Consider the following 57040-nt stretch of genomic DNA (forward strand, 5'->3'; position numbering starts at 1 on the left):
CGTCGAAAGCGTGCAGCCGGCGGCGCCCGTTGCCGGTGCAAGCGGTCCGCATGTGTGGAGCGGTGCGATCCAGTCGGTGCCGTCGTCCGCGAGCGGTGCCGCGCTTCCGCCTGTTGCGGGCAGCCAGGTTTCGGGCATGAACGAACCGGCCGGGGCTGCGCCCGCCACGGGCGCGTCGCAGCCGCGGCCGTCGAGCCTGCAGCAACTGCTGGCGCTGAAGAACCGCGTGCTGATGGAGTTGCAGAAGCACGGCATCGGCAAGCCGGCCACGACGAACGAGGTCGCGCCGGCGCCCGTGCCGGCACCTGTCGCACCGCGTCCGGCCGCGAACGATACGGGCGCATCCGCTGCCACGCCGGCGGCAAGTGAAGCCGCGTCCGGCGTTGCTGCCAGCGCAGCGCAGCCGGCATCGGTATCGGCGCCCGCGCAATCGGCCGCGCCGGTGGCGGCACCTGCGCGCAGTACCGGGCAGATGGACTGGCGTCCGGCCGCGGTGGCCGGTGCGGCCGTGATCGTCCTCGCCGCAGGTTTTGCGTGGCGCAAGCGCCGGAAGGGCCGGCGCGCGGAAGAAACGGGTGATGCGGGTACGAGCGCGACGGCTGCTGCGGTCGTCGCGGGCGGGTCCGCGGCTGCGGCGGCAGAAGCCGAAGCCGCGCCGTCCGTCGAGCCGGAACTGCCGATCCGGCCCGAGATGCCGGTCGCACGCGACGCGGCTTCCGATTTGAGCCTTGCCGCGGCCACTGCCGCAGCGGCGGAGACGGTCGAGACGCCTGATGCGGATGTGCCGTCGGCGCCGGAAGTGGTGCCGACGCATGACGAGCAGCCCGAATTGCCGGCCGTGCACGCCGTAGTGCCGACCGCGAGCGAGGCGGCTCCGGCTCCGCACGATACCGAGCCGGTAGAGAAGATCGCTGCCGAACAGCCCGCGGAACAGCCTGCCGAGACGCCGATCGCCCCTGCGGCCACCGAAACGCAGCACGAGGCGCTGATGCAGAACGCGATCAGCGCGCTCAACAGCCTCGACATGCCGCTGCCGCCGCGCACGCAGGACGAGCCGTCGCTGGCGACGGACGAGTCTGCCGCGCAGGCAAGGCAGTCCGACACCGATAAAGTCGCAACTAACGGTCAAGTCGACTCGCGCCTTCCGATTGGCGCGATCGATCCGGCCCCCGAACATCCGGCCGATCAGGACGACGAGTTCGATTGGGATCCGGACGCGGCGACGCCTGCCGGCCAGGCGGGCAGCCCGTTCGCGACGTCGTCGCTGCCGCCGCTCGGCGGCGCGCAGTTCGGTGCACTGAAGCTCGACTTCGATCTGGACCTGCCGTCGACGCCGGGCGCCGCGTTGCCGGCGCTGACGCCGAACGAACTCGCCCGCATCGCGCGCAACAAGCTCGACCTCGCGACCGAATACGTCGAGCTGGGCGATCTGTCCGGCGCACGGACGCTGCTGCAGGAAGTGGTCGACGCGAACGACACCGCGACGCGCGACGATGCGCGTGCGCTGCTCGCGAAACTGGCGGACGAGGCGTGATGCGGATCGCGCTCGGCATTCAGTACGACGGCGCGGCGTTCTGCGGCTGGCAGGCGCAGCCGCACGGCAAGACCGTGCAGGATCGGCTCGAGCACGCGCTGGCCGAGTTCGCGCGCGTGCCGCTGCATACGACGGTGGCCGGGCGGACCGACACGGGCGTGCACGGGCTCGGGCAGGTCGTGCATTTCGATACCGACCTGGATCGCGAGGTGTTCTCGTGGGTGCGCGGGACCAACGCGTTCCTGCCGCCGACCGTAGCGGTGCAATGGGCGAAGCCGATGCCGGAGACGTTTCACGCGCGTTTCTCGGCGTTCGAGCGCACCTATTACTACGCGCTGTACGTGCATCCCGTGCGCTCGCCGATGCTGGCGGGGCGCGCGGGCTGGATCCATACGCCGCTCGACGACGACGCGATGCGCGCCGCCGCCGCGCACCTGATCGGCGAGCACGACTTCTCGTCGTTCCGGTCGTCGGAATGCCAGTCGAAGACGCCGGTCAAACACCTGTACCAGATCGACGTGCGGCGCGTGGGCCATTTCATTCATTTCCGGTTCCGCGCCAACGCGTTCCTGCACCACATGGTGCGCAACCTGATGGGCTGCCTCGTCGCGGTCGGCCGCGGCCGCTATCCGGCCGACTGGCTTGCCGACGTGCTGGCCGGGCGCGACCGTAATCTCGCGGCGCCCACGTTCATGGCCGACGGGCTGTACCTCGCCCACGTCGGCTACCCGGCGGAATTCGCCGTCCCGCCCGCGCAGCTCGGCAGCGTGCCGTGGAGCAGCGTCTGGGCCGACCTGGACCCTCAACCATGACGGATCACGCCGTGTCTCCTTCGACTCCCGCCGCGGCCGGCCTGCCGCCGCGCACGCGCATCAAGCTGTGCGGCCTGTCGCGTCCCGAGGACGTGCTGCACGCGGCGGCGCTCGGCGCCGACGCGATCGGTCTCGTGTTCTACCCGAAGAGTCCGCGCGCGGTGACGATCGCGCAGGCGGCCGAGCTGGCGCGCCTCGCGCCGCCGTTCGTGTCGGTGGTCGGGCTGTTCGTGAATGCGACCGAAGCCGAGATCGAGGCCGTCGTGCGCGACGTGCCGCTCACGCTGCTGCAGTTCCATGGCGACGAGACGCCCGGGCAGTGCGACGCCCTCGGCCGCGCGGCACGCCTGCCGTGGTTGCGCGCGGTGCGCGTCGGCCCCTCGACGCAGCCGGCCGATTTGGTAGAATCGGCACTTCATTATTCGAAAGCGCGCGGCCTCCTGTTCGACACCCTGGTGCCGGATTACGGCGGTAGCGGCAAGGTCTTCGATTGGTCTCTTATTCCCGCAGAGCTCGCGCATCGGGCCGTTTTGAGTGGTGGCTTGAGCGCGCAAAACGTCGGTGATGCGATTCGCCAGTTGCGCCCGTTTGCTGTCGATGTCTCGAGTGGCATCGAAGTGGAGGGCGCGAAGGGCGTGAAGGATCACGCCCGGATGGCGGCGTTCGTACGCGCGGTGCGCGAAGCGGACGCCGGGTGATGCAAGCCGGCGCGGCCCCGAAAGCGGGGCGCCCCGACCGATCGAGAGAGACACCATGTACAACCTTCCTGATGACCGCGGCCACTTCGGCCCGTATGGCGGCGTGTTCGTCGCCGAGACGCTGATTCACGCGCTGGACGAACTGCGCGCGGCGTATGAAAAATTCCAGAACGATCCCGATTTCGTCGCCGAATTCGAGCGCGAGCTGAAGCATTTCGTCGGTCGCCCGTCGCCGATCTATCACGCACAGCGCTGGAGCGAGACGCTCGGCGGCGCGCAGATCTACCTGAAGCGCGAAGACCTGAACCACACGGGCGCGCACAAGATCAACAACGTGATCGGCCAGGCGCTGCTCGCGAAGCGCATGGGCAAGAAGCGCGTGATCGCCGAGACGGGCGCCGGCCAGCACGGCGTCGCGACCGCGACGATCTGCGCCCGCTTCGGGATGGAGTGTGTCGTCTACATGGGCTCGGAAGACGTGCGCCGCCAGGCCGCGAACGTCTACCGGATGAAGCTGCTTGGCGCGACGGTCGTGCCGGTCGAATCGGGTTCGCGCACGCTGAAGGACGCGCTGAACGAAGCGATGCGCGACTGGGTCACGAACATCGAGAGCACGTTCTACATCATCGGCACGGTCGCGGGCCCGCACCCGTACCCGATGATGGTGCGCGACTTCCAGCGCGTGATTGGCGACGAGTGCAAGGTGCAGATGCCCGAGCTCGCGGGCCGGCAGCCGGACGCGGTGATCGCCTGCGTCGGCGGCGGCTCGAACGCGATGGGCATCTTCTATCCGTACATCGACGACACGTCGGTGCAGCTGATCGGCGTCGAAGCGGCCGGCGACGGCCTCGACACGGGGCATCACGCGGCGTCGCTGATCGCCGGCAGCCCGGGCGTGCTGCACGGCAACCGTACCTATCTGCTGCAGGACGACAACGGCCAGATCATCGAGACGCATTCGGTGTCGGCGGGCCTCGACTATCCGGGCGTCGGCCCCGAGCACGCATGGCTCAAGGACAGCGGCCGCGCACAGTACGTCGGCATTACCGACGAGGAAGCGCTGAAGGCGTTCCACGACTGCTGCCGGATCGAGGGGATCATTCCCGCGCTCGAGTCGAGCCACGCGATCGCATATGGCGTGAAGCTCGCGCCGACGTTGCCGAAGGACAAGATCCTGCTCGTCAACCTGTCGGGCCGTGGCGACAAGGACATGCACACGGTCGCCGAGCGATCGGGCATCGAGCTCTGACCCCGACCGATGCGTGACCTGATCGAAGAACCGGGCGGCGGTGCCGCGAGCGAGGCGGGGGCGGTTCAGCCCGCCGCCACCGTGCCGCGCGCGCTGCCGTCCGGGATCGAACTGCACAACCGCGATTTCCTGACCGATGCCGCGCACCTGCCGGACGCGTCGATCGACCTGATCGTCGCCGATCCGCCGTACGGGCTCGGCAAGGACTACGGCAACGACTCGGACAAGCGTTCGGGCGACGACTTTCTCGCGTGGACGCGCGAGTGGCTCGAGCTCGCGATTCCGAAGCTGAAGCCGAGCGGGTCGATGTACATCTTCTGCACGTGGCAGTACGCGCCGGAAATCTTCAGTTTCCTGAAGACGCAGCTCACGATGGTCAACGAGATCATCTGGGACCGGCGCGTGCCGAGCATGGGCGGCACGACGCGCCGTTTCACGTCGGTGCACGACAACATCGGCTTTTTCGCGGTTTCCAGGGCGTATTACTTCGATCTCGATCCGGTCCGCATCCCGTACGACGCCGACACGAAGAAGGCCCGCTCGCGCAAGCTGTTCGAAGGCAGCAAGTGGCTGGAGATGGGCTACAACCCGAAGGACGTCTGGTCGGTCTCGCGCCTGCACCGGCAGCACGCGGAGCGCGTCGACCATCCGACCCAGAAGCCGCTGGAAATCATCGAGCGGATGGTGCTCGCAAGCTGCCCGCCGGGCGGCCGCGTGCTCGATCCGTTCATGGGCAGCGGCACGACCGCGGTGGCCTGCGCACGGCAGGGGCGCGACTTCGTCGGCTACGAGATCAACGAAAGCTATTGTGCGATCGCGCACGAGCGCGTGAGCGCGCTCGCTGTGCCGGCGTGCGCGTGAATCGCGCCGCCGCCTCGCCGAAGCATTGAGGAAAAATTGCCATGTCCCGTATTCAGCAAACCTTCGCCGCGCTCGCCGAACAAGGCCGTAAGGGCCTGATCCCGTTCATCACGGCCGGCGATCCCGATCCCGCGAAAACCGTCGAATTCATGCACGCGCTCGCCGAAGGCGGCGCGGACGTGATCGAACTCGGCGTGCCGTTCTCGGACCCGATGGCCGACGGCCCCGTGATCCAGCGCTCGTCGGAACGCGCGCTCGCGCGCGGCGTCACGCTGAAAAGCGTGCTCGCCGACGTGAAGCGCTTTCGCGAAACCGACCCCAAAACGCCTGTCGTGCTGATGGGTTATGCGAACCCGATCGAGCGGATGGGCGTCGACGCGTTCGCGGCCGAAGCGCAGGCGGCCGGTGTCGACGGCGTGCTCGTCGTCGACTATCCGCCGGAAGAGGCGGGCGTGTTCGCCGAGAAAATGCGCGCCGCGCAGATCGATCCGATCTTCCTGCTCGCGCCCACGTCGACCGACGAACGTATCGCCGACGTCGGCAAGATCGCGAGCGGCTACGTGTATTACGTGTCGCTCAAGGGCGTGACCGGCGCAGGAAATCTGGATGTTTCGAGTATTGCGGGTAAAATCCCGGCCATCAAGTCGCGCGTGCCGGTTCCGGTCGGCGTCGGCTTCGGTATCCGCGACGCCGAAACGGCGCGCGCGGTGGCCGAGGTGTCGGACGCGGTCGTGATCGGCAGCCGCCTCGTGCAACTGCTCGAAAGCGCTGCGCCGGAGGGTGCCGCCGCCGCGCTGAAGACTTTCATTGCCGAGCTGCGCGCCGCCCTGGACGGCGCGGGCAAGACGGCGCGATAAACACACACAGGAAGCGGGAACGGGCCGGTCGGCCCGGCCCGCCACGGAACAGGAAACCATACGATGAGCTGGCTCGACAAACTGTTGCCGCCGAAGATCAAGCAGACCGACCCGAAAAGCCGCAAGGGCATTCCGGAAGGCCTGTGGGTCAAGTGCCCGTCCTGCGAGGCCGTGCTGTACCGCAACGACGTGGACGCGAACCTGCACGTGTGCCCGAAGTGCGATCACCACATGCGCATCGGTGCGCGTGAGCGCCTCGACGGGCTGCTCGATCCGGAAGGCCGTTATGAAATCGGTCAGGAAGTCGTGCCGGTCGACACGCTGAAGTTCAAGGACAGCCGCAAGTACCCCGATCGTCTGAAGGAAGCGATGGACGACACGGGCGAGACCGACGCGATGGTCGTGATGGGCGGTGCGATCCACACGCTGCCGGTGGTCGCGGCCTGCTTCGAGTTCTCGTTCATGGGCGGCTCGATGGGCTCGGTGGTCGGCGAGCGCTTCGCACGCGGCGCGCAGAACGCGCTTGAACAGCAGGTGCCGTTCATCTGCTTCACCGCATCGGGCGGTGCACGGATGCAGGAAAGCCTGCTGTCGCTGATGCAGATGGCGAAAACCACCGCGATGCTGACCAAGCTGGCCGAAGCGAAGCTGCCGTTCATTTCGGTGCTGACCGACCCGACGATGGGTGGCGTGTCGGCGAGCTTTGCATTCCTCGGCGACGTCGTGATCGCCGAACCGAAGGCGCTGATCGGCTTTGCCGGCCCGCGCGTGATCGAGCAGACGGTCCGCGAGAAGCTGCCGGAAGGCTTCCAGCGCGCCGAATTCCTGATCAAGACGGGCGCGATCGACATGATCGTCGACCGTCGCAAGATGCGCGACGAGATCGCGCAACTGCTCGCGCTGCTGCAGCGACAGCCGGCCGACGCGCTGGCTTGACCGGCGCAAGGTTGTGAACTCTGCGCGTCGCCTGGCTTCCGCGTCAGGCGACGCGCTTCGTTTTTTGGCGTAGTGGCGGTACCGATCCAGATTTGAACCGATGAGCACTTTTCCCACTCTCGACGCGTGGCTTTCGCATCTCGAACGCGCGCACCCGGTCGGCATCGACATGGGCCTGACCCGCATCGGGCAGGTCAAGGCGGCGCTGCAGCTCGAATTCGCGTGCCCCGTCATTACCGTCGGCGGCACGAACGGCAAGGGCTCGACCTGCGCGTTCCTCGAGACGATCCTCGTGCGCGCGGGCTACAAGGTCGGCTGCCACACGTCGCCGCACCTGCTCGAATTCAACGAGCGCGCGCGCGTGAACGGGCAGAACGTCACCGATGACGAACTGCTGCCGCACTTCGAGGCCGTCGAAGCCGCACGCACGTCGTTGCCCGAGCCCGTGTCGCTCACGTACTTCGAATTCACGACGCTCGCGATCCTGCACCTGTTCGCGTCGCGCGGGCTGGACGCGGTGATCCTCGAGGTCGGCCTCGGCGGCCGGCTCGACGCGGTCAACATCATCGATACCGATTGCGCGATCGTCACGAGCATCGACATCGACCACACCGAATACCTCGGCGACACGCGCGAGAAAATCGCGTTCGAGAAGGCCGGGATCTTCCGTGCCGGCAAGCCGGCGATCTGCGGCGATCCGGCCGCGCCGCAAACGCTGATCGACCACGCGGAAGCGATCGGCGCCGACCTGTGGCTCGTCGGCCGCGATTTCCGCTACGAGGCGCAGGCAGGCGCGGAGCGCCAGCAGTGGAGCTACCTCGGTCGCGAGAAGCGCTATCCGGCGCTGGCGTACCCGGCGCTGCGCGGCGCGAATCAGCTGATCAATGCATCGGCCGCGCTCGCCGCGCTCGAGGCGCTGCGCCCGGTGCTGCCGGTGTCGGCGCAGGACATCCGGCTCGGCCTCGCGAACGTCGAGCTGCCGGGGCGCTTCCAGGTGCTGCCCGGCAAGCCCGCGATCGTGCTCGACGTCGCGCACAACCCGCATGCATCGGCCGTGCTCGAGCAGAACCTCGGCAACATGGGTTTCTTCCCGTACACGTACGCGGTGTTCGGCGCGATGCACGACAAGGACATCGACGGCGTGCTGCAGCACCTGAAGGGCGAGATCGACCACTGGTGCGTGACCGATCTGCCGCTGCCGCGTGCGGCCACCGCCGAGCAGCTCGAAGCCGCGCTGCGCAAGGCCGGCGTGGAGGACGGGCCCGATTCGAGCGTCACGCGTTACACGTCGCCCGCCGAAGCGTTTCGCGATGCACTAAAAAGAGCATCCGAGAATGATAGAATCGTGGTTTTCGGCAGTTTCCATACGGTTGCCGGCGTGCTGGCCTACCGTAAATCGCAGCAACACTGACTGACGGGCAGTTTCGGACTCAGCCATTCATGGGAATTTTCTCGTTCGGCAAGAAAGACGACGACGCGCCCCCGCGGCGCGGCGGTCGCACCGGGGCCTCCCGGAACGTGCGCACGGAGCGCACTGAACGCGTCGAGCGACGCTCGCGCCGCACCGAGCGTCCGGAATCGGACGCACTGCTCCTCGATCCGACCCTTCCAGAAAAGCAACGCGCGCGCCGTCGCCTCGTCGGCGCGATCGCGCTCGTCGTCGCCGCGGTGATCGTGCTGCCGATGGTGCTCGATTCGCACCCGAAGCCGGTCACCGACGACATCGCGATCGACATCCCGAACCGGCCCGCGCACCAGGCGGTCGCGCCGCGCGACGACGATGTGTCCGACGTGCAGGCCGGCGTCGCGCATGACGAACCGCCGGCATCCGACACGGCCGTTGCGGCCGCACCGGCGCCCGCGCCGAAGGATGCCGCCAAGCCGGCCGCGAAACCCGATACCACGACCACGGCGAGCGTGACGCCGCCGAAGCCTGCGCCGAAACCGGCTGCGCCCGCGGCGAAGCCGGCTGCGCCGAAGCCCGCACCCGCGGCCGTCGCGAATGCCGACGCCGCGAGCCCGGACAGCGGCGACGCGTCGTCGCCGTCGTCGCCGGCCGGTGCGCGCTTCGCGGTGCAGCTCGGGTCGTTCAAGGATGACGCGACGGCCCGTTCGTGGGCCACCAAGTTGAAATCGGCGGGCGTGCCCGCATATGTCGAGCATCGCAAGCAGTCGGATGGCAGCACGGCTACACTGTTGCGTGCAGGCCCGTTCGCGGATCGCGCGGCGGCTTCCGCCGCGATCGCGAAGGTGCGCGAAGCCGGTCTGACGCAGTAACGCACGATGCTGACGGCTTTCGACTACGCTGTATTGGCGGTGATCGTGTTGTCGGCGCTACGCGGTGCGTGGCGCGGCTTCGTGTCCGAGATTTTCGGGCTGATCGGCTGGATCGCGGCGATCGTGATCGCGGGCCGCTACGTCGGATTGGTCGTACCGTATATTCCGGCGAACTGGCCGGGCGGTGCGCTGACGCAGTGGGTGATCGCTTTCGCGTTGGTCGTGATCGGCGTGGTGCTGGTCGCCGGCGTCGCGAACGCGCTGCTGTCGCGGATCGCGCAGGCCAGTGGCCTGGGCGGCGTCGACCGCTCGCTGGGCATGATGTTCGGGCTCGTCCGCGGCTGCGTGCTGGTGGTGCTGCTGGTCGCGGCGGCCGGGCTGACCGAACTGCCCAAACAGGATTTCTGGCGCAATGCGCTATTGCGTCCTTTCGCCGAACAGGGCGTGCACGAGCTGAAGCAGCTCCTGCCCGACGGCATGGCCCAGTACGTACGCGTGTGACGACGCGGCTGGGCAGGACGGAACCGATTTTGTCATTCTGAAGGACATGCCATGTGCGGCATCGTAGGCGTTATCTCCCAATCCCCTGTCAACCAGCTGATCTATGACAGCCTGCTGCTGCTGCAGCATCGCGGTCAGGACGCGGCGGGCATCGCGACGGCGGACGGCAGCAATTTCCACATGTACAAGGCGAACGGCATGGTGCGCGACGTGTTCCGCACGCGCAACATGCGCAGCCTGCCCGGCACCTACGGCATCGGCCAGGTGCGCTACCCGACCGCCGGCTCGGCGTCGAGCGAAGCCGAGGCGCAGCCGTTCTACGTGAACGCGCCGTTCGGGATCATCCTCGCGCACAACGGCAACCTGACGAACTGGCAGCAACTGAAGGACGAGATGTTCCGGATCGACCGCCGGCACATCAACACCAATTCCGACAGCGAAGTGCTGCTCAACGTGTTCGCGCACGAGCTGCAACTGTCGACCACGGGCCTCGAGCTCGATCCGGCTTCGGTGTTCAAGGCCGTCTCGGGCGTGCATCGCCGCCTGCAGGGTTCGTATGCGATCGTGTCGCTGATCGCCGGCTACGGCCTGCTCGCGTTCCGCGACCCGTTCGGCATCCGCCCGCTCTGCATCGGCAAGCTCGAGACCGAGCACGGCACCGAATGGATGGTCGCGTCGGAGTCGGTCGCGGTCGAAGGCATCGGTTTCGAATTCGTGCGCGACCTGGAGCCGGGCGAAGCGGTCTTCATCGACAAGGCCGGCAACTTCCACAGCCAGCAGTGCGCGGAGAACCCGACGCTGAACCCGTGCATGTTCGAATACGTGTACCTCGCGCGTCCGGATTCGTGCCTCGACGGCGTGCCGGTCTACAACGTGCGCCTGCGCATGGGCGACTATCTCGCCGAGAAGATCAAGCGCGAACTGCCGAACGTGCCGATCGACGTCGTGATGCCGATTCCCGATTCGTCGCGCCCGGCCGCGATGCAGGTCGCCGCGAAGCTCGGCGTCGAGTACCGCGAAGGCTTCTTCAAGAACCGCTACGTCGGCCGCACCTTCATCATGCCGGGCCAGGCCGTGCGCAAGAAGTCGGTGCGCCAGAAGCTCAATGCGATGAGCATCGAGTTCAAGGACAAGAACGTGCTGATCGTCGACGATTCGATCGTGCGCGGCACGACCTCGCATGAAATCGTGCAGATGGCGCGCGATGCGGGCGCGAAGTCGGTGATCTTCGCGTCGGCCGCGCCGCCCGTGAAGTTCCCGAACGTGTACGGCATCGACATGCCGACGCGCGGCGAGCTCGTCGCACACGGCCGCACCGACGAAGACGTCGCGAAGATCATCGGCGCCGACCACCTCATCTACCAGGACGTCGACGACCTGCGCCGCGCGGTGCGCGACATCAACCCGAAGCTCGAACGCTTCGAGGCGTCGTGCTTCGACGGCAACTACATCACCGGCGACGTGACGCCCGAGTATCTCGATGCGATCGAGCGCGCGCGCCTCACGCCGGCGTCGCAGGCCGATCGCGATACGGCCGGCGACACCGAACGTTCGCAGATGAACCTGCAACTGTCGGTCGAGTGACACCGGCGCACGCTTTTATCGAGGCGTGATAGGATGTGGCCTTGCGTCGATTTGATATCAGCTTGCGGACGCGGGGCGACTTCCCAAAACAGCTAAAGCGAAGGCCGGTGGCAACCGGCCCGAGTCGATCGCTGTCGTACCGCACCGAAGCCCGCTGATGCCGACGCATAGCGGGCTTTTTGTTTTTTGGCCTGGTTTTGATCTGGCCTGCGCGATGCGCGTGGCCATCGGATACGGAAAACGGAACATGGACGACTCCCTCAACTTCGACACGCTTGCCGTGCGCGCGGGCACGCTGCGCAGCGACTTCAACGAGCACTCGGAAGCGCTGTTCCTCACGTCGAGCTTCTGCTTCCAGAGCGCGGCCGACGCGGCCGAGCGCTTCGCGAATTCGGAAGACTATTTCACCTATTCGCGTTTCACGAACCCGACCGTCACCATGTTCCAGGAGCGCCTCGCGGCGCTCGAAGGCGGCGAGGCGTGCATCGCGACCGCCTCCGGGATGGCCGCGATCATGTCGGTCGTGATGTCCGCGCTGCAGGCGGGCGACCACCTGGTCAGCTCGCGCAGCCTGTTCGGCTCGACGCTCGGGATGTTCTCGCAGATCTTCAGCAAGTTCGGAATTACGACGACCTTCGTCGACCCGACGGACCTGAACGCGTGGAAGGAAGCCGTGCGTCCGGAAACGAAGATGTTCTTCCTCGAGACGCCGTCGAACCCGCTGACCGAACTCGCCGACATCGAGGCGATCGGCAAGATCGCGAAGGCATCGAACGCGCTGTTCGTCGTCGACAACTGTTTCTGCAGCCCGGTGCTGCAGCAGCCGCTGAAGCTCGGCGCGGATGTCGTGATGCACTCGGCGACGAAATTCCTCGACGGCCAGGGCCGCGTACTTGGCGGCGCGCTGGTCGGCTCGAAGGAATTCATCATGGGCAAGGTGTTCCCGTTCGTGCGCAGCGCGGGCCCGACGCTGTCGGCGTTCAACGCGTGGGTGCTGCTGAAGGGGATGGAGACGCTGTCGCTGCGCGTCGAGAAGCAATCGGCGAACGCGCTGGAGATCGCGCGCTGGCTCGATTCGCATCCGGCCGTCGCGCGCGTGTTTCATCCGGGCCTCGAATCGCACCCGCAGCACGAGCTCGCGAAGCGTCAGCAGAAGGCGGGCGGGGCGATCCTGTCGTTCGAACTGAAGGGCGACACGCCCGAACAGCAGCGCGCGAATGCATGGCGCGTGATCGACAACACGAAGCTGATCTCGATCACCGGCAACCTCGGCGACACGCGTACGACCATCACGCATCCGGCGACCACCACGCACGGCCGCATCACGCCGGAGGCGCGCGCGGCAGCGGGGATCAGCGAAGGGCTGATCCGCCTGTCGGTGGGCCTCGAGGATGCGGGCGACCTGCGCAAGGATCTCGCGCGCGGGCTGGAAGGCTGAGCGCGGCACGTCACGCATGTCGTGACGTGATCCGACGTGACGATGGACGAAGGGCCGTTCGCGCAAGCGAGCGGCCCTTCGTTTTTGTGCCGATGAAATCGCGCGGCTTACCCGGTGCGATCTGCGTTGGCGTGCGTGTCGTTGCGCATCGCCTCCACCATCCACCGCAGCGTGTCGTCGAGCGGCGTGACGGGCAGCTCGCCCACCGCGCGCCGCAGCTTGTCGCGCGACCCGGACAGGCTCTTCACCTCGTTGTGCCGCACGAAACGCGGATCGATCGTCACGTCGATCACGTATCCGGCGATACGCGACAGCATCGCCAGCACTTCCTTCAGCGAATACGCGCGCTCCGAGCACACGTTGAACGTCTCGCCGGCCGGCGCGGCTTCGACCAGCTTCAGGTACGCGGCCGTCACGTCGCGCACGTCGGAGAAATCGCGGCTCACGTCGAGGTTGCCGAGCGAGATCCGCGGGGCGTTGCGCGCGTAGTGCGCGACGAGCTTCGGCAGCAGGTACGCATCGCTCTGGCCGACACCCGTGTAGTTGAACGGCCGCGCGATCACGATCGGCAGACGGTCGGCCCACAGTTTCGCCGCGTATTCCATCGCGAGCTTGCTGACCGCATAGTCGTTCGCCGGGGCGGGGGCGACGGTTTCGTCGAGCACGCCGGCGGTCGAATTGCCGTAGATGTTCGCGCTGCTGGCGAGCAGCACGGCCGACGGGCGGCGGTCGAGGCCCGCAAGCGCGGCCAGCAGGTTGCGGGTGCCGACGATGTTGACCGCGTAGGTTTCCGACGGCTCGTCCTGCGCGACATGCGCGCGCGCGGCGAGATGCACGACCGCATCGGGCCGGGCGTCGGCGGTCGCCGCGCGCAGCGCCTGTGCGTCGAGCAGGTCGACGGGCAGCAGCGTGCAGTGTGCGAAGGCCGGATCGTCGGGGCGCGCCGCGCCGGGCGCGACCGTGCCCCAGACCTCATAGCCGGCCGCCTGCAGGCGCTCGGCCATGTAGCGGCCCGTGAAGCCCGTCAGGCCGGTGACAAATGCACGGCGCGACGGGCGTCCGGCTTCAGAACGTGTCATGGTGTTGATTCCGCGTCAAATCGGCTTCGACCATCATCTGGCAAAGTTGTTCGAGCGTCGTCTTCGGTTCCCAGCCGAGCTTGGACCTGGCCTTGTCGGCGCAGCCGATCAGCAGGTCGACCTCGGCAGGGCGATAGAACTTCGGGTTCACTTCCACGAGCACGTTGCCGTTCGACGCGTCGAGGCCGCGTTCCTGTTCGCCCTTGCCGGTCCATTCGATCTGGTAGCCGGCCGCCGCGAACGCCATCCGCACGAAATCGCGCACGGTCTCGGTGCGGTTGGTCGCGAGCACGTAGGTGTCGGGTTCGTCGGCCTGCAGCATGCGCCACATGCCTTCGACATATTCAAGTGCAAAACCCCAGTCGCGCTTCGCGTCGAGGTTGCCGAGCTCGAGGCGGGTCGCCTTGCCGAGCTTGATCTTCGCGATGGTGTCGGTGATCTTGCGCGTGACGAACTCGCGGCCGCGCAGCGGCGATTCGTGGTTGAACAGGATGCCGCTGCTGCCGAACAGGCCGTACGACTCGCGATAGTTCACCGTCATCCAGTGCGCGTACAGCTTCGCGACGCCGTACGGGCTGCGCGGATAGAACGAAGTCGCTTCCGTCTGCGGGATCGACTGCACCTTGCCGAACATCTCCGACGTCGACGCCTGGTAGAAGCGCGTCTTCGGGCTCACGACGCGAATTGCCTCGAGCAGGTTCAACGGACCCAGGCCGGTCACTTCGGCGGTCGTCGCCGGCTGGTCGAACGACACGCCGACGAAGCTCTGCGCGGCGAGGTTGTACAGCTCGTCGGGCTGCGTGCGTTCGAGCAGGCGCAGGCTCGAGCCGGCGTCGGTCAGGTCGTGTTCGACGAGCGTGAGGTTCGGGTGCGTGTCGACGCCGAGCTCGGCGATGCGCCAGAAATTCACCGAGCTGGTGCGGCGGTAGGTGCCCGTGACCTCGTAGCCCTTGTCGAGCAGCAGCTTGGTCAGGTAGGCGCCGTCTTGCCCCGAGATCCCGGTGATGATGGCCTTCTTGCGAGTTTGGCTCATGACGTTGTCCTGGTAGAAACGATGGAGGGTGAAAGTCAGGCGGTCGTGCCGGCGGCGGCCGGCAGCGCACGGCGTGCGGGGCCGCGCGTCAGGCGCCGTTCGAAGCCGTACCAGCTCAGGGTCGCGTATGCGAGCGTGATCGCGAGCGCCAGCGCGGCCGTGACGAAGCGGTTCAGGTGCAGCGGCCACAGCGCGTACAGCACGCTGAGGTGGATCAGGTACACGGTGTAGCTGACGGTGCCCACGTAGACGAGCATCGGGTTCGTCAGCACGCGCTGCACGAGGCCGCGGCCGCGCAGCGCGATCACGACGATCGACGTGCACAGCAGCAGCGAGATGCTGTAGAGCGCGGCGTTCGACAGCGGCGTGTTCGCGGCGCGAAAACGCGGGAACGACAGGTGCAGCCAGCCGAGGATCGCGAGCGACACGAGGGCGCCGACGATCGCGAGCGGATAGAACGGTTCCAGCGCGCGCCGGTCGCGGCGCAGCACGATCGCGAGCAGCGCGCCGGCGGCGAGCAGGTCCATCCGGAACGGCGTCAGGTAGTAGATCGGCCAGAACGAGTCGAACCACGGCGTCGCGATCGCGCGCAGCACGGGGGCCGCGACGATCAGCGCGGCGGCGATCCACAGCAGCGCGCGCTCCGAGCACCACAGCACGACGAACGGCCAGAAGATGTAGAACTGCTCCTCGACCGCGAGCGACCACAGCACGTTCAGGCTGTCGTGGCCGATGCTGCCGAGCGACAGCCCGATGTTGGTCGAGAAGAACGCGAACCACGGCCAGTGCGGCAGCCAGCCCGCACCGAACAGGATCGTCGACACCACCAGCAGCAACACGTACGGCGGCAGGATGCGGCGCACGCGGCGTGCGTAGAAGTGGCTGAAGTACGACTGCCCGCGCGCCTTGCGATCGAGCAGGATGCCGGTGATCAGCAGGCCGCTCAGCACGAAGAACAGGTCGACGCCCATCCACAGCGGCGCCTTCAGCGCGTGCTGCAGGAACACGGCGCCCACCGCGATCGCGCGCAGCCCGTCGAGCTGCACGATGCGGCCGTGTGGCGGCGGGGTGGGGGCCGCGGGTCGCGAGAGGCCCGTCATCGCGCCGCTCCTTCGCGACGCGCGGCCTGAGCCGGGGCGAGTCGCACATCCGATGCGTAAACGTGAACGTAATGCATGCCATTAAATGAAATATCGAATCGAAATCGATTCTAGGGAAAAGAAATCGGCAAAAAAACGCGCGTCATTTATCCGACGACAAACATTCAAATGCCGGTTATTTCGGTCGGGGGATGAACGGTCGCCGCCCGGGAGGCCCCGCCAGGCGGTGAAAAGCGGCATTTTCTACAGACTGGAAAGCGAAACGCGGTCGTAATTGCCGTTTTCGGGTGTCTTTGCGCGTCTGTTCCGGTTCGATATTTCAGGCGGAAACATCCCCAAATATTTCCAAATTTCTTGTGATTATTTTTGCTTGTAACCTGCATCGCGACGTTTGAAACCCATTTAGCGACAGGGTGCGCCGGCAGCGGTGCCGGTCGCTCTTGCATCAAGTCTGGAGAAGCGCATTGCGACGTCTGATTCTGGTAGGCATGACGGTATGCGCGACGCTGCTGACGAGCGCCGTACCGGCCGAAACGGTGTTGCCCGCGACGACGTCGTGGATCGGCAATACGTTCGGCTATGGCGACGGCAGCTGGACGCAGATCGACATCCGCGCGATCGCGGTGACGCCTGAAGGCAAGGTGTATACGAATGCGCCATGGGACGAGAGCGGCGCCGAAGCGAGCGTCTACCAGGACGGAAAGATGCTCGGCTTCGCCGGCGGCACGCACGGCTGGGGCAACCTCGGCGGCAGCGCGATCGCCGTGAACAGCAAATATGCGTATGTCGCGATCGGTGTCGGCAACGAGCGCGGCCACCTGCAGTCGCCCGGCATCTGGCCGGACAAGGGCAAGCAGTGGTTCGGCATCTCGCGCCGCACGATCGGCGACATGAAGCAGCCGGCGCCGTTCCGCGCGGCGCCGCAGGTGGCTCCTGGCGGGCGTGCCGATGCCGGCCGCGCGCGGATGGCCGCGAGCTTCATGATGATGAACGAGGTGGCGGCGCCCGCGCGCTCGGAAACGGGCGAGCAGAAGGCGGAAGTCGGCGGCCTCGCGGCCGACGACAAGACGCTGTTCGCGACGAATCCGACGCGCGACGCGGTGGACGTGTACGACGCGGAGACGATGCAGCAGAAGGGCACGTGGAGCGCGCACGAGCCGGGCCGCATCGCGCTCGCGGGCGACGGCACGTTGTGGCTGCTCACGGACACGATCAAGGGGCCCGCGCACCTCGCGCACGTGCGCGCCGACGGCCGCAAGCTCGACGACGCCCCCGCGCTGCCGGAAGGCACCGACGCGGTAGACGTGGCAGTCGACGCGAAAGGGCGCGTGCTCGTCGCGGACAACGGGCCGCGCCAGCAGATCCTGATCTTCTCGAAAGGCGGCAAGGGTTATGCGCAGTCGGGCACGCTCGGCGAGCGCGGCGGCATCTTCGCGGGCCCGGTGCCGGGCCGGCCCGGGCCGCAGCGTTTCAACGGGCTGACGGGGGTCGGTGTCGACCGGGCGGGCAACATTTACGTGTCGATGAACGGCATCGGGCCGCGTCACGACACGATCGGTGCGGGGCTCGGCGCCGTGCTCGAAAGCTATACGCCTGACGGCAAGCTGCGCTGGCAGGTGCAGGGGCTGCTGTTCGTCGACGGCGCATGGCTCGACCCGGCGCGGCCGAACAGCGTGTACACGGGCAACAAGCGCTTCGAGCTCGACCTGTCGAAGCCGCCGGGCCAGGACTGGAAATACGTCGGCTTCCTGTCGAACCGCTTCAAGTATCCGGACGACCCCGTGTTCCATACGGACCAGTGGCCCGGCATGCCGATCGCGCGGCGCCTCGACGGCCGCACGTTCCTGTACCTGACGGACATGTACGCCGATCACCTGAAGATCTACCGCTTCGACGCGAAGCGCGACGGCGAAGTCGCGATTCCGTCCGGTCTGATCGCGGGCCGCGCGCGGCCGGTCGACAACGTGCCGAACAAGCCGCCGGGCGGCGACTGGCTGTGGCGCGACGCGAACGGCAACGGCCGGCTCGATGCCGACGAGTTCGAGATCAATACCACCGGCAAGGCGAAGGCGGGCGGCTGGGGCTGGTGGGTCGACGCGAAGGGCGACATCTGGCGCACGAGCGACGTGCGCGGCATCCACCGCTTCCAGTACGGCGGCGTCGACAAGGCCGGCAACCCGGTCTACTCATACGACAAGGTCACGACCTATCCGATGCCGCAGCCGTTCACGCAGCTGCGCCGCTCGATCTACGACGCGCAGACGGACACGCTGTACGTGACCGGTTACACGGCCGATGCCCCGCCGCAGCCGGGCATCAACAAGGAAGTGGGCCGTGTGCTGGTCCGCTTCGACAAGTGGTCGACGGGCTCGCCGGTCGTGCGCTACCAGGTCGCGCTGCCGTGGCAGCTCGACGCGAAGCCGATCTTCGACCTGATCGGGATCACGGCCGAGGGCCGCTACCTCTTCGGGGTGGAGCCGGTCGGCAAGATCCACGTGTACGACAAGGAAACCGGCAAGGAAGTGGGCGTGATGAGCCCGGGCGCCGAGGTCGGCAAGGCATCCGGCTGGGTCGACGTGCCGTTCGGCATCAGCGCGTTCCGGCGCGAGAACGGCGAGTACCTCGTGTTCGTCGAGGAAGACGCGCGCGGCAAGGTGCTGATGTATCGCTGGAAACCGTGACGGACGACGTCACACAAGGCAGAAGCATGGACAAAGGCATACTCAAGAACGTTTCGATCAACTTCATCGGGCTGATCCTGCCGACCTTCGTGTCGCTGGTGACGGTGCCCGCGTATATCCACGCGCTCGGCGTCGAACGTTACGGCGTCGTCAGCCTCGTGTGGACGCTGATCGGCTATTTCGGGATCCTCGATCTCGGGATGAGCATGGCCGCGCAGAACCACATCTCGAAGGCGCTCGCGAGCGGCAACGGCGATGAAAGCGCGCGCGTGTTCTGGAGCGCGTTCTGGTTGAACCTCGGCACCGGCATCGTGGGCGGGCTGCTGATCTATTTCGGCGCGTTCATCTACACCGCCTACTTCACGAAGGTGTCGGCGGCGATGCAGCACGAGGTGTATCTCGCGCTGCCGTGGCTCGCGCTCGCGATTCCGCTGGCGAACGTGTCGTGGGTGTTCGCCGGCGCGATCAACGGCGCCGAACGTTTCGGCGTGTTCAACACGAACCAGACGATCGGCACGTTCCTGTTCCAGCTGCTGCCGCTCGGCGCCGCGTGGTGGATCGCGCCGAACCTGCAGACGGTGCTCGCCGCGGCGGTCGTCGCGCGCCTGATCGCGGCGGTGATGCTCGGCCACGCCAGCATCAAGGTGCTCGGGATCCGGCGCATCGATCCGCCGCAATGGGGCACCGCGAAAGGGCTGTTCAATTTCGGCGGCTGGATGCTGATCGCGAGCACGACGAGCATGATCGCCGACACGCTCGACCGCGTGATGCTCGGCGCCGGCATGGGCGCGAAGTTCGTCACTTACTACACGGTGCCGCAGAACCTCGTCACGCGCCTGAACATGCTGCCGAACGCGCTCGTGCGCACGCTGTTCCCGCGCCTGTCGGCGGTCGGCCGCGACCATGCGGACACGCTCGCGCGCCAGTCGCTCGAATTCCTGAACGGCGTGTTCACGCCGGTCGGCATCGTCGCGATCTTCGCGCTCGCGCCGTTCCTCACGCTGTGGGTCGGCGCGGATCTCGCCGCGCATTCGGCGCCGGTCGGCCGCGTGCTGGTGATCAGCGTGTGGCTCGTCGGCCAGGCGAGCGTCACGCGCATCCTGATCCAGTCGCAGGTCAATCCGTCCCGCGCGGCCTTTGCCGGGCTCGTCCAGATGCCGTTCTTCGTCGGCGGCCTGTGGTTCGGTATCCATCACTTCGGGCTGATCGGCGCGGCGGTGGTCGTCGCGGCGCGCGCGTTCGTCGACTACGGCGTGCTGCTGTACCTGTCGGCGATCCGGATGCGCGCGATCGTGCTCGACATGCTCGCGCACCTCGCGTTCCTGCTGGCGAGCCTGTTTCTGGCGCAGGCATGGCCGGGGCTCGTCGAGTCGATCGGCATGTGCGCGGTCGTGCTGCTGCTGAACGTCGCGTGGTCGCTCACGATGACGCCGGGGCTGCGCGCGCTCGTGCGCGACCTGTTTGTCCGTCTCAATGCGAGGAGAACCGCTTGACGTCTTCCGTTGCTTGAAAGCAGCGGATTCCCACAACTGGCGATGCACGTCCGCATCGGAGAATGTTCAGAGCAGCGTTGGTATCCCGATCATGCACGACACCGCAACCACTGCAGGCCCACTCTCTTATTCGCAGTCCCGCGATACCTTTCGGCCGCGTCGTGCTGTCTTTCGATCCGCACGACGAACAGGACTGGGTAGAACCGCTTTCGTCGACTTCCTCGAACGTGACCCCGTGCGCCATCGCCTTGTAACGGAGCTTGTTGCGGAAGGACGACCAGGATGCGTCGTAGACGCTCTTTGCCATTCTGGTCCTGGCGAGTTTGGCGGCGGACACGTTGCCGACCGCGATGTAGTCGAAGCGCCGCACCAGATCGAGCGCGAGCTTGTACTGGAAATCGGCGCGGGCATTTGCCACCTTGCCGTGCAGCTTCGCGATATGGCGCTTGTGCTTGCGTGCTCGTTGCGCTTTCGCCAGCTTTTCCGCCGCGCGCCGACCGAACCGGTCGTTGGGAAGCTTCTCACCGGTCGAAAGTGTGGCGAATTCTTTCAGACCGAGATCGATGCCGACACCGGAACGGATCGGGCGCGCGGGAACTTCGGGTACTTCGATCGCGACGTTCAGGAACCAGTTGCCGCGCGCATCCTGCGCGAAATTGGTTCCATCCTTGATCTTGCCTTCGGGAAGCGGGCGACTGTTGAACACACGGAACGTGTTGCCGGCGAAGCGAAATGCATCTCCTTCACGCTTCAGGTCACGCCCCTTCAGCGGCACCCAGCCGAGCGATTTCCTGCCGCGATAGCGCAGGTACGGGCGTCGGTGGTGGTCGCGCGACTTCGCGTATTGCTCACACGTTGCGTTGACCGTGCCGGAGTGAATGCCGAGCTCCTTGCTGCTGCCGGTTGTCAGTACGTTCAGGTCGAAGCCGGTCGGCCACCTCTTGCTCCACTTGAGCGCGTGCTTCTGCGTGTCGTTGCAGAAGTTCCAGACGTAGTTCACCGCTCGGCTCTGCTTGTTAAGCAGACCGCTGAGCGATTTCACCCGGTAGCGATAGACAAGAATCATGCCGGTCACTCTAACCTAGGAATGCCGTTTGTCGACGGCGCTCCTTTCTTCCCCGCCAACAATGGCAGGGCTTCTTGGAGCGACTGATGAATCGCGATCTGGCGGAACACGCCTTGTTGAATCTCGCCACGGCCGATGCCGCCGCGGCCGAAGCCGGCGATGTCGCCGCACTGCGCCGGCCCGTGCCGGGCGAGCGCGCCAGCGCGCGGCAACCGTCGCGCGCGCTGCGCGTGGCGATCGTCCACGACTGGCTCGTCACCTACGCGGGCGCCGAGCGCGTGCTCGAACAGATCGTCGCGTGCTTTCCCGACGCCGACCTGTTCAGCCTCGTCGACTTCCTCGACGACCGCGCGTTCGTGCGCGGCAAGCCGGTGACGACGTCGTTCATCCAGAAGCTGCCGTTCGCGCGCACCAAGTACCGCAGCTACCTGCCGCTGATGCCGCTCGCGATCGAGCAGCTCGACGTGTCGGAGTACGACCTGGTGATATCGAGCAGCCACGCGGTCGCGAAGGGCGTGCTGACGGGGCCGGACCAGATGCACATCAGCTACGTGCATTCGCCGATCCGCTATGCGTGGGACCTGCAGCACCAGTACCTGGAACAGTCGAACCTCACGCGCGGGCCGAAATCGCTGCTCGCGCGGATGATCCTGCACTACATCCGCAACTGGGATACGCGCACCGCGAACGCGGTGGACGGTTTCGTCGCGAACTCCGCGTTCATCGCGCGGCGCATCAGGAAGGTCTACCACCGCGACGCGGCGGTGATCTTCCCGCCGGTCGACGTCGACGCGTTTTCGCTGAACGCGGAGAAGGACGATTTCTACCTGACCGCGTCGCGGATGGTGCCTTACAAGAAGATCGACCTGATCGTCGAGGCGTTCTCGAAGACGCCCGAGCGCAAGCTCGTCGTGATCGGCGACGGCCCCGAGATGCAGAAGATCCGCGCGAAAGCCGGCCCGAACGTCGAGATCATGGGCTACCAGCCGTTCGCGGTGCTGCACGACCGGATGCGGCGCGCGAAGGCGTTCGTGTTCGCGGCCGAGGAGGATTTCGGGATCTCGGTCGTCGAGGCGCAGGCGTGCGGCACGCCCGTGATCGCGTACGGCAAGGGCGGCGCGCTCGAAACCGTGCTCGACCCGCAATCGAACCGGAATCCGACCGGGCTCTTCTTCGACGAACAGACGCCGCATGCGATCGTCGCGGCCGTCGACGATTTCGAGCGCGCGCCGCAGCGCTTCACGCCGGACGCATGCCGCGCGAACGCGGAGCGGTTTTCCGCCGATACGTTCCGGCGGCGCTTTCTCGACTACGTGGAAGCCGCGCTGCCCGGCTCGACCGCACAGCGCGGTACGGCCGTCGCGCCGCTGCCGGCCGCGCGCGGCCCGGCGACGCTCGTGCTCGACCAGAGCGGCGTGCTTGGCGGCGCCGAGCTGTCGCTGCTCGAGATCATGAAGCACATGCGCGCGAACGCCGACGTGCTGCTGTTCGACGACGGCCCGTTCCGTGCGGCGCTCGACGAGATCGGCGCGCGTGTCGACGTGGTCGACCAGGGCGCGCTCGCGGGCGTGCGCAAGCAGGGCGGCGTGTCGGTCGGCGCGGTGAAGCAGCTCGTGCGGCTCGTGCGCGATGTGGCGCGGCGCGCGCGCCGCGCCGAGGTGATCTACGCGAACACGCAGCGCGCGATGGTGGTCGCCGCGCTGGCCGGGCGGCTCGCGCGCAAGCCGGTGGTGTGGCACCTGCGCGACATCGTCAGCACCGACCATTTCGGCAGCAAGCAGTTGCTGGCGATCAAATACTGCGCGCGGCTCGGCGTCACGCGCGTGATCGCGAACTCCGACGCGTCCGCGCAGGCGTTCCGCGCGCTGACGGGCTTCACGCCGCAGCACGTCGACGTCGTGTTCAACGGCATTTCGGCCGAGCCGTTCGATGCGCTGGAAGGCGTCAGCCAGGCCGCGCTGCGCGCGCGGCTGGGGTTGCCCGAGCACGCATGGCTCGTCGGCTCGTTCAGCCGCCTCGCGCACTGGAAGGGGCAGCACGTGCTGCTGGAGGCCGCCGCGCGGCATCCCGACATGCACGTGGTGCTGGTCGGCGCGCCGCTGTTCGGCGAGGACGATTACGCGGCGCAGCTGCACGAATTCGTCGCCCGGCACGGGATGGGCGAGCGCGTGCATTTCCTCGGGTTCCAGCGCGACGTGGCCGCATGCATGACGGCGGTCGACGTCGTCGCGCATACGTCGATCACGCCCGAGCCGTTCGGGCGCGTGATCGTCGAGGGGATGCTCGCGCGCCGGCCGGTCGTCGCGGCCCGCGCGGGCGGCGTCGTCGAGATCATCGAGGACGGCGACAACGGGCTGCTCTGCGCGCCGGGCGATGCGGCCGCGCTGGCCGAGGCGCTGGATACGCTGAAGCGCGACGGTGCGCTGCGCGAGCGGCTCGTCGCGAGCGGGCGTGCGACGGCGGTGCGCCGGTTCGGCACCGAAACCTACGTGGAGCGGGTCGAGAAGATTCTCGCGGATACGGCGAAGGCCGCGAAGGCGAAAAGGCAGTAGCCGGCGCGAGCCGCCCCCCGGAACGAGCCCTCACGCGGCAATGCGCTGCGTGAGGGCTTTGCTTTTCAGCGCGGGGCCTGGTCGGGCGAGTGGCGGGCAGGTCGTTGCGTAGCGTGGCGGGCGCGTGCTTGCACGATCGCCGTTGGGGGGACGGCGGGCGATGCGAGACGGCAGTGGGATAGGGCGACGTGAGAAGGCGGTGCGAGAAGGCGGTGCGAGAAGGCGGTGCGAGAAGGCGGTGCGAGAAGGCGGTGCGAGAAGGCAACGCGAGAAAGACGGTACCCAGGGCACCCCGCGCAGCGAAAGCCGGCCGAGGACGGCCCAGGCGGGTCGTGGCGCGGCCCGACGCCGGAGGCCAGCCCATCCGGTCAACCTGGCGTGCCGACGCGCTCAGGCCACGATAAAGCCCCCGTGCGGCGGGGTGCCGCGCGGGGGCTCGGGAACCCGGGCCGGCCGGATCAGGCGGCCCGTTCGGGCGCCGGCGCGACGACGCGGGCGGGGCGGGACGGCTTGAAGCTGGCCGACCACGTCATCGCGGGCCGTTCGAACATCCGGTAGAACAGGTACGCGACCGGGATCGCGGCGGCCATGAACGCGAACGACGGCCAGATCGACAACTGCAGTTCGGAATGGAACAGCACCGAGCCGAGGCAGACGAACAGCGGCAGGTGAATCAGGTACAGCGAATAGCTGAAGTCGCCGAACCAGCTCAGCACGCGCAACGGCGGCGTCGTGCGCGGCGGGCGGGCGAGCGCGCGGTACAGGAAGCACGCGAAGCCGGCCGACCAGAGCTGGAACGCGCCGTACTGGCCGAAATGGAACGCGCCGCAGCCGGCGGCCAGCAGCACGGCGGCCGCGCCGTACCACGCGCGCGACGGCACGGCGGCCGCGTCGCGCGGCGACTGTGCGCGCACGTCGGCGATCCACGCGCCGATCGTCCAGGACAGCCAGTACGACGTGAAGAACTGCAGGTCGTGCCGTTCGAGCAGCCACGCCGACGCGACGTTGACGAGCGCGACCGCGGCCACGACCGCCGGCATGCCGATGCGCCGGCGTACCGCGAACAGCAGCGGGTAGATCGCGTAGAACTGCACTTCGAGCGACAGCGTCCACAGCGCGCCGTTCGACCCGTACGTGTAGCCGGCGACGCCCTGCAGCGAGAACAGGTTCACGAGGAACGCGACGAGGCCGACATCGCGGATCTTGTGGCTGACGGGCTCGATCTGCAGGCTGACCGAGTCGAGCGCGAGCGTGAACAGCAGTGCGGCTAGCAGCACCGGGTAGATGCGCGCGAACCGGCGCATCCAGAAGTTCGGCGCGTCGAGCCGGTACGCTGGATCGGCCGCGAGCTTGAGCGCCGCGTTGCGGTGGATGCAGTAGCCGCTGATCACGAAGAAGATCGGCACGCCGGCGGAGCCCCACGCGAACGGAAAGGTCAGGTAGCCGGCGATCGCGCCCGGGGTGAGCGCATGGCCGTAAGCGTGATGGAAGCTCTGCATGCCGACCCAGACGACCTGCCGGCAGTGGAAATAGGCGACGAGCAGCGCCGCGAAGCCGCGCATCGCGTCGATCACGTGTTCCTTGTGGTCGGCGACGGGCGGCGCGGTTAGAGACGATCCGCTGAAAGCTTGCATGCGATTCGATTCCTTGCGACGGATTGACGGGAAGTTTCATCCAATCGTAATGCGCAAGAATTCGATCAATGAATAAAAAAATCTCACCGGGAAATATCGGTATTCCACATCATGGTTTTATCGCGTTCGGAAAGCGGTTCCGCGAGGCAGGTCAATTATTTACCGATTTTTTTCTGATAGTTTGAAGCTCCAGTTGATTGATGCAAGGAGCGGCAAGATGGACATGCATTGGATCGCGAGCGCTGCAGTACTGCTGGTCATGGCCGTGCTGTCGGCGTACCGCGAGGCGCTGAAGAACGAACCGATTCGCCCGGGGCTCGAACGGGGCGGCGTGCCCTATATCGAGGAATTCGAATCGTAAGAATTTGTATCTGGAAAATCGGTAATTTGTTTCTGCCTCGGCACTCGGTTCGGCAATATCGACCGGGTTGAAAGGATTATATTTTTTCCGGAATCATTGGGCAATCAGTCCATATCGATAATGAGCGGAGTCGAATTGGCAGTACCGTCGATTCTCGATATGCCGTTCGGAACACAATCGCGCCGGGTCGCTGGTCGACGCGGCGCAGTCAACGCAATCAGGATGCGAACATGTTGAAAGTCACCAAGGCCGTGTTCCCCGTTGCCGGTCTCGGCACGCGGTTCCTCCCGGCAACGAAGGCGAGCCCGAAGGAAATGCTGCCCGTCGTCGACAAGCCGCTGATCCAGTACGCGGTCGAGGAAGCGATCAACGCCGGTATCACCGAGATGATCTTCGTCACCGGGCGCAGCAAGCGCGCGATCGAGGATCACTTCGACAAGTCGTACGAGATCGAGGCCGAGCTCGAGGCGCGCGGCAAGGAAAAGCTGCTCGAACTCGTGCGCGGCATCAAGCCGAGCCACGTCAACTGCTTCTACGTGCGCCAGCCGGAAGCGCTCGGCCTCGGCCACGCGGTGCTGTGCGCGGAGAAGCTGGTGCACGGCGAGCCGTTCGCGGTGATTCTCGCAGACGACCTGCTGCACGGCGAACAGCCGGTGCTGAAGCAGCTCGTCGACGTGTTCGACCACTATCACAGCTCGGTGATCGGGGTCGAGACGATCGCGCGCGACGACAGCCGTTCGTACGGCGTCGTCGAAGGCCGCGAATGGGAAGAGGACATCATCAAGCTGTCGGGCATCATCGAGAAGCCCGCGCCCGAGGATGCGCCGTCGAATCTCGGCGTGGTCGGCCGCTACGTGTTCATGCCGACGATTTTCGATCACCTGCGCAAGCTCAAGCCGGGCGCCGGCGGCGAGCTGCAGCTGACCGACGCGGTCCAGTCGCTGCTCGCGAACGAGCAGGTGCTCGCGTATCGCTACTACGGCACGCGCTTCGACTGCGGCAGCAAGATCGGCTATCTCAAGGCCACCGTCGAACTCGCGCTCCAGCATCCGGAAGTGAGCCGCGAATTCGAGGCCTACCTGCGTACCTGCTTGCCCGCGCTGGCTGCTGTCGCCTAAGCAGCCTCGCGCTCCGTTGTTTCAGGTGGTGGTTGTTCCGTTGGCCCCGGCCGCTCGCGCGCCGGGGCTTTTTTGCGTATACGGGCGAGCGGATGCGTGATTCTGGTGCGCACCGTCGAGGTGAGTGCGGTGGCGGGTTTGCCGCGCGAGCGTTGCCGTGTGCGGAGCCGGGCGCCCCGGCAAGCATGGGCGTCACGCCTGAAACCGGTGCCGCGACGGGTGACCGGGCGGCCTCTGGCGCGATTCGATTGCGCGCTGCACGTCGATGTTCGGTGCCACAGCGGTGCTGCCGGCGCCGGTCGATGACGGGGCACCACGCCACGCTGGCCGGGTGTCAGCTTCCGGGTGTGGCCCGAATCGCGGTTTTCCCGTTCGATCGTATCCGCATCCGCGCAGTGTTTAACGTGCCGACGTGCCCGGCTGTGCGACGAACCGCCGGGCCAGCATCGCGGCGACCGGCTTCTTGAAGTCGAGCAGCCGCTTTTCGAGGTAGCGCCAGGACAGGTGCGCGAGCAGCACGGCGAGCGCGAACTGCAGCATCTCGGGCAGCGTTTCGCGGACGATTTCCGGTATTGCCCCGTGCGCGAAGTGCGCGGGCAGCACGCCGAAGCGTGTCGGAATCAGGTTGTGGAACAGGTAGAAGCCGTAGCTGATCGTGCCGAGATAGACGAGCGGCGCCCAGTCGAGCAGCGCCACGACCGGATGCTCGGGTTCGCTGACGATCCACAGCAGCAGGGCGCCGAGCGACGCGGACAGGCCGAGATCCGCGAGGCCCGCGATCGCGTCGGGGAGTGCCGTGCATGCGGGCAGCACGAGGAAGAACACGACGCCTGCCGCGCCGAGCCAGCCGGGCGGCACGCGGCGCACGGCGGCCGCGCCGCGTCCGGCAAGCGCCATCGCGCCGACGCCGCCGAGTGCGATCAGCGCGAAATTCCACGGGGAAAATGCGTAGATCAGCACCGGCGACGCGTCGCACAGGTAGAGCGCGAGATGCGCGAGCGCGCACAGCACGACGGCCGCGATGCCGAGCGCGACGTGTCGCGCGGCCGGCACCGCGAGCAGCGCGAGCGGCGCGATCAGATAGAACTGCTGTTCAACCGCGAGGCTCCAGAAGTGCGACGTGGAGCCCGGCCAGCCGTCCTTCACGACGCCGATCCAGTAATTCGACAGGAACACCGCGTGCCACGCGAGCCCGAGATTGACGCCGCGCTGGTAGAACAGCGCGTGCGCGATCGCGAGCGCGGCGAGCAGCAGGTAATAGACGGGAAAGATCCGCAGCGCGCGCTTCGCGAGGAACAGCGCGAGCGCATGGCGGCGCGTCATGGTGCCGCATTCGACCGCCTGGCGATTGCGATGCAGCTCGCCGACGATCAGGAATCCGCTGATGAGGAAAAACGTCCACACGCCAAGCTTGCCGACGTCGACGGCAAGGACGTGGCCTTTGTGGGACAGGAAAACGAGGATGACGGCGAGGGCTCGCAGGCCGTCGAGTCCTTTGACGTATCGGGCTTCGCGCATGGAGGCATCCGGGCATTGAGCGCGCCCAGTATAGGTGCGCAAATATCGAACGTAATTCGCGTTCGGATGCATACGTGAAGGCGTTTTCTGATGCTGGAGCGTCGACGAAATCGCCCGCATGCAAAAAAACCTGCGGGAAACCCCGCGAAAACGCACAAAAGTACTCCACGAAGCGTCACGGCGCTTGTAGAATCCGGCGTTGAAGCGCGCGCGTTGCACGCTTCGTGTATCCAACGACCACACCTGGTAGGAGAAACATGGCGACTTCCGCAAAAAAGGTGGCCAAGAAGGCTGCCGCACCCGCCACCAAGAAAGTGGCTGCCAAAAAGGCTGCGCCCGCGAAGAAAGTAGTGGCAAAGAAGGTTGTCGCGAAGGCGGCACCGGCCGCTCCGACGCCGCTGAAGGACAAGTTCACGAAGGCATCGCTCGCAACGCACATCGCTGAGCGCGCAGCTGTCGAAGTGAAGGCGGTCAAGGCAGTGCTCGTCGCACTCGAGAACGTCGTGCTCGGCTCGGTCCACAAGAAGGGCGCGGGCGAGTTCACGCTGCCGGGTCTGCTGAAGATCACGGCACAAGTCGTGCCGGCGAAGAAGAAGCGCTTCGGCAAGGATCCGTTCACGGGCGAAGAGCGTTGGTTCCCGGCGAAGCCGGCCAGCGTGCGCGTGAAGGCACGTGCGCTGAAGAAGCTGAAGGACGCGGCAGCGTAATGCCGCGCGGCGGCTGCCGAATGCATTCGGCAGCGGCTGCGAAGTCCGACGATCCCCGTACGCGAAAGCGTGCGGGGATTTTTATTGCGCTGCGCAAAGCGCGCGGCGGCGAAGAAGTGCAGAAGTGCAGAAGCGAAATGGCGGAAAGGCCGGTTCGACGTGTGATGCACGCCGGACGACGAGTCGTGCATGCGCCATGACGAACGGCAATCCACTCACAGGGGCTCGCGCTCGCCGCGCCGGTTGCGCCTGTTGCGCACGCATCGCGAGATACGCGCATCGTGACTGAAATCATTCCCGACGAAATCGCGGCGCAGGTCGCCGCCGCATGCGACACGATCGAGCGGCATCTCGGCGCGACGCTGAACGCGATCCACCTGTTCGGCTCGGCGCTCGACGGCGGACTGAAACCGCGCAGCGACATCGACCTGCTGGCGACGATGTCGGCCCGGCCCGACGAGTCGACGCGGCGTGCGCTGATGCTTGGCCTGCTCGCCGTGTCGGCGCCGCCCGGCCGCGCAGGCGGCATGCGCGCACTGGAAGTGACCGTCGTCGCGCACGACGAAATCGTGCCGTGGCGTCATCCGGCGCGGCGCGAACTGCAGTTCGGCGAGTGGCTGCGTCACGATCTCGAAGCCGGCATCGTCGAGCCGGCGCTCGTCGATCACGATCTGGCGATCCTGTTGACGAAGGTGCGGCAGCACAGTGTCGCGCTGGCCGGCCCGCCGGCTGCTGCGTTGCTCGAGCCGGTGCCTGAGGGGGATTTTGTGGCCGCGTTGCTGGCGACCGTCGCGCAGTGGCATGCCGAACCGAGTTGGCGCGGTGATGAGTGCAACGTGGTGCTCGCGCTCGCGCGCATCTGGTACAGCGCCGCGACCGGCAGGATCGCGCCCAAGGACGTCGCCGCGACATGGGCGCTGGAGCGTCTGCCGGAAACGTACCGTCCGGTTGTAGCGGCGGCGCGCGCCGCCTATCTCGGCGGCGAGGAAGCCACGGCGATCCTGTCGGGCGAACCCCTCGCCGCATTCATCGGCTACGCGCGGCGAACGGTCGAATCGATGCTGTCGACGTCGCAGCCGATGCCGCGAACGTAGCCGGCTTGCGGGCGGGACCGACGAGGATCACGGGCGTTTGCGACGCTGTCGCACGCGTTTGCCGTCGAGCCGGACGCCTGCCCGGCGACCCGGCGCATCATTCGCACGCGCTTATGCGATGTGCATCGTCAGCCGGCCGTACCGGCAAAGGCGGCCTTCAGCGCGGCGTCGTCGAGTTTGACCATCTGCATCATCGCGGCGGCCACGCGCGTGGCCTTGACGGTGTCGCGGTCGGACATCATCGGGATCAGCGCTTCCGGAACGATCTGCCACGAGACGCCGTAGCGGTCTCGCAGCCAGCCGCAGGCGTCGGCCGTGCCGCCGTTGTCGAGCAGGGCGTTCCAGTAGCGGTCGAGTTCCGCCTGGTCGGCGCAGCTTACCAGCAGCGAGATCGCGTGGTTGAACGTGTCGGTGCGCGGGTGGCTCATCGCGAAGAACGGCTGCCCGAACAGTTCGAACTCGACCATTCGCGTGCCGTCGGTGCCGGGCACCGCCGTGACGCGCACGATGCGCGAATCCGGAAAGATGCCTGCGTAGAAGGCCGCTGCTTCTTCGGCTTCCGTCGAGTACCAGAGGAACGGCGTGATCTTCTGAATCGTCATGACGAATCTCCTGTCTGTATGGATTGGCCGGGGCGCAAATCGCGTGCCGGCCTCTGTACGACGGATGAAGGCCGTCGAAATCGACACGCCGGGGCGAACGGCCGTCGCTCCGGGGACGTGGCACCGACAGTGCGGATGGTAGTCCCGGCGCACCCGTGGCGAGCGAGCCTGGCATCAGGAAACCGCGTTTCCGGCGCATTGCGGCCGTCAGGCGCCGCTGCCGGCCGGGTGACGAGTGTCGGGTACCCGGACATCGGCCATCGGCCCGTGCAGGCCGTGCGGGCCAGCCGGCGACGGACGAAAAAAAAGCCAGCCGCGGCCGAAACCGGGGCTGGCTTTCCAGGTCGGCGGCAGGGCGTCGGAGACGCCGTGCACGCCGGGTACGTCGTTTTTAGAACTTGTGGCGCAGGCCGAGTGCGACCAGCTCTTGCGAGCTCTTGCCGGCGATACCGTACGAGCCGATCGACGCTTGCGCATCGGTGCCGTCCGCGTTCTTGCCGCTTGCGTGTTGATACGCACCAACCAGGTAGATGTCCGTGCGCTTCGACAGCGAGTAATCGGCGCCCAGCGAAACCTGATGGTACTTGCCGTTGTTGTCGCCGTTGCCCTTCGTGTAGATGTAGCCGAGGCCGAGCAGCAGCGGTGCCGATGCCTGATACGTGACGAACGCGCGACCCGTGTTGTACTTCTGGTTCGTGCCGAACGCCGAGTTGCCGTCCGCCTTGTATTGCGCGTTGCTGTAACCGGCGCCGACCGTCACCGGGCCGAATGCGTACTGGCCAGCCACTTGCGCGATGCCGATCGACGTCGACGACGTGAACGCGTTGTTGATGAAGGTCGTGCCCGAATCGCCGTCGAAGATCGCGTCCGACGAGCCGGCCCAGCCGCTACGCGTGCCGCTGGCGCTGAGTGCCGATGCGTTGTTTGCGTGGAAGTAGCCGGCAGCCAGGCCGAGCGGGCCGTTGTTGTACGCGGCTGCTGCTGCCCACGTCTGACCCTTGCCGGTCGAACCTGCAACACCGCCGAATGCGTACATCGCTTCGACTTGCAGGCCTGCCCAGACCGGCGACGTGTACTTCACTGCGTTGCTGACGCGCAGGCTGTTGTCGTTGTTGTCGACGTCGCCCGGCGTGGCGAACACGCTGCCGAAGTAGTTGTCTGCCGTGACTGCCTGGACCAGGTCGACGAGCGGGTCATACTGGCGGCCGAGCGTGACGGTACCGTACTGGTCGCTCTGCAGGCCGACGAATGCCTGGCGGCCGAACATGCGGCCACCCTGGCCCAGTGCACCCGATGCCGAGTTGAAGCCGTTTTCCAACTGGAAGATCGCCTTCAGGCCGCCACCGAGGTCTTCGGAACCCTTCAGGCCGAAACGGCTGCCTTGCAGGTTGCCGCTACCCATCGACCACGAATTGTTGCCTTGACCTGCGTTACCGTGAACATAGGTGATCGACGTGTCGATCACGCCGTACAGCGTCACGCTCGACTGTGCCTGAGCAGCGCCGGCGGCGCCCAGCAGCGCGAGCGAGAGGGTCGAGAGAGCAAGTTTCTTCATCGTTGAGTTTCTCCACGCAAGTGATTCATCGTTATTTGTTGCGGATTGGAGAATAGCTCAGTGCCATAGACGCAAGAAAGCCTAAAAAATAAAGTGTCTCGAAAAGGTAACAGCGCGAAAAAGTCCATATATATCAAGCACATCAACGACTGTTCCCATTTTTGAAATAGTTGACATTTGCTGCGGCGCGATTGTTTCAAAAGTTGACGCGCATTGCGGCAGGCAGCCTGTTTTGGCCTGTTGGCGGGCAGAAATGGATGCTTGCAAACGTTTGCGGTTGCGGCAACGAAGCCGGGGCATGCAAAGGACTTATCAACGTCGCGCGAATGCGCGGCGGACTGGGGTGGTTGCAGGAAGGCAGACGGGTGTGCTGGGGCGCGCCGCGACGTTGCGAACAGCGTGAATCAGTCGTCGCGCATGCGATCGACGGGCCGGTCGGCTTGAGCGGACGCGGCCGGTGCGGTACCGGCGAGACGATGCGCGTTGCCGCGGGCCGCCGCGAATTCCGCGCCGAGCAGCAGCACGATCGCGGAGAAGTACAGCCACATCAGCAGGACCGCGAACGATCCGGCCGCGCCGAATGCACTGGCGGTGCCCGCGTGTGCGAGGTACAGCGCGAACAGTTTCTTGCCGCCCGAGAACAGGATCGCGGACACGATGCCGCCGATCGCGGCGTCGCGCCACGCGACGCGCGCATCGGGCAGGAACTTCATCAGCGATGCGAACGCGGCCGCGAGCACGGCGATGCCGACGAAGAACTGCACGAGGTTCGTGACGACCACGTACGGCGAATTGCCCAGCAGCCAGGTGCCGACGAACGTGATCGCGGTGTCGAGCACGAGCGACACGATCAGCAGGAACGCGACGCCGAGCACGAGCCCGAACGAGATCAGCCGCACGCGCACGAGCCCGAGCATGCTCGACCAGCGGTTCTCGGTGGCCGGCCAGATCACGCTGAGCGCGGCGCTGAGCGACGCGAAGGTGGCCGACGCGCCGATGGCCAGCGCGGCGAACGAGATCAGGGTTGCGAGGCCGCCGCGCTCGCCCGCGCGGTGCGCGTTCTGCACGATCGTCTGGATGCTGGCCGCCGCGTCGTCGCCGATCAGCTGGTGCGCCTGTTCGAAGACCTGGCCGCGGGCGGCGTCGTCGCCGTAGAACCAGCCGGCCACGGCAATCACCATCACGAGCATCGGCGCGAGCGAGAACGCGGAGAAGAATGCAATGCCCGCGGCCATCGCGGAGCAACGGTCGGCCGAGAAGCGCTTGAACGCCGTGAGGGCCCAGTTGGCCTGTTGTTGCGCGAGACGGGTGGCTTCGGAGGTGATCTGTCGTTTCATGACGGTTCGGTGGCGCGCGGAACGCGGGTCATCGTTGGTAATCAGACAATTCAGTATTGATCCGAAGATTCGAACATAGTTGCGCGAACTGTCTATAATTCCTTTCAGTTTCCTCACCCCCACAATAACGCCGAGACCAGCCATGCTCCAAATGTCCCGGCGCCAGTTCCTGAAGGTGACGGCTACGTCGCTTGCCGGATCGAGTCTAGCCCTGATGGGCTTCTCTCCGTCCGAAGCGCTCGCCGAAGTCCGACAGTACAAGCTGGCGCGCACCGTCGAAACGCGCAACACCTGTCCATACTGTTCAGTGGGTTGCGGCATCCTGATGTACAGCCTCGGAGACGGCGCGAAGAACGCGCAGCCGAGCATCATCCACATCGAAGGCGATCCCGACCATCCCGTCAATCGCGGCACGCTGTGCCCGAAGGGCGCGAGCCTGATCGACTTCATCCACAGCCCGAACCGCCTGACGCACCCCGAGTATCGCGCGCCCGGCTCGGACAAGTGGGAACCGATCTCGTGGAACGACGCGCTCGACCGGATCGCGAAGCTGATGAAGGCCGACCGCGACGCGAACTTCGTCGAGACGGCGGAGGACGGTGCGAAGGTCAACCGCTGGCTGACGACCGGCATGCTGGCCGCGTCGGCGGGCAGCAACGAGGTCGGCTACCTGACGCACAAGACGGTCCGCAGTCTCGGGATGCTCGCATTCGACAATCAGGCGCGTGTCTGACATGGCCCGACGGTGGCAGGTCTTGCCCCGACGTTTGGCCGTGGAGCGATGACGAACCATTGGGTCGACATCAAGAACGCGGACGTGATTCTCGTGATGGGCGGCAATGCAGCCGAGGCCCATCCGTGCGGTTTCAAGTGGGTAACGGAGGCGAAGGCGCACCGCAAGGCGCGGCTGATCGTCGTCGACCCGCGCTTCACGCGTACGGCCTCGGTGGCCGACTACTACGCGCCGATCCGCACCGGCACCGACATCGTCTTCCTGGGCGGTGTGATCAACTATCTGCTGACGAACGACAAGATCCAGCATGAGTACGTGAAGAACTACACGGACTTCTCGTTCATCGTGCGCGAGGATTTCGCGTTCAACGACGGCATCTATTCCGGCTACGACGCCGAGAAACACGCATACCCGGACAAATCGAGCTGGGACTACGAGCGCGGCGACGACGGCTTCGTGAAGGTCGACCCAACGCTGCAGCACCCGCGTTGCGTGTACAACCTGCTGAAGCAGCATTACGCGCGCTATACGCAGGACATGGTCCAGCAGGTCTGCGGCACGCCGAAGGAGAAGTTCCTGAAGGTGTGCGAGATGCTCGCGACCACCGCCGTTCCCGGCCGCGCCGGCACGGTGCTGTACGCGCTCGGCTGGACGCACCACTCGATCGGCGCGCAGATCATCCGCACCGGCGCGATGGTGCAGCTGCTGCTCGGCAACATCGGCATCGCCGGCGGCGGGATGAACGCGCTGCGCGGCCACTCGAACATCCAGGGGTTGACCGACCTCGGGCTGATGTCGAACCTGCTGCCGGGCTACATGACGCTGCCGATGCAGGCCGAGCAGGATTTCGACGGCTACATCAAGAAGCGCGTGCAGCAGCCGCTGCGGCCGAACCAGCTGAGCTACTGGAAGAACTACAAGGCCTTCCACGTCAGCTTCATGAAGTCCTGGTGGGGCGACGCGGCGACCGCCGAGAACAACTGGGCCTACGACTACCTGCCGAAGCTGGACAAGCAGTACGACCTGCTGCAGGCGATCGAGCTGATGAATGCCGGCAAGATGAACGGCTACATCTGCCAGGGCTTCAACCCGCTCGCGGCGGCGCCGTCGAAGGTGAAGACGGCGGCAGGGCTCGCGAAGCTGAAGTGGCTCGTGATCATGGATCCGCTCGCGACCGAGACGTCCGAGTTCTGGAAGCATCACGGCGACTACAACGATGTCGACGCGTCGAAGATCCAGACCGAGGTGTTCCGCCTGCCCACCACGTGTTTTGCGGAGGAAAACGGTTCGCTCGTGAGTTCGAGCCGCGTGCTGCAATGGCACTGGAAGGGCGCGGAGCCGCCGGGCGAAGCGCGTAGCGACCTCGAGATCATGTCGGGGCTGTTCCTGCGCATGCGCAAGATGTACCAGACGGACGGCGGCAAGTATCCGGACCCGATCGTCAACCTGACCTGGCCGTACGCGAACCCGGAAAGCCCGACGCCCGAAGAGCTCGCGATGGAGTTCAACGGCCGTGCGCTCGCCGATCTGCCCGATCCGAAGGATCCGGCCAAGACGCTCGTGAAGAAGGGCGAGCAGCTGGCCGCGTTCGCGCAACTGAAGGACGACGGGACGACCGCGAGCGGCTGCTGGATCTTCTGCGGAGCCTGGACGCAGGCCGGCAACCAGATGGGCCGGCGCGACAACTCCGATCCGACCGGCATCGGCCAGACGCTGAACTGGGCGTGGGCCTGGCCGGCGAACCGGCGGATCCTGTACAACCGCGCATCGTGCGACGTGAGCGGCAAGCCGTTCGACCCGACCCGCAAGCTGATCGGCTGGAACGGCAGCGCGTGGAAGGGCGCCGACATCCCCGATTTCAAGGCGGACGAACCACCCGAAAACGGGATGGGGCCGTTCATCATGAATCCGGAAGGTGTCGCGCGCTTCTTCGCGCGTGCGGGGATGAACGAAGGCCCGTTCCCCGAGCACTACGAGCCGTTCGAAACGCCGATCGGCACGAACCCGCTGCACCCGAACAACCCGCTGGCGCTGAACAACCCGGCCGCCCGCGTGTTCCCGGACGATCGGGCGTCGTTCGGCCAGGCACCGGAGTTCCCGCACGCGGCGACCACGTACCGGCTGACCGAGCATTTCCACTACTGGACCAAGCATGCGCGGCTGAACGCGATCATCCAGCCCGAGCAATTCGTCGAGATCGGCGAAGACCTCGCGAAGGAAGTCGGCGTCGCGCATGGCGAACGCGTGAAGGTGTCGTCCAAGCGCGGCTACATCATCGCGGTCGCCCTCGTCACGAAGCGGATCAAGCCGCTGATGGTCGACGGCAAGAAGGTCCAGACGGTCGGTGTCCCGTTGCACTGGGGCTTCAAGGGTCTGACGAAGCCCGGCTATCTCGCGAATACCCTGACTCCGTCCGTGGGTGACGGCAACTCCTATACACCGGAATTCAAGTCGTTCCTGGTGAAGGTCGAAAAGGCGTAAGGGGAAAGAGATGGCATTGCAATCGCTAGATATCAAGCGCGTCTCGGCCACCACGACGCCACCGCCCACGGTGCGCGAACCGGTGACCGGGAGCGTCGCGAAGCTGATCGACGTATCGAAGTGCATCGGCTGCAAGGCATGCCAGACGGCATGCATGGAGTGGAACGACCTGCGCGACGAAGTCGGCACCAACGTCGGCGTGTACGACAACCCGGCCGATCTCTCCGAGCACTCGTGGACGGTGATGCGGTTCGCCGAATACGAGAACCCGGCGGGCGACCTCGAGTGGCTGATCCGCAAGGACGGCTGCATGCACTGCGAGGACCCGGGCTGCCTGAAGGCGTGCCCGTCGCCGGGTGCGATCGTGCAGTACAACAACGGGATCGTCGATTTCCACGAGGAGAACTGCATCGGTTGCGGCTATTGCGTGACCGGCTGCCCGTTCAACGTTCCTCGGATCTCGAAGAAGGATCATCGCGCGTACAAGTGCACGCTCTGCTCCGACCGCGTCGCGGTCGGCCAGGAACCGGCCTGCGTGAAGACCTGCCCGACGGGCGCGATCGTGTTCGGCACCAAGGAGGACATGAAGCAGCACGCGGCCGAGCGGATCGAGGACCTGAAGGAGCGCGGCTTCGAGCATGCGGGGCTGTACGACCCGCAGGGCGTCGGCGGCACGCACGTGATGTACGTGCTGCACCATGCCGATAAACCGTCGCTGTACCACGGGCTGCCCGACAACCCGTCGATCAGCCCGATGGTGAAGCTGTGGAAGGGCATTGCGAAACCGCTCGCGGTGGCCGGCATCGCGCTGACCGCGCTTGCCGGGTTCTTCCACTACGTCCGGGTCGGTCCGAACGAGGTGAGCGAAGAGGAAGAATCGGCCGCGCGCGACGAGGCGCGACGCATCAAGGAGGACGCGAAATGAACCACGACGACCCCAACCTGATCGTCCGCTACACGCCGAACGAGCGCACGAACCACTGGATCACCGCGATCACGTTCGTGCTGCTCGCGCTGTCCGGGCTCGCGCTGTTTCATCCGTCGATGTTCTGGCTGACCGCGCTGTTCGGCGGCGGCCAGTGGACGCGGATCCTGCATCCGTTCGTCGGCCTCGTGATGTTCGTGTCGTTCGCGATCCTGGTCGTGCGCTTCTGGCACCACAACGCGCTCGATGCGGACGACCGCCAATGGCTGAAGCAGATCGGCGACGTGCTGACCAACCAGGAAGACAAGCTGCCGCCCGTCGGGCGCTATAACGCCGGGCAGAAGCTGCTATTCTTCACGCTGGTGGCGTGCCTGTTGCTGCTCCTGCTGTCGGGAGTCGTGATCTGGCGGCGTTACTTCTCGTTCTACTTCCCGATCGGGGTGATCCGCGCGGCCGCTGTCGTGCATGCCGTGGCGGCCTTCGTGCTGATCGCGAGCATCATCGTGCACATTTACGCGGCGTTGTGGGTGAAGGGCTCGATCGGCGCGATGGTGCGCGGCACCGTCACGCTGGGCTGGGCTCGCAAGCATCACCCGAAGTGGTTCCGTGAAAGCGTGAAATAACGCACCGGAGCGGGGCGGCTCGCCAGTTGCGGCGGGCCGTTCCGCCAACCGCCGGAACCGCCCGAAAGCGCCGATGCGTCGGCGCTTGTTTATTTGGAAGACATTTTTGTGACACAACGCATCCTCGAACCGACCGAGATCTCGACACTCGATCATTCGGCCATCCCGCGCTTTCGCCTGCCGGAGCGCGCCACCGCGTTTTCGGCGCGCGCCGCGCGGCTGCGCAAGCTGGCCGACCTGAACCCGATCAGCGGCTACCTGCGGCTGATGGCCACCGTCGCCGATGCGCAGCACGCGACGCTGCAGACGCTGGAACTGCCGCTGCCGTCGAAGGAAGCGATCGCGCTCGCGCAGCAGCATTCGATGCCGCTCATACCGGCGCTCGACGGCGAGCGCAACCCGCAATGGCGGGCCGTGCTATACGAACTGCTCGACCGCGTCGAAGGCGCCGGGCTCGTCAACCCGCAGCTCGCGAAGCTGCTCGACCGGCTGCGCCTGATGGCGCCCGCCGAACTCGACGCGCAGGCCGACGCGATCCTCGCGCTGCGCTTCGCCGAAGTCGACCCGGCCACCGCGCCGTTCCTGATGGCCGCGCTGCAGGTCGTCTGGACGGATCTCGCAAGCTGCGTTGCGCCGGCCGACGTCCCGTATCTCGACCAGCCGGGGCTGTGCCCCGTGTGCGGCACGCACCCGGTCGCGAGCGTCGTGCGGGTCGGCGGGCAATACCAGGGCTACCGTTTCCTGCAGTGCGGGCTGTGCACGACCGAGTGGCACATGGTGCGCACGAAGTGCTCGCACTGCGATTCGACGAAAGGCATCGCGTATCACGGGATCGAGGGCGGCAGCGAAGCCGTCAAGGCCGAATCGTGCGACGAGTGCAAGACCTATCGCAAGATCGGTTATCAGGACAAGGACTACGAGTTCGAGCCGCTGGCGGACGATCTCGCGAGCCTTACGCTCGACCTGCTGATGAACGAGGCCGGTTACCAGCGCAGTTCGCCGAACCCGCTGCTGTGGCCGGACGTCGCGCAGGAAGCGGATTGACGACATCGGCCGGGGCGGCGCGCGAGCGCCGGCGCCGGCCGACTGCGAAGCATGAGACTGGAGCCACCACGACGTGACCGAACCCGGTTTGAATGAACTGAATGCCGTGCTGGCGCGTGTGCCGTCGGTCGAGCGCGTGCTGTCGTCGGCACCGCTGCAACCGCTGCTCGCCGACTACGGCCGCACGCGCGTGCTGAACGCCGTGCGCGCGGAGCTCGAACGCTGGCGTACCGCCGCGCAGCACGATCCGGCGGGGGCCGAACCGCTCGACGAACCGCGCATCGCCGCGGCCGTCGCGCGCGCGCTGGCCGCGCAGAGCGCGGGCGCGGTGCGCACCGTGTTCAACCTGACCGGCACCGTGCTGCACACGAACCTCGGGCGCGCGCTGTTGCCCGACGACGCGGTGCGCGCGGTGGTCGACGCGCTCACGCACCCCGTCAACCTCGAATTCGACCTCGCCACGGGCCGCCGCGGCGATCGCGACGACCTGATCGACGATCTGCTGTGCGAACTGACGGGCGCGGAAGCCGCGACCGTCGTCAACAACAACGCGGCGGCCGTGCTGCTGGCGCTGTCGGCGCTGGCGACGAAGCGGGAAGTCGTCGTGTCGCGCGGCGAGCTGGTCGAGATCGGCGGCGCATTCCGCATCCCCGACATCATGAGCCGCGCGGGCGCCAGGCTGCGCGAAGTCGGCACGACCAACCGCACCCATCTGCGCGACTACGCGGAGGCGATCGGCCCGCGCACCGCGCTGCTGATGAAGGTGCACTGCAGCAACTACGCGATCAGCGGCTTCACGAAGGAGACGTCGCTCGCCGAACTCGCGCCGCTCGCGCGCGAGCACGGGCTGCCGGTCGCCGTCGATCTCGGCAGCGGCACGCTCGCCGACCTGACGCAATGGGGCCTGCCGCACGAGACGACCGTGCAGGAAACCGTGGCCGCCGGCGCAAACGTTGTCACGTTCAGCGGCGACAAGCTGCTTGGCGGGCCGCAGGCCGGCCTGATCGTCGGCGATCGTGCGCTGATCGCGAAGATCAAGAAACATCCGCTCAAGCGCGCGCTGCGCGTCGGCAAGCTGACGCTCGCGGCGCTCGAACCCGTGCTGCGCCTCTATCAGTCCCCCGAGTTCCTGCGCGACCGGCTCACGACACTGCGCCTGCTGACGCGCCCGCACGGCGAGATCGCAGAGGCCGCCGAACGCGTGCGGCCGGCGCTGCAGGCCGCGCTCGGCGGCGGTTTCGACGTAGCGGTCGAGCCGATGTTCAGCCAGATCGGTAGCGGCGCGCTGCCGGTCGACCAGCTGCCGAGCGCCGGGCTCGTCGTGCGCACGGCGGACGGCAAGCGCGGCGGCCGCGCGCTCGCGCAGCTCGAGAAGCGGCTGCGCGAATGGCCGCGCCCGGTGATCGGCCGCGTGGCCGACAACGCGCTGCGGCTCGACCTGCGCTGCCTCGAAGCGGCCGACGAGGCGGCGTTCGTCGCGCAATGCGTGCCGCTCGCGGGGCCCGCTGCATGATCGTCGGTACCGCCGGACACATCGACCACGGCAAGACGACGCTGGTGCGCGCGCTGACGGGCGTCGATACCGACCGCCTGAAGGAAGAGAAGGCGCGCGGCATCTCGATCGAACTCGGTTATGCGTATACGCCGCTCGACAACGGCGACGTGCTCGGCCTGATTGACGTGCCGGGCCACGAGAAGCTGATTCACACGATGGCGGCCGGCGCGTGCGGGATCGACTTCGCGCTGCTCGTGATTGCCGCCGACGACGGCGTGATGCCGCAGACGCGCGAGCATCTCGCGATCCTGCAACTGCTCGGCGTCACGCATGGCGCCGTCGCGCTGACGAAGTGCGATCGCGTCGACACCGCGCGCGTGGCCGAGGTGCGCGACGAGATCGCCGCATGGCTGAACGATTCGACGCTGGCCGGCGTGCCGATCTTCGAAACGCGGGCGACGGCCGTGGACGATCCGGGTGTCGCCGCGTTGAAGCGTCACCTGGCCGACGCGGCGATCGCGTGGCGCGCACGCCGCGACGACGGGCTGTTCCGGCTCGCGGTCGATCGTGTGTTTACGCTCACGGGGCAGGGCACCGTCGTGACGGGCACCGCGTTCGCGGGCCGCGTCGCGACCGGCGATACGCTCGCGATCGTGCGCACGGGCGGCGCGGCGCGCGTGCGCAGCATCCATGCGCAGAACCGGCCGGTCGAGTCCGGCCGCGCGGGCGAGCGTTGCGCACTGAACCTGGCCGGGGTCGACAAGGCCGATGTCGAGCGCGGAGATACCGTGGCCGATGCGCGTCTCGTCGCGACGTCGCCGCGTCTCGACGTCGAATTGACGCTGCTCGCGGATGCGGGGCTGACGCTCACGCACTGGGCACCGCTGCACGTGCATCTCGGCACGCTGCATCGCGTCGCGCATGTCGCGCTGCTCGACGGCGATACGCTTGCGGCCGGCCAGCGGATGCGTGTGCAACTGGTATTCGACGAGCCGGTGTTTGCGTTGCCGGGCGACCGGTTCATCGTCCGCAATCCGCAGGCGACGCGCACGGTCGGCGGCGGCCGCGTGCTCGACCCGTTCGGGCCGGCGCGCAAGCGTCGTACGCCCCAGCGCCGCGCGTGGCTCGACGCGCTGGCCGAATGGCTCGACGCAGGACGTCTCGATGCGCTGCTCGCGCAGGCGCCGCTCGGCGTCCCGCGCGCGATGCTCACGCATCTGACGGGTTTTGCGCCGAACGCGCTGGTTTTGCCGGATGACGCGCTGGCGATCGGGCAGCGCGATGCCGCGTCGAATGACGGCGCGGTGATTGCCCATGCGCACTGGCGTGCGCTGCAGACGCGGGCGATCGATACGCTGCGCGCGTATCACGAGCGCATGCCTGACGAGCAGGGGCTCGACGCCGCGCGGCTGCGTCGGATGGCGGCGCCGCTCGCCGGCGATGCGCTGTGGCGTGCGCTCGTCGATGCGCTGGTGACCGGCGGCGAAGTGGCCCGAAGCGGGCCGTGGCTGCACCTGCCGTCGCATTCGGTGAGCCTCGAGCCGCGCGAGGAAGCGCTGGCGCAGCAACTGCTGCCGCTGATTCATGCGGGGCGCTTCGATCCGCCGTGGGTGCGCGACCTGGCCCGCGACACGGGGGCGGCCGAGGACGCGGTGCGCACCTTGCTGCGCAAGCTCGCACGGCGCGGCGACGTGCACCAGGTCGTGCGCGACCTGTTCTATCACGCGGACGTCGTGCGCGAACTCGCGGAACTGGTTGCGCATCTCGCGCCGTCGCGCGACGGCGGGCTCGATGCCGCGACGTTCCGCGACGCGACGGGGCTGGGCCGCAAGCGTGCGATCCAGATTCTCGAGTTCTTCGACCGGGTTGGGTATACTCGCTTCCACCGCGATCTCCACTTCCTGCGGCCTGACAGCGGTTGGGCGGGTATTCAGGCGTAGGCGCTCGTTGTTCTTTGTTTTTTCCCACGACGGAAGGCATTCGTATCCGGTGGTACGGCTGGACTTCAAATCCAGTTGGGGGTGTCAGACACTCCCGGGTAGGTTCGACTCCTGCTGCCTTCCGCCACAATGGTTTCGGGCGATTTGGGCTGCTCCGAACGGGGCGGCCTTACGCTAAGGGTGTGGGTTTTTCTGCCCGATTCGTGCAGCTGGATCACGACCGTCCGATCTTCTTGACGGCTTCTGCGAGGCGGTCGGTCACCAGGTGAGCGTATCGCTTGGTCGACGTAGTCGTCTCGTGTCCCGGTACCTCAGAGACCGTATAGAGGTCGATGCCGGTATTGATCATTTCTGAGGCGGCGCTATGGCGGAGATCGTGAAACCTCACCCTCAGGTGGCCCGATTTCCGGCGAGCCTTGATTGCCGCTACGAATAACATGAATCGAATGTCCTCGCGGGTCATGTCCATTGCATTCAAATTCGATATGGGTGCCGCAGCTAAAGCAGCCCGGCTCTTGTGTTTCGTGCCCGGTCTCGCGTTGATTATCCCGAGGATTGCATACGCGTGCGGTGACGGTAGCTGTGCGGCTGGTTTGGCGATCTATCTGCTTCTTGGATTGGCCGCAATATGGCTTGTCTTCAGCATCTTTATGTTCTGGTGCTTCCGGAAGTATCGGATGCGCAAGCGACTCGGATTGACGCTGCTGATCGCATTTGGGCCGCTTATTTGGCTCGTGATCGTGATTTTGCTGGAGATGCTGCAAGACCAATTCAATTGATGCTTTGGGCGGCACCTTGAATTCGCACCGCGTCTGCGTCTTGCCGCCTTCGAGGAGGGCGCGCACCATCGGGCCGCTGAAAAGGATAAGGCGTTCGGTCACGCTACGATCCATCGAGAGTGACGCGGGAGATATGCACGGCAGCGAAATACCATCACATCCGGGAAGAAGTTGACGGCTATACGGTTGCTGGAACTATCACTGAGCACAACGCCAATTGCTGGTCGATTGAGTTCGAAGTGTCAGGACGGTCGCATCGTCATGCCGCTCACCGAAGATAAGACACGTACCTCTTCGACCGACACTGAAGCAGCCGATGCGATCGAGCGAAAGGCGTGTGATCGTATCGCCGGAGCTAGATAAACCGTGCCCGGCCACGATGCATCTCCTGCGCGGGCGGTGTCGAGGTCCGCGCCATTGGGCACGACGTTGTCGGGCGTCTTTCCGGCAAATACTCCATCGGCACTATCCGGCACGGAAACAGTTGCGTACTGAAACAATGCTTGATCCGTTTCAAGTCGCGCAAGCTTTCGTCGACAGCCACCTGCCAGGATCATTGCAAACACTGCTGGACACGGTAGATGTCGAACGTTACTAGGTCTTCGCTTCAGCAACCTACCGATCACCCCCCCGGCATATCGCTCGACAGCCGGGCCGCGACCGCGCGCGCGGCCAGATCGAGCAGGAAACCGAGCACGCCGATCACGAGGATCACGGCCGTCAGCTCCGAATACGCGAGCCGGTCGCGCGTGTCGAGAATCAGGTAGCCGAGCCCCGCGCTCACGCCGAGCATTTCCGCCGGAACCAGCACGATCCACAAGATGCCGATCGCGAGGCGCACGCCGGTGAGCACATGCGCGGCGATGCCGGGCACGTAGACGTGCCAGAGCATTTCCGCGCGCGTGGCGGCAAGGCTTTCGCCAAGCTGGACCCAGCGCCGGTCGAGATGCGCGACACCCGATGCGGTGCTCATCACCAGCGGCCACACCGCGGCGAAAGCGAGCAGGAAATACACCGCGCGATCGCCGACGCCGAGTGACATCACCGCAAGCGGCATCCACGAAAGCGGCGAGATCATGCGAAGAAACTGCAGCGTCGGCGACAGCGTCCGTTCGAGCCAGCGCAGACGGCCGATCGCGAATCCCAACGGCACGCCGACTACGAGCGCCCACGCCAGCCCGACGGCGATGCGCCTGAGGCTGGTCGCCGCATGCACGAGCAACTGATCCTCGGTGACGAGCGACGGCAGCGCTTCGAACGCACGCTGCGGCGCGAACTGCGCGGCCATCGCGTTGTGGCCCGCGAGCAGCGTGACGGCGAGCCACCACAGCGCCAGGGCGGCCGCCAGTCCCGCACCGCCCAGCACGATGCTGCGCCAATGCGCGGACGCGGGCACCGGACGCCGCGCCGCCGACGACGTTTCCCGAACGAGCACGCTAGACAACGATCGTCTCCTTGCGTGCATAGCCGCCATCCTGGCCGAACGCGGACAAGCCGCCCAGCGCTTCGATGCTCTTCTTCACGAACCGGTCGTCGACCAGATCGCCGGCGACCCGTTTCGGATCGAGCGACGCGAGGAACTGGCTCGCGCCTTCCACCTGGGTCGTCTTCAACCGGCGCACGAGTTCTTCCGTGTAGCTCGGATACGGATACGGCTGGAAGTCGATGCGTTTCACTCCCCAGTTCGCGTGCTGGATCGCGCGATCGCCGAGATAGCGCCCCTGATCGGCTGCTTGCGGCGCGAGCACGCGTGCGAGCAGTTGCGAAGGATGCGGCGTGTAGCGGTTCGGGCCTTCCTTCGACAGCAGCCTGGCCGCCTCTTGCGGATGGGCGCGCGTCCACAGCTGGGCATTGACGATCGCATCGACGACCTTCTGCGACCACGCCGCGCGTTGCGTCAGGTCCTGCTCGTGCATGAAGATCACGCAGCACGCGTGGTTGCGCCACACGTCGCCGGTGAAGCGGAGAATCTTGCCGACGTTCAGCTGCTCAGCGGCCGCGTTGAACGGCTCGGCGACGATATATCCGGCGATCTTTTTCGACGCCAGCGCGGGCGGCATGTCGGACGGCGCCATCACGACCAGGTTGACTTCCTTCGGCCCCGGCTGCCCCGACTGCTTGAGCACGGGCGCGAGACCCTGCGCGCGCAGCAGGTCCTGCAGCACGACGTTATGCACCGAATACCAGAACGGCACCGCAACCGTCTTGCCAGCGAGGTCCGCCACGGTGTTGATGTCGGGCGCAACCGTCAGCGCAGAGCCGTTCACGTGATTCCATGCGACGACCTTCGCGGGCGCCTTGCTGCCGTAGCGCGCCCACACGGTCATCGGCGACAGCAGATGCACGACGTTGACCTGTCCCGACAGAAACGCCTCGACCAGCTGCGCCCAGCTTCGCAGCAGCGTCGGCTTCTCCGCCTGGATGCCGGCCGCGTCGAAGTAGCCGTTGTTGTGTGCGACGAGCAGCGGCGCCGCATCGGTGATCGGCAGGTAGCCGATGCGCACGGGTGCATTCGGATCGGCTGCCGCGCGCGCGCCGGATGCTTTCAGCAGCGGCGCCGCGCCCGCGACGGTAAAGAGCGACGCGAGCTTCAGCCATTCGCGTCGTGACATCGGTACGTTGCACATGAGGATTCCCCGCGGGTATCGGCCGGATTCAGGCTGCTGCTGAAATCGAGTTCTGCAGCGCCTGGAGAATGGAGATGCGCAGCTCGCCGAGCGAGCGCACTTGCGTGTGCCGCGGCTGCGGCAGTTCGACGGCCCAGCGTCCGACCAGCGTGCCGCGCTTGCCGAGCAGCACGATCCGATCGGCGACGAGCAGCGCTTCGTCGATATCGTGCGTGACGAGAAGCGCAGACGCGCCGGTGTTGCTCACCGCGGCAATCAGGAGCTGCTGCATGTCGGCGCGGGTCACTTCGTCGAGCGCGCCGAACGGTTCGTCGAGCAGCAGCGCGCGCGGCGCCCGTGCCAGGCAGCGCGCCAGCGCCGCGCGCTGTGCCATGCCGCCCGACAACTGCGACGGCAGCGCGTGCCGTGCATGGTCGAGCCCGACGGCGGCCAATGCGTTCGTCACGCGTTCCTTGCGGTCCGCACGTGTCAGGTGCGGTTGACGCGCGAAGGTCAGCCCGAACCCCACGTTCCGCTCGACCGTGAGCCACGGCAGCAGGCACGGGTCCTGAAACGCGAGGGCGACCTCCGGGCGCGGGCCGTCGACGGGCTCGCCATCGACGCGAATCGTGCCGGATGCGGTTCGCGTCAGGCCGGCGATGGCCCGCAACAGCGACGACTTCCCGCAACCGCTCGGCCCGAGCAGCGCAACGAGTTCGCCGGGCGCAACCGACAGGTCGACGCCGTTCAGCACGCTGCGCGATCCGTACCGCAACGTGACGCCGTTCGCGACGATGTGCGCGCCTTGCGTCATGCTGCCGCCGCCCGTCGATGCCGCGCGAGCTGCGATTTCAACTGCACGAGGCTCGGCGTCACGATCGGGATGAACGACGCTTCGCGCACGCGCCGCGCGCTGCCGCTCTGGCCGCGCAGATAGCCGCGCCCTCCGGTCGCTTGCACTTCGAGCGAGACCGCCTGCGAGACGGTCTCGACGAGCGCGATGCGCAGTTCGAACATCGTCGCGGGCGCGTGGAGGAAGGTGCCGTCGAGCACGCCGCGCTTCAACTGGGCGGCCTGATCGGCGAGCGTCGTTTCGAGTTCGCGAATTTCCGCGCCGATCGACGCGCGCGACGGCTCGCTGGCATCCAGCGTGGCGAGCAACGCGCGCCGCGCCAGCCCGATCGACATCCCGCATTGCAAGCCGAGAAACGCCGGGCGCACGCGCGCGAGCCAGGCCGGTGCGTCGGCCGCGAGGCGGTACGATTCGTCGAGGACGGTATCGCTCACGCGCAGCGCAGCCGTATTGCTTGCGCGCAGGCCGATCAGGTCGAGATCGTCGCTGCGTTCGACGCCTCGCGCGTCGTGCGGAATCGCGAAGACGGACGGCGGCGTGCCGTCGTCGTGATCGAATGCGGCCGCGGCGATGAAGCCTTCGCGCCGCAGGTTCGTGATCCACGGCAGGCTGCCGTTCAGCACGAACGCGTTGCCGCTGCGGGCCGCATGCATCTGCAGCGGCTCGATGTCGGACAGATACTTCATCGCGTTCGAAAGACCGGTGGCGCCCGCCACTTCGCCGTCGAGCAGCGGCGTCAGCCAGCGCGCACGGAGCGCGTCGTTGTCGCTCTGCAGTACGTATTCGATGAAGGTGCGATGTCCCCACAGCACGAATGCGGCCGTCAATGAGCGTTGCGCGACGGCGGCCACCGTGTCGATCGCGTCCGCGATCGTGCCGCCCGTGCCGCCCATGACCTCCGGCACACCGACGGCGACGGTGCGCGAGCGCACCAGCTGCGGCAGGATGTCCGCCGCCCGCGACGGGTCGACGTCGAGCGCGTCGGCATTTGCTTCGAGCCATGCGTCGAACGCATCGGAGCTCGCCGGCGCGGTCATGCTGCGCGCGCCGTCGGCTCCCAGCGATACGCTTCGAGCTGCGGATTCAGTTCGTTGCGCGCCAGGTTGTTCGCGAAGTTGCAAAGCGTCGCGAGGCTCACGCCGAGTACCACTTCAAGCGCGCCGGCATCGCTGTAGCCGGCCGCCTTGAACGCGGCGAGCGCTTCGTCGGACACGGCGCCGCGCGTTGCGATCACGTCGCGCGTGAACGTGGCGACCGCATCGAGGCGCGCGTCGGACAGCGGGCGCTGGGCGCGGACCTCGTCGACGAGCGCGGCGGGCAATTGCGCCTTCTTCAGCGCGACGGCCGTATGGCCGGCCACGCAGAAACCGCAGCCATGAACGGCGGCGGCGGTGATCTGCACGATTTCGCGCTCGGCCAGCGTGAGGCCGCTGCGCGAATTGATTTCGCCGACGGTCAGGTACGTTTCGAGCGCAACCGGTGCATTGGCGAGTGAGGCTACAAGATTCGGCAGGAAGCCGTTGGCGGCTTGCGACTTCTGGAGAAACGGGCGGCTGGCTTCGGGCGCGCTTTCGACGGTTTGGAGGGGCAGGCGGCTCATGGCATCCTCGATCGGAAAGCCGTCATTGTTGGCGGCGCCGGTCGAGCCGGCAATGCGCGGCCGTCTCTGTTTCATGCGCGTTTGTCTTGCGTCAATGCACGGGTGTCGCGCCGGTGCGCTCCGGGGCGCGGCGGCAGGTGCCGGGCGGCAGGCCGGTGACGCGCTTGAATGCCTGCGCAAAGGCGGATTCCGACTGATAGCCGACATGCTCGGCCGTGCTGAGCGTGGATGCCCCCTGCCGCAGCATCTCGGCCGCGACCTTCATGCGCAGCAGCGCAAGGAACTGCGCAGGCGGCTGTCCGCATGCCTGCGCGAACTGCTTGCAGAAGCGCGCGCGGGACATGTGGCAAAACGCGGCCATCGTGTGCGTGGTCCAGTCGTCGCCGGGTTTCTCGATGATCGCGCCGACGAGCGGCGTAAATTCGGCGCGCCGCATGACCGACCACAGGCCCGGCGCAAAATCGTCGCTGCTCGCGACGGCACGCAATGCATAGAAGAACAGCGCATCCGTCAGACGATTGACGAGCGGCGACGGTGCATCCTGGGCACGCGCCGCTTCGGTGCGGATCAGGTCGAACAGCGTGCGCGCGCCCGCCAGCTTCGCGTCGTCGTGGCGCGCCAGGAGGTGATCGGGCATCAGGCCGGCGATCGCGTCGCCAAGATCGGAACGAAACTCGAAGAAACCGCATGCCAGCGCGACGTCGCCCGGTGACGACGCAGGCTCGGCAAGCGGTGTCATCGTGCCGATCCGTACCGTGTATTCGTCGTCGGACGGCGCAACCGCGTCGGGCGTCAGGCAATGCGTCATGTCGTGCATCAGGAACACCGCGTCGCCGGCGACGAGGCGCGTGCTTTGCGCGGCACGGCCGTTCCGGGCGGGCAGGTGCAACCAGCATGCGCCTTCGAGCACGAGGTGGAAGCTCGCGCGCTGATGGCCGGCCGTCGATGCGCGATAGACGCCGCAATACCGGCCCACGTGAAACAGCGTGCTGCGCAGTTCGAGTCCGGAGAGCAGCCAGTCGGCGGCCTGTTCGGCGGAGTTCGGCATGGTGGGCGAAGGCGGGGAAGCCATTGGGAAGTCGACGGCGGGTTCCGAGCTTAGCGCCGCGACGTTGCGCGGTAAAACAAGCGATCGTGGAATGCATATGGGCGTGCGGCATATGCGTTCTTCGGTGGCCGGCGTCGGCTCGGCCGAGCCGGATTGCCGATCAGCCCACCCAGGCGGCCGCGATCGATAAAACTTGATCGGTAGAAGCACTAAAGCTTCAATGATTTTTTTCCGGGCTATAGTGGAATCACTGAAGGTAGACGCGGCGTGCTTTGCCGATACCGTTCAGGTAATGACTGTAGACGGGTGCTGCATGAAAAATAACATCGACAAGACCGCCGGGCCGATCTGGGGCGTGGCTGCAGGATTGCTTCTCGCGGCCGCAGGATTGAGTCTCGGCATATTCCCGACGTCCCTGCACGGTTCGGGTAGCGCAAACGACTTCATGGCGTCCGGTGCCGCGATGCTGGGCATTTTCCTCGTCGTCTATTCCACGCGCGAATTGCGCAGGAAGCGCATGCACTGAGCGGTCGCGCGTCGCGCGGGTTCACGAACAGCGACGCGAGCCGGCCGCCGGCCGGGGCATGCGCTCGTCCGTCGCGCGCTACGCCTTGCGGATTTCGTGTTGATGGACGAGTTCGACGATTCGCTTCGTCGGAATGCTTGCGCGCAATCCGTCGACGCCGTCGATCGGAAACCACTTGCATTTCTCGATCTCGTTGTTCGCTTGCGGCGTCTGGTCCGGGCCGACTTCCGCGAAGAACACGTGATGGATCTTTGCGAGCCCGGTGAACTGCATCGAATAGACGAGCGTCTGGCCGGTTATGCCGGTTTCTTCGGACAACTCGCGATGCGCGGCTTCGAGCGGCGATTCCCCGCGCTTGATCGTGCCGCCGGGAAGGGCCCAGCGCGACGCCGCGCGGGCGACGAGCAGGACGCGTTCACCGCGGTAGCAGACGACGGTCGCGCGTTCCTTGACGGGGACGGCGGGCGTCTCGGGGGTGTTGTTGGGGGCGGGAACTCGGGGCATGTCGTGATTCTAACCAGCACAAATCGATCGGCCAAGGCGGCATGACCGGGTTTGACCTTTGATCGCCGCCGACACGGGGTCGATAACCCCGGTGCACGTCGAAAGCGTAGTTCGGCGTGCGCGTCTCGTGGCGTGTGACGTGTGGCTTGTGCCGCGCCGGACGCCCTTGCGATGGCGGGCTGGTGCCGGTTCACGACGTGGTGGCTGTCGTGCGTACGCTGCTGCAATTGTCCGATGCCGCGTTCGTACGGGAACCGGTGATGCCGGCGATAGCGGACGGGTGGTTCCAGGTGTGACGCGGCGCCGCGTGGAATCAGGGCAACGGGTGGTGCGAGCGGAATCGGCCGGTTGGCGATACGCCGATCGCGTTGCCCGCAGCGAGAGCCGCGGGCGCCGGCCGGTACGACGCGCGGTGCGGCCCGTCTGGCGCACCGCGCATCGTGCGGATCATCCGCTTACTTCTTCTCCGGCAGGAACCAGTTCATCACGAGCGCGCAGATGCCGCCCGTCGCCACGCCCGATTCCAGCACGTTCTTCAGTGCGTGCGGCAGGCTGTTGAGGATGTCCGGCACCTGCGACACGCCGAGGCCGAGCGCGAGCGACACCGCGATGATCAGCAGCGCGCGGCGATCGAGCTGGACGCCCGCGAGGATGTTGATGCCCGATGCGGCCACCGCGCCGAACATCACCATCGCCGCGCCGCCGAGCACGGGTTCCGGCACGGCCTGCAGCACGCCGGCGACGACCGGGAACAGGCCGAGCACCACGAGCATCCCCGCGATCCAGATGCCGACGTGGCGGCTGGCGACGCCGGTGATCTGGATCACGCCGTTGTTCTGCGCGAACACCGAGCTCGGGAACGTGTTGAACACACCGGCCAGCAGCGAGTTCGCGCCGTTGACGAGCACGCCGCCCTTGATCCGCTGCATCCACACCGGGCCTTCGACCGGCTCGTTCGAGATCTTGCTGGTGGCCGTGACGTCGCCGATCGCTTCGAGCGACGTGACGAGGTAGATGATCAGCATTGGCACGAACAGCGACCACGAGAAGCCGATGCCGAAGTGCAGCGGCGTCGGGACCTGGAACAGCGCGGCCTGGTGCATGCCGGTGAAGTCGAGGCGGCCGAGGAACGCGGCTGCGAGATAACCGATGACGAGCGCGATGACCAGCGCGGTGCTGCGCACCCACACGATCGGCACGCGGTTCAGCAGGATGATCGTGCCGAGCACGAGGCCGGACAACGTCAGGTTCTCCGCGCTCGCGAAGGTGCCGTTGGCCATCGCGCCGAAGCCCCCGCCCATGCTGATGAGGCCGACCTTGATCAGCGTGAGGCCGATCAGCAGCACGACGATGCCGGTGACGAGCGGCGTGATCAGGCGCTTCACGAACGGCAGGATGCGCGACACGCCCATTTCGACGAACGACCCCGCAATCACGACGCCGAAGATCGCGGCCATCACGGTTTCGACCGGCGTGCCTTGCTTGACCATCAGGCTGCCGCCGGCGATCAGCGGGCCGACGAAGTTGAAGCTCGTGCCCTGGACGATCAGCAGGCCGGCGCCCAGCGGGCCGAAGCGCTTGCACTGGACGAAGGTGGCGATGCCGGAAATCACCAGCGACATCGACACGATGAGGGTCGTATCGCGGCTGGACACGCCGAGCGCCTGGCAGATCAGCAGGCCGGGCGTGACGATCGGCACGATGATCGCCAGCAGGTGCTGCAGCGCTGCGACGAAGGCGACCATCGGCGCCGGCCGGTCGTTCGGGCCGTAGACGAGGTCGCGGGCCGCATCTGCGGCGTCGGCGCCATGGGCGGCGGGTTGGGCGGAGGAGGCGGGTTGCATGGCGAGCGGGCCGGACAAGGTGGAAAGTGCGGCATTTTAGCCGAACGGCCTGCCGCCGCCGCCGGGGGCGCCGCAATAGCGGGAATTCGGCGGATCGGGAAAACGGTGGCGGATCGGCGCCCGGCCGGCCGTGACCGCGACGCCCGCCGGTCAGCGGGGCTGCCGCGATGCGCGCGCGGCCGGGTTGGCGGTCGCGGCGGTCGTCGCATGGAACCCGGGCAGCCCGGGAATCCGCTGCTCCATGAACTGCAGGAACGTCCGGGTCCTGAGCGGCAGATACCGGCGCGACGCATACACGAGGTGCAGCGCATGCGGCGGCACCATGTCCCACTTCGGCAGCAACCGGACGAGCTGCCCGCTGTCGATCAGGTCCTGAACCAGCCACGCCGGCCCGCTGCCCACCGCGTTCCCGGCGAGAAAGCATTCCCGCAGCGCCATCGAGCTGTTCACGCGATACCGGCCGCGCACCGGAACGGCGACCTGCTCGTCGCCGCGGGCGAATGCCAGTTCGTTGCCGATGTCTGCGCGTGCGTAGCCGACGTACTCGTGCCGCGCCAGGTCTTCCGGCCGGCGGAGCCTCGGTGCCTGCGCGACGTACTTCGGCGTGGCGACCAGCAGGCGGGGCGACGACGCGATGGGGCGCGCCACGGCATCCGGCGGCAGCAGATGGCCGAGGCGAATGGCGACGTCGACGCCTTCTTCGACCAGGTCGATCACACGGTCGGTCAATTGCAGCTCGACCTCGATCTCCGGCCATGCGGCGAGGAATTCGAGCACGAGCGCGTTCAGCCTCAGCTCGCCCAGCCCCATCGGCGCATTGACGACCAGCTTGCCGACCGGCCGCACCGTTTGCCCGCGCACCTCGGCCACCGCGCTCGCGTATTCGTCGATCACGCGCTTGCAGCGATCGTAGAACCGGCGGCCTTCGTCGGTGGGCGCGAGGCTCGTGGTCGAGCGTTCGAGCAGGCGGACGCCCAGTTCCTTTTCGAACGCGGCGACGATCTTGCTGATCGTCGGCTGGCCGGTGCCTTCCTCGCGCGCGACCGCCGAGAAATTGCCGAGCTCGATGGCGCGGACGAACACGCGCATGGATCGCAGCGATTCCATCTTATTCCTTCGGGGAATGAACCTTATTCAAGTCTCCCACGTTCCTGCGCAATGGAGAATGACCTAACGTTCGCGAACCTTCAATCCCTGACGAGGAGTCGACATGAACGAGGTAACGCAATCTTCGGCACTGGACGGTGCGCACGTCGTGGTATTCGGCGGAAGCTCCGGAATCGGCCTCGAGGCCGCGGCCGCCGCGAAGGCGAAAGGCGCGGGCGTCACGTTGGTCGGCCGGACCCGCGCGAAGCTCGAGGCCGCCGCGCAAGCGATCGGCGGCGCGCGCATCGCGGTGGCCGACATCGCGGACCGGCAGGCGGTGCAGGCCGTATTCGACTCGCTCACGCGCGTCGATCACCTGGTCGTCACGGCCGGCCGGTTCATTGCGGGCAAGCTGAACGAGACCGATCCCGATCAGTTGCTCGCCGCGCTGCAGGAACGTATCGCCGGGCCGGTCTACGCGATCCGGGCCGCGTTGCCGCTGATGCCGGCGACCGGCTCGATCGTGCTGACCGGCGGGCAACTGTCGGATCGTCCGGCCGCGCACGGCACGTCCGTCATAGCCGCCGCCGTGCGCGGCGTCGAGGCGCTGGCGCAGTCGCTCGCGCTGGAACTGAAGCCGATTCGCGTGAACGTCGTCGCGCCCGGCTTCGTCGAGACGCCGCTGTACGACGCGTTCGGCGCGGAAGCGCGCGACACGATTCTCGCGGGTGCGGCGTCGGCTTTGCCCGGCGGCCGGGTCGGGCGCGCCGATGAAGTGGGGGAGGCGATCGCGTTCCTGCTGGGCAACGGCTTCATGAACGGCGAGATCCTGCACATCGACGGCGGCGGCCGGCTGGTCTGAGCCGCGTGTCAGCCTGCGGCGCGCGGGCCGGTGCGCCGCGCCGGCGTGCGCGATGTGTGCGGTGTGCGGGTATCCGGATACGCGCGCTGGCAGACGGCGATGACCGCATCGCGCAGGCGGCGATGCACGGGGTCGCCGTGCATGCGCGGATGCCACAGCGCGGAAACGAGGATCCCGGGCAGGCGCACCGGGATCTCGAAGCTGCGCAGCCCGAGGGCGTCCGTGAGCCCCGGTGAGAATGCGTTGCCGAGGCTCGAGCGCGGCACGAGCGCGATCAGGTCGGTGCTGGCCGCGACACGCATCGCATCGGGGTAGCCCGGTACGACGACGCGCACGGCGTCGCCTTGGCCGGCCCTGTCGGCCGGGTCGTCGGCCGGCCCGCCGAAATCGCCGAGCTGCGACGCGATCACGTGACGGCAGGCCGCATAACGCGCGGGCGTGATCCTGCCCGATGCGAACAGCGGATGCCCGGCGCGTGCCACCGCGACGTGCCAGTCGTGGAACAGCATGCGTGTGTGCAGTTCGGGGGCATCGTCGCCGCGTTTGCCGATTTCCAGATCGACGGCGCCGTCGCGCAGCGCTTGCGGATCGCGGTCGGGTTTCGGGACGAAGCGGACCCGCACTTGCGGCGCGATTTCGCCGAGTGCGGCGACCACTGGGCCGGACAGCATTTCCATGAACGATGCGGCCGCGCGGATGGTGAACGTGGACGCGTGCGTCGCCAGATCCACGTCGGCCGTTGCCGGCCGCAGCACCGTGCGCGCATCGGTTGCGATCGCGTGCACGCGGTCGCGCAACGCGGCTGCGTGCGGCGTCGGCACGAGCTTGCGCCCGGCGCGCACGAGCAGCTGATCGCCGGTGGACACCCGCAGCCGCGTGAGCGTGCGGCTCATCGCGGACGTGCTCAGGCCGAGCCGGCGCGCGGCGCCGGTCACGCTGCCTTCCGACAGCAGCACGTCGAGCGCGGTGACGAGGTTCAGGTCGATGTCTTCCATGGCGACAGGATACGCCACGGCACGATGTGACATGGTGTTAGATGCAACTATGGTTTGAGTCGGGTGCGTCTGGCGCCTGTCTGGACGCGCACCTATAGTGGCTGCATGACGCAACCCGGCAAAGGCGGACACCATGCAATCGACTGTATCGAGTAAAAACGCACCGACGATCCTGCTCGTCGCGGCCTCGCGCGGGCTCGGGCTCGTGATGGCGGAGCAATTCCTGAGCAAGGGCTGGAGCGTCACGGGCACCGTGCGGGAAGGATCGGGGCGCACGCGCCTGCACGACCTCGCCGACCGGTTCGACGGCCGGCTCGACATCGAGACGCTCGACATCTGCGAGCCGGCGCAACTGGCGGCGCTGCGGGAGCGGCTGTCGGGCCGGCGCTTCGACATGCTGTTCGTGAATGCGGGAACGACGAACGAGCCGACCGAAACGATCGGCGAAGTGACGACCGACGAGTTCGTGCGCGTGATGGTCACGAATGCGTTGGCGCCGATGCGCGTGATCGAGACGCTGCAGGATCGCGTGACCGCGGGCGGCCTGATCGGTGCGATGTCGTCGGGGCAGGGCAGCGTCGCGAACAACGTCAGCGGGATGCGCGAGGTCTATCGCGGCAGCAAGGCCGCGCTGAACCAGTTCATGCGCAGCTTCGCGGCGCGCCAGGCCGATACGCGGCGTGCGATGGTGCTGATGGCACCCGGCTGGGTCCGCACGGAGCTGGGCGGGCCGGATGCGCGCCTGACGATCGAGGAAAGCGTGCCGAGCCTCGTCGACGTGCTGGTCGCCAAGCGGGCGCGCCCGGGGCTCGAGTATCTCGACTATCTGGGGCGGACGGTGCCGTGGTAATCGTTGCGGCGATGCAGCGCGTGGGTGGCGGCCCGTTGCGATCCGCCGTGCCGTGAACGGGGCACGGGTTTCGCCGGGCTTTTTGCGGCCCGATGCCGGCTCTGCGAAGACCGTGCGGATTCAATACAATGCGACGACAAGCCAGTGACACGGCGTTGCGCCGTCGCGTTCGAATCCCCCGGTTCGCCGCGCATCGTGTGCGTCCCCGTCGTGACGGCCCCCAGTCGAACACGGAGCGCAACATGAACGAACCCTACCTTCAGGTCATCGCGCATTTCTTCGCCAAACCGGGCAACGGCGACCGCGTGATCGAACTGCTCGCGGAACTCGCGCCGGCGACGCGCACCGAGCCGCAGAACCTCGACTACGCGTATTTCCGGTCGGCGGAGGACCCCGACCACATCGTGATCCTCGAACGCTACCGCTATGCGGACGGCCTCGACGTGCATCGGGATACGCCGCATTTCCAGCGGATCGGTGTCGGCGCGATCTTTCCGTTGCTCGATCGCCGCGACGTGTTGCGCTTCATGGTGCAGCCGGACACCGGCACGGCGACGTCGCCGGGAGGT

51 protein-coding genes and 1 tRNA gene (1 of these 52 cut by a window edge) are annotated in these 57040 nt (G+C 66.8%); 30 read left to right on the top strand and 22 right to left on the bottom strand.

The window, feature by feature from the left end:
* The 12 genes from ABY44_RS16570 to ABY44_RS16625 all read left to right on the top strand — a co-directional run.
* The coding region (locus ABY44_RS16570; RefSeq protein ID WP_431641412.1) for a FimV/HubP family polar landmark protein at nucleotides 1–1534 on the top strand (1534 nt) is incomplete at its 5' end.
* The gene (gene truA / locus ABY44_RS16575) at nucleotides 1534–2346 is read left to right on the top strand and encodes a tRNA pseudouridine(38-40) synthase TruA (RefSeq protein ID WP_027791143.1); all 813 of its coding nucleotides are present in this window, start codon (nucleotides 1534–1536) and stop codon (nucleotides 2344–2346) included. The genes ABY44_RS16570 and truA, both read left to right, overlap by 1 nt.
* Nucleotides 2343–3044, top strand: a complete 702-nt coding sequence (locus ABY44_RS16580) for a phosphoribosylanthranilate isomerase (RefSeq protein ID WP_027791144.1) — start codon at nucleotides 2343–2345, stop codon at nucleotides 3042–3044. The genes truA and ABY44_RS16580 overlap by 4 nt, the downstream gene beginning before the upstream one ends.
* Before the next feature lie 55 nt (nucleotides 3045–3099).
* Nucleotides 3100–4293: a tryptophan synthase subunit beta gene (gene trpB, locus ABY44_RS16585; RefSeq protein ID WP_027791145.1), complete on the top strand. Its 1194-nt coding sequence runs from the start codon at nucleotides 3100–3102 to the stop codon at nucleotides 4291–4293.
* A gap of 9 nt (nucleotides 4294–4302) precedes the next feature.
* Complete coding sequence (locus ABY44_RS16590) at nucleotides 4303–5154, top strand: DNA-methyltransferase (protein WP_060173166.1); 852 nt, start codon at nucleotides 4303–4305, stop codon at nucleotides 5152–5154.
* A gap of 41 nt (nucleotides 5155–5195) precedes the next feature.
* Nucleotides 5196–6011: a tryptophan synthase subunit alpha gene (trpA, locus tag ABY44_RS16595; RefSeq protein WP_027791147.1), complete on the top strand. Its 816-nt coding sequence runs from the start codon at nucleotides 5196–5198 to the stop codon at nucleotides 6009–6011.
* 63 nt (nucleotides 6012–6074) lie between these two features.
* Nucleotides 6075–6947, top strand: a complete 873-nt coding sequence (gene accD / locus ABY44_RS16600) for an acetyl-CoA carboxylase, carboxyltransferase subunit beta (RefSeq protein ID WP_021158729.1) — start codon at nucleotides 6075–6077, stop codon at nucleotides 6945–6947.
* Between the two features lie 100 nt (nucleotides 6948–7047).
* Nucleotides 7048–8358 carry a bifunctional tetrahydrofolate synthase/dihydrofolate synthase gene (gene folC / locus ABY44_RS16605; protein ID WP_060173167.1) on the top strand — a complete coding sequence of 437 codons (1311 nt, stop codon included), beginning with the start codon at nucleotides 7048–7050 and terminating at the stop codon, nucleotides 8356–8358.
* A gap of 29 nt (nucleotides 8359–8387) precedes the next feature.
* Nucleotides 8388–9224: an SPOR domain-containing protein gene (locus ABY44_RS16610; protein WP_059684345.1), complete on the top strand. Its 837-nt coding sequence runs from the start codon at nucleotides 8388–8390 to the stop codon at nucleotides 9222–9224.
* A 6-nt stretch (nucleotides 9225–9230) separates the two neighbouring features.
* A complete protein-coding gene (locus ABY44_RS16615; RefSeq protein WP_006491262.1) occupies nucleotides 9231–9725 on the top strand; it encodes a CvpA family protein in 495 nt (164 codons plus the stop codon).
* 51 nt (nucleotides 9726–9776) lie between these two features.
* A complete protein-coding gene (purF, locus tag ABY44_RS16620) occupies nucleotides 9777–11309 on the top strand; it encodes an amidophosphoribosyltransferase (RefSeq protein ID WP_027791150.1) in 1533 nt (510 codons plus the stop codon).
* A gap of 247 nt (nucleotides 11310–11556) precedes the next feature.
* A complete protein-coding gene (locus ABY44_RS16625; RefSeq protein WP_027791151.1) occupies nucleotides 11557–12747 on the top strand; it encodes an O-succinylhomoserine sulfhydrylase in 1191 nt (396 codons plus the stop codon).
* A gap of 107 nt (nucleotides 12748–12854) precedes the next feature.
* On the opposite strand, the gene ABY44_RS16630 is transcribed toward ABY44_RS16625, so the two are convergent.
* From ABY44_RS16630 to ABY44_RS16640, 3 genes are read right to left on the bottom strand one after another with little or no spacing between them, the layout of a single operon-like run.
* A complete protein-coding gene (locus ABY44_RS16630; protein ID WP_060173168.1) occupies nucleotides 12855–13826 on the bottom strand; it encodes an NAD-dependent epimerase/dehydratase family protein in 972 nt (323 codons plus the stop codon).
* Nucleotides 13813–14859, bottom strand: coding sequence for a GDP-mannose 4,6-dehydratase (gene gmd, locus ABY44_RS16635; RefSeq protein ID WP_027791153.1), 1047 nt, complete (start codon nucleotides 14857–14859; stop codon nucleotides 13813–13815). The genes ABY44_RS16630 and gmd overlap by 14 nt, the downstream gene beginning before the upstream one ends.
* 35 nt (nucleotides 14860–14894) lie before the next feature.
* Entirely contained in the window at nucleotides 14895–15959 is a 1065-nt protein-coding gene (locus ABY44_RS16640; RefSeq protein WP_060173169.1) for an acyltransferase family protein, read from the bottom strand.
* 488 nt (nucleotides 15960–16447) lie between these two features.
* On the opposite strand from ABY44_RS16640, the gene ABY44_RS16645 reads away from it, so the two are divergent.
* Both ABY44_RS16645 and ABY44_RS16650 read left to right on the top strand, forming a co-directional pair.
* A complete protein-coding gene (locus ABY44_RS16645) occupies nucleotides 16448–18640 on the top strand; it encodes a hypothetical protein (protein ID WP_060173170.1) in 2193 nt (730 codons plus the stop codon).
* Between the two features lie 26 nt (nucleotides 18641–18666).
* Nucleotides 18667–20133, top strand: coding sequence for a flippase (locus tag ABY44_RS16650; protein ID WP_027791156.1), 1467 nt, complete (start codon nucleotides 18667–18669; stop codon nucleotides 20131–20133).
* On the opposite strand, the gene ABY44_RS16655 is transcribed toward ABY44_RS16650, so the two are convergent.
* Complete coding sequence (locus tag ABY44_RS16655) at nucleotides 20111–21199, bottom strand: RNA-guided endonuclease InsQ/TnpB family protein (protein WP_060173232.1); 1089 nt, start codon at nucleotides 21197–21199, stop codon at nucleotides 20111–20113. The two genes, ABY44_RS16650 and ABY44_RS16655, sit on opposite strands and share 23 nt — an antisense overlap.
* A gap of 86 nt (nucleotides 21200–21285) precedes the next feature.
* On the opposite strand from ABY44_RS16655, the gene ABY44_RS16660 reads away from it, so the two are divergent.
* On the top strand, nucleotides 21286–23751 hold the full coding sequence (locus ABY44_RS16660) for a glycosyltransferase family 4 protein (RefSeq protein WP_060173171.1): 2466 nt from the start codon (nucleotides 21286–21288) through the stop codon (nucleotides 23749–23751).
* A gap of 458 nt (nucleotides 23752–24209) precedes the next feature.
* Here ABY44_RS16660 and ABY44_RS16665 read toward each other — a convergent pair whose 3' ends face one another.
* Nucleotides 24210–25385 (bottom strand): acyltransferase family protein, encoded by a 1176-nt coding sequence (locus ABY44_RS16665; RefSeq protein ID WP_059694032.1) that lies wholly within the window; start codon nucleotides 25383–25385, stop codon nucleotides 24210–24212.
* A gap of 217 nt (nucleotides 25386–25602) precedes the next feature.
* Here ABY44_RS16665 and ABY44_RS16670 point away from each other — a divergent pair, with 217 nt between their 5' ends.
* Nucleotides 25603–25746, top strand: coding sequence for a hypothetical protein (locus tag ABY44_RS16670; protein ID WP_006479318.1), 144 nt, complete (start codon nucleotides 25603–25605; stop codon nucleotides 25744–25746).
* A gap of 230 nt (nucleotides 25747–25976) precedes the next feature.
* Nucleotides 25977–26864 carry a UTP--glucose-1-phosphate uridylyltransferase GalU gene (gene galU, locus ABY44_RS16675; protein WP_021162860.1) on the top strand — a complete coding sequence of 296 codons (888 nt, stop codon included), beginning with the start codon at nucleotides 25977–25979 and terminating at the stop codon, nucleotides 26862–26864.
* A 399-nt stretch (nucleotides 26865–27263) separates the two neighbouring features.
* Here galU and ABY44_RS16680 read toward each other — a convergent pair whose 3' ends face one another.
* The gene (locus ABY44_RS16680; protein WP_059484268.1) at nucleotides 27264–28382 is read right to left on the bottom strand and encodes an acyltransferase family protein; all 1119 of its coding nucleotides are present in this window, start codon (nucleotides 28380–28382) and stop codon (nucleotides 27264–27266) included.
* Nucleotides 28383–28639: 257 nt separating this feature from the next.
* On the opposite strand from ABY44_RS16680, the gene ABY44_RS16685 reads away from it, so the two are divergent.
* Together ABY44_RS16685 and ABY44_RS16690 are read left to right on the top strand one after the other, a co-directional pair.
* A complete protein-coding gene (locus ABY44_RS16685) occupies nucleotides 28640–29089 on the top strand; it encodes an HU family DNA-binding protein (protein WP_011355701.1) in 450 nt (149 codons plus the stop codon).
* Between the two features lie 281 nt (nucleotides 29090–29370).
* Nucleotides 29371–30183, top strand: coding sequence for an AadA family aminoglycoside 3''-O-nucleotidyltransferase (locus ABY44_RS16690; protein WP_060173172.1), 813 nt, complete (start codon nucleotides 29371–29373; stop codon nucleotides 30181–30183).
* A 128-nt stretch (nucleotides 30184–30311) separates the two neighbouring features.
* Here the strand turns inward: ABY44_RS16690 and ABY44_RS16695 are convergent, their stop codons facing one another.
* From ABY44_RS16695 to ABY44_RS16705, 3 genes are all read right to left on the bottom strand, one after another.
* Complete coding sequence (locus ABY44_RS16695; protein WP_042977429.1) at nucleotides 30312–30785, bottom strand: VOC family protein; 474 nt, start codon at nucleotides 30783–30785, stop codon at nucleotides 30312–30314.
* A gap of 391 nt (nucleotides 30786–31176) precedes the next feature.
* On the bottom strand, nucleotides 31177–32340 hold the full coding sequence (locus tag ABY44_RS16700; RefSeq protein WP_027791162.1) for a porin: 1164 nt from the start codon (nucleotides 32338–32340) through the stop codon (nucleotides 31177–31179).
* A 404-nt stretch (nucleotides 32341–32744) separates the two neighbouring features.
* Entirely contained in the window at nucleotides 32745–33677 is a 933-nt protein-coding gene (locus tag ABY44_RS16705; protein WP_027791163.1) for a YihY/virulence factor BrkB family protein, read from the bottom strand.
* A gap of 142 nt (nucleotides 33678–33819) precedes the next feature.
* Between ABY44_RS16705 and fdnG the strand changes: the two genes are divergently transcribed.
* The 7 genes from fdnG (at nucleotide 33820) to ABY44_RS16740 (ending at nucleotide 43045) form a co-directional block, all read left to right on the top strand.
* Nucleotides 33820–36891 (top strand): formate dehydrogenase-N subunit alpha, encoded by a 3072-nt coding sequence (gene fdnG / locus ABY44_RS16710; RefSeq protein ID WP_081078936.1) that lies wholly within the window; start codon nucleotides 33820–33822, stop codon nucleotides 36889–36891.
* Nucleotides 36892–36901: 10 nt separating this feature from the next.
* Nucleotides 36902–37816: a formate dehydrogenase subunit beta gene (fdxH, locus tag ABY44_RS16715; RefSeq protein WP_027791166.1), complete on the top strand. Its 915-nt coding sequence runs from the start codon at nucleotides 36902–36904 to the stop codon at nucleotides 37814–37816.
* The gene (locus tag ABY44_RS16720) at nucleotides 37813–38439 is read left to right on the top strand and encodes a formate dehydrogenase subunit gamma (RefSeq protein WP_021162866.1); all 627 of its coding nucleotides are present in this window, start codon (nucleotides 37813–37815) and stop codon (nucleotides 38437–38439) included. Before fdxH ends, ABY44_RS16720 begins: the two co-directional genes overlap by 4 nt.
* Nucleotides 38440–38547: 108 nt before the next feature.
* A complete protein-coding gene (gene fdhE / locus ABY44_RS16725; RefSeq protein WP_174413210.1) occupies nucleotides 38548–39483 on the top strand; it encodes a formate dehydrogenase accessory protein FdhE in 936 nt (311 codons plus the stop codon).
* Nucleotides 39484–39556: 73 nt separating this feature from the next.
* Nucleotides 39557–40996, top strand: coding sequence for an L-seryl-tRNA(Sec) selenium transferase (gene selA, locus ABY44_RS16730; RefSeq protein WP_060173173.1), 1440 nt, complete (start codon nucleotides 39557–39559; stop codon nucleotides 40994–40996).
* Nucleotides 40993–42918 carry a selenocysteine-specific translation elongation factor gene (gene selB / locus ABY44_RS16735; protein ID WP_027791169.1) on the top strand — a complete coding sequence of 642 codons (1926 nt, stop codon included), beginning with the start codon at nucleotides 40993–40995 and terminating at the stop codon, nucleotides 42916–42918. The genes selA and selB overlap by 4 nt, the downstream gene beginning before the upstream one ends.
* 31 nt (nucleotides 42919–42949) lie before the next feature.
* A tRNA-Sec gene (locus ABY44_RS16740) sits at nucleotides 42950–43045 on the top strand.
* Nucleotides 43046–43132: 87 nt separating this feature from the next.
* Here ABY44_RS16740 and ABY44_RS16745 read toward each other — a convergent pair.
* From ABY44_RS16745 to ABY44_RS16785, 9 genes are all read right to left on the bottom strand, one after another.
* Complete coding sequence (locus tag ABY44_RS16745) at nucleotides 43133–43387, bottom strand: tyrosine-type recombinase/integrase (protein ID WP_060173174.1); 255 nt, start codon at nucleotides 43385–43387, stop codon at nucleotides 43133–43135.
* Nucleotides 43281–43799 (bottom strand): hypothetical protein, encoded by a 519-nt coding sequence (locus ABY44_RS16750; protein WP_155637937.1) that lies wholly within the window; start codon nucleotides 43797–43799, stop codon nucleotides 43281–43283. Before ABY44_RS16750 ends, ABY44_RS16745 begins: the two co-directional genes overlap by 107 nt.
* A gap of 140 nt (nucleotides 43800–43939) precedes the next feature.
* On the bottom strand, nucleotides 43940–44254 hold the full coding sequence (locus ABY44_RS16755; protein ID WP_155637938.1) for a hypothetical protein: 315 nt from the start codon (nucleotides 44252–44254) through the stop codon (nucleotides 43940–43942).
* 65 nt (nucleotides 44255–44319) lie between these two features.
* Nucleotides 44320–45162 (bottom strand): ABC transporter permease, encoded by an 843-nt coding sequence (locus ABY44_RS16760; protein ID WP_414143093.1) that lies wholly within the window; start codon nucleotides 45160–45162, stop codon nucleotides 44320–44322.
* Nucleotides 45134–46324 (bottom strand): ABC transporter substrate-binding protein, encoded by a 1191-nt coding sequence (locus ABY44_RS16765; protein ID WP_060173177.1) that lies wholly within the window; start codon nucleotides 46322–46324, stop codon nucleotides 45134–45136. Before ABY44_RS16765 ends, ABY44_RS16760 begins: the two co-directional genes overlap by 29 nt.
* A gap of 28 nt (nucleotides 46325–46352) precedes the next feature.
* Nucleotides 46353–47117 (bottom strand): ABC transporter ATP-binding protein, encoded by a 765-nt coding sequence (locus tag ABY44_RS16770; protein ID WP_060085010.1) that lies wholly within the window; start codon nucleotides 47115–47117, stop codon nucleotides 46353–46355.
* Nucleotides 47114–48193 (bottom strand): acyl-CoA dehydrogenase family protein, encoded by a 1080-nt coding sequence (locus ABY44_RS16775; RefSeq protein ID WP_060173178.1) that lies wholly within the window; start codon nucleotides 48191–48193, stop codon nucleotides 47114–47116. The genes ABY44_RS16770 and ABY44_RS16775 overlap by 4 nt, the downstream gene beginning before the upstream one ends.
* Nucleotides 48190–48756: a carboxymuconolactone decarboxylase family protein gene (locus ABY44_RS16780; RefSeq protein WP_059694345.1), complete on the bottom strand. Its 567-nt coding sequence runs from the start codon at nucleotides 48754–48756 to the stop codon at nucleotides 48190–48192. The genes ABY44_RS16775 and ABY44_RS16780 overlap by 4 nt, the downstream gene beginning before the upstream one ends.
* Before the next feature lie 91 nt (nucleotides 48757–48847).
* Nucleotides 48848–49828, bottom strand: a complete 981-nt coding sequence (locus ABY44_RS16785) for an AraC family transcriptional regulator (RefSeq protein ID WP_226112631.1) — start codon at nucleotides 49826–49828, stop codon at nucleotides 48848–48850.
* A gap of 289 nt (nucleotides 49829–50117) precedes the next feature.
* Here ABY44_RS16785 and ABY44_RS16790 point away from each other — a divergent pair, with 289 nt between their 5' ends.
* Entirely contained in the window at nucleotides 50118–50330 is a 213-nt protein-coding gene (locus ABY44_RS16790; protein ID WP_027791181.1) for a hypothetical protein, read from the top strand.
* Nucleotides 50331–50408: 78 nt separating this feature from the next.
* Here ABY44_RS16790 and ABY44_RS16795 read toward each other — a convergent pair whose 3' ends face one another.
* The 3 genes from ABY44_RS16795 to ABY44_RS16805 all read right to left on the bottom strand — a co-directional run bounded on the left by ABY44_RS16795 (nucleotide 50409) and on the right by ABY44_RS16805 (nucleotide 53785).
* Nucleotides 50409–50834 (bottom strand): NUDIX hydrolase, encoded by a 426-nt coding sequence (locus tag ABY44_RS16795; RefSeq protein ID WP_060085013.1) that lies wholly within the window; start codon nucleotides 50832–50834, stop codon nucleotides 50409–50411.
* A 455-nt stretch (nucleotides 50835–51289) separates the two neighbouring features.
* On the bottom strand, nucleotides 51290–52678 hold the full coding sequence (locus tag ABY44_RS16800) for a nucleobase:cation symporter-2 family protein (RefSeq protein WP_027791183.1): 1389 nt from the start codon (nucleotides 52676–52678) through the stop codon (nucleotides 51290–51292).
* Nucleotides 52679–52828: 150 nt separating this feature from the next.
* Nucleotides 52829–53785 carry a LysR family transcriptional regulator gene (locus tag ABY44_RS16805; protein ID WP_060173180.1) on the bottom strand — a complete coding sequence of 319 codons (957 nt, stop codon included), beginning with the start codon at nucleotides 53783–53785 and terminating at the stop codon, nucleotides 52829–52831.
* A 103-nt stretch (nucleotides 53786–53888) separates the two neighbouring features.
* Here ABY44_RS16805 and ABY44_RS16810 point away from each other — a divergent pair, with 103 nt between their 5' ends.
* Nucleotides 53889–54626: an SDR family oxidoreductase gene (locus ABY44_RS16810; RefSeq protein ID WP_060173181.1), complete on the top strand. Its 738-nt coding sequence runs from the start codon at nucleotides 53889–53891 to the stop codon at nucleotides 54624–54626.
* Nucleotides 54627–54634: 8 nt separating this feature from the next.
* On the opposite strand, the gene ABY44_RS16815 is transcribed toward ABY44_RS16810, so the two are convergent.
* A complete protein-coding gene (locus tag ABY44_RS16815; RefSeq protein ID WP_060173182.1) occupies nucleotides 54635–55621 on the bottom strand; it encodes a LysR family transcriptional regulator in 987 nt (328 codons plus the stop codon).
* A gap of 133 nt (nucleotides 55622–55754) precedes the next feature.
* Here ABY44_RS16815 and ABY44_RS16820 point away from each other — a divergent pair, with 133 nt between their 5' ends.
* Both ABY44_RS16820 and ABY44_RS16825 read left to right on the top strand, forming a co-directional pair.
* Entirely contained in the window at nucleotides 55755–56471 is a 717-nt protein-coding gene (locus ABY44_RS16820) for an SDR family oxidoreductase (protein ID WP_060173183.1), read from the top strand.
* A 242-nt stretch (nucleotides 56472–56713) separates the two neighbouring features.
* On the top strand, nucleotides 56714–57040 hold the 5' portion of the coding sequence (locus ABY44_RS16825; protein WP_060173184.1) for a putative quinol monooxygenase. 6 nt of this gene lie beyond the right edge of the window; only the first 327 of its 333 coding nucleotides appear in the window; it begins with the start codon at nucleotides 56714–56716; its stop codon lies beyond the right edge, outside the window.

This window comes from Burkholderia sp. ZZQ-2 (assembly GCF_050768715.1).
Lineage (GTDB): Bacteria > Pseudomonadota > Gammaproteobacteria > Burkholderiales > Burkholderiaceae > Burkholderia > Burkholderia cepacia.

Coding starts and splice junctions, on each gene's coding strand:
- truA (WP_027791143.1), top strand. CDS start 1,534: ATGCGGATCGCGCTCGGCATTCAGTACGACGGCGCGGCGTTCTGCGGC.
- ABY44_RS16580 (WP_027791144.1), top strand. CDS start 2,343: ATGACGGATCACGCCGTGTCTCCTTCGACTCCCGCCGCGGCCGGCCTG.
- trpB (WP_027791145.1), top strand. CDS start 3,100: ATGTACAACCTTCCTGATGACCGCGGCCACTTCGGCCCGTATGGCGGC.
- ABY44_RS16590 (WP_060173166.1), top strand. CDS start 4,303: ATGCGTGACCTGATCGAAGAACCGGGCGGCGGTGCCGCGAGCGAGGCG.
- trpA (WP_027791147.1), top strand. CDS start 5,196: ATGTCCCGTATTCAGCAAACCTTCGCCGCGCTCGCCGAACAAGGCCGT.
- accD (WP_021158729.1), top strand. CDS start 6,075: ATGAGCTGGCTCGACAAACTGTTGCCGCCGAAGATCAAGCAGACCGAC.
- folC (WP_060173167.1), top strand. CDS start 7,048: ATGAGCACTTTTCCCACTCTCGACGCGTGGCTTTCGCATCTCGAACGC.
- ABY44_RS16610 (WP_059684345.1), top strand. CDS start 8,388: ATGGGAATTTTCTCGTTCGGCAAGAAAGACGACGACGCGCCCCCGCGG.
- ABY44_RS16615 (WP_006491262.1), top strand. CDS start 9,231: ATGCTGACGGCTTTCGACTACGCTGTATTGGCGGTGATCGTGTTGTCG.
- purF (WP_027791150.1), top strand. CDS start 9,777: ATGTGCGGCATCGTAGGCGTTATCTCCCAATCCCCTGTCAACCAGCTG.
- ABY44_RS16625 (WP_027791151.1), top strand. CDS start 11,557: ATGGACGACTCCCTCAACTTCGACACGCTTGCCGTGCGCGCGGGCACG.
- ABY44_RS16630 (WP_060173168.1), bottom strand. CDS start 13,826: ATGACACGTTCTGAAGCCGGACGCCCGTCGCGCCGTGCATTTGTCACC.
- gmd (WP_027791153.1), bottom strand. CDS start 14,859: ATGAGCCAAACTCGCAAGAAGGCCATCATCACCGGGATCTCGGGGCAA.
- ABY44_RS16640 (WP_060173169.1), bottom strand. CDS start 15,959: ATGACGGGCCTCTCGCGACCCGCGGCCCCCACCCCGCCGCCACACGGC.
- ABY44_RS16645 (WP_060173170.1), top strand. CDS start 16,448: ATGACGGTATGCGCGACGCTGCTGACGAGCGCCGTACCGGCCGAAACG.
- ABY44_RS16650 (WP_027791156.1), top strand. CDS start 18,667: ATGGACAAAGGCATACTCAAGAACGTTTCGATCAACTTCATCGGGCTG.
- ABY44_RS16655 (WP_060173232.1), bottom strand. CDS start 21,199: ATGATTCTTGTCTATCGCTACCGGGTGAAATCGCTCAGCGGTCTGCTT.
- ABY44_RS16660 (WP_060173171.1), top strand. CDS start 21,286: ATGAATCGCGATCTGGCGGAACACGCCTTGTTGAATCTCGCCACGGCC.
- ABY44_RS16665 (WP_059694032.1), bottom strand. CDS start 25,385: ATGCAAGCTTTCAGCGGATCGTCTCTAACCGCGCCGCCCGTCGCCGAC.
- ABY44_RS16670 (WP_006479318.1), top strand. CDS start 25,603: ATGGACATGCATTGGATCGCGAGCGCTGCAGTACTGCTGGTCATGGCC.
- galU (WP_021162860.1), top strand. CDS start 25,977: ATGTTGAAAGTCACCAAGGCCGTGTTCCCCGTTGCCGGTCTCGGCACG.
- ABY44_RS16680 (WP_059484268.1), bottom strand. CDS start 28,382: ATGCGCGAAGCCCGATACGTCAAAGGACTCGACGGCCTGCGAGCCCTC.
- ABY44_RS16685 (WP_011355701.1), top strand. CDS start 28,640: ATGGCGACTTCCGCAAAAAAGGTGGCCAAGAAGGCTGCCGCACCCGCC.
- ABY44_RS16695 (WP_042977429.1), bottom strand. CDS start 30,785: ATGACGATTCAGAAGATCACGCCGTTCCTCTGGTACTCGACGGAAGCC.
- ABY44_RS16700 (WP_027791162.1), bottom strand. CDS start 32,340: ATGAAGAAACTTGCTCTCTCGACCCTCTCGCTCGCGCTGCTGGGCGCC.
- ABY44_RS16705 (WP_027791163.1), bottom strand. CDS start 33,677: ATGAAACGACAGATCACCTCCGAAGCCACCCGTCTCGCGCAACAACAG.
- fdxH (WP_027791166.1), top strand. CDS start 36,902: ATGGCATTGCAATCGCTAGATATCAAGCGCGTCTCGGCCACCACGACG.
- ABY44_RS16720 (WP_021162866.1), top strand. CDS start 37,813: ATGAACCACGACGACCCCAACCTGATCGTCCGCTACACGCCGAACGAG.
- selB (WP_027791169.1), top strand. CDS start 40,993: ATGATCGTCGGTACCGCCGGACACATCGACCACGGCAAGACGACGCTG.
- ABY44_RS16745 (WP_060173174.1), bottom strand. CDS start 43,387: ATGGACATGACCCGCGAGGACATTCGATTCATGTTATTCGTAGCGGCA.
- ABY44_RS16755 (WP_155637938.1), bottom strand. CDS start 44,254: ATGATCCTGGCAGGTGGCTGTCGACGAAAGCTTGCGCGACTTGAAACG.
- ABY44_RS16760 (WP_414143093.1), bottom strand. CDS start 45,162: ATGCACGCAAGGAGACGATCGTTGTCTAGCGTGCTCGTTCGGGAAACG.
- ABY44_RS16765 (WP_060173177.1), bottom strand. CDS start 46,324: ATGTGCAACGTACCGATGTCACGACGCGAATGGCTGAAGCTCGCGTCG.
- ABY44_RS16770 (WP_060085010.1), bottom strand. CDS start 47,117: ATGACGCAAGGCGCGCACATCGTCGCGAACGGCGTCACGTTGCGGTAC.
- ABY44_RS16775 (WP_060173178.1), bottom strand. CDS start 48,193: ATGACCGCGCCGGCGAGCTCCGATGCGTTCGACGCATGGCTCGAAGCA.
- ABY44_RS16780 (WP_059694345.1), bottom strand. CDS start 48,756: ATGAGCCGCCTGCCCCTCCAAACCGTCGAAAGCGCGCCCGAAGCCAGC.
- ABY44_RS16785 (WP_226112631.1), bottom strand. CDS start 49,828: ATGGCTTCCCCGCCTTCGCCCACCATGCCGAACTCCGCCGAACAGGCC.
- ABY44_RS16790 (WP_027791181.1), top strand. CDS start 50,118: ATGAAAAATAACATCGACAAGACCGCCGGGCCGATCTGGGGCGTGGCT.
- ABY44_RS16795 (WP_060085013.1), bottom strand. CDS start 50,834: ATGCCCCGAGTTCCCGCCCCCAACAACACCCCCGAGACGCCCGCCGTC.
- ABY44_RS16800 (WP_027791183.1), bottom strand. CDS start 52,678: ATGCAACCCGCCTCCTCCGCCCAACCCGCCGCCCATGGCGCCGACGCC.
- ABY44_RS16805 (WP_060173180.1), bottom strand. CDS start 53,785: ATGGAATCGCTGCGATCCATGCGCGTGTTCGTCCGCGCCATCGAGCTC.
- ABY44_RS16810 (WP_060173181.1), top strand. CDS start 53,889: ATGAACGAGGTAACGCAATCTTCGGCACTGGACGGTGCGCACGTCGTG.
- ABY44_RS16815 (WP_060173182.1), bottom strand. CDS start 55,621: ATGGAAGACATCGACCTGAACCTCGTCACCGCGCTCGACGTGCTGCTG.
- ABY44_RS16820 (WP_060173183.1), top strand. CDS start 55,755: ATGCAATCGACTGTATCGAGTAAAAACGCACCGACGATCCTGCTCGTC.